The following is a 56,653-nucleotide window of genomic DNA, read 5'->3' on the forward strand; positions in this document are numbered from 1 at the left end:
TCCGTCGGCACCTTCACCGGTGACGAGCAGGACGCCTCCGCGGCCGCCGCCGACGCGCCGGCGGTGCAACCGTCCGCCGCCAACAACCAGCTGGACACCCAGCTGGAGAGCCTCACCGCCGAGGCGGACGACTTCGGCGACCGGGTCAGCCGCACCCAGGAGCGCATCGACCTCAAGGCGCAGCAGGAGGCCGAGCGGAAGCGGGCGGCGGAGGAGGCGGCGCGCAAGGAGCGGCTGCGCCCGAAGTTCGCGCTGCCGGTCGCGCAGCACGGGCTGAGCGCCTACTACGGCCAGGCCGGCATCAACTGGATGTCCGTGCACACCGGCATCGACTTCCCCGTCTCCTACGGCGCGACGGTCATGGCCGCGACGGACGGCACGGTCCGCACCGAGGTGAACAGCGCCTACGGCAACATGATGATCGTGACGGCGATGGACGGCACGGAGACCTGGTACTGCCACCTCTCCAGCTACCAGGTCGCCTCCGGTACGACCGTCAAGGCCGGCGACCCGATCGCCTACTCCGGCGACTCGGGCAACTCCACCGGCCCGCACCTGCACTTCGAGGTGCGCCCCGGCGGCGGCGCGGCGGTCGACCCGCTGGCCTGGCTGCGCAGCCACGGGCTGGACCCGACGTAGGACGCGGCTCGGCCCGCCCGGGTGAGCCGGGGCCGGGCCCCCTTGCGGAGGTCCCCGGCCCCGGACCGTACCTCTAGAGCTTCTCCACCGGCGCGTACCGCAGCAGCAACCGCTTCGGCTTGGCGTCCCCGAAGTCGATGGTCGCCTCGGCGTTGGCACCGGCGCCCTTCACCGCGACGACCGTGCCGAGGCCGAACTGGTCGTGCGTCACCCGGTCCCCCACCGCCAGCGCGGCCACCGGCTGCTCGGACGTCCGCCGCGTGGCGAACCCGGACGCGCCGGACGCCGAGGAGCGCGAGCGGGACGAGGACAGCGAGGCCGCGACGCCCGAGACCGGGCCCGCGGGGGCCGCGGAGCCACCCGTACGCTTCCAGTCCACGTGCGCGGCGGGGATCTCCTCCAGGAACCGGGACGGGGGGTTGTACTGCGGCTGGCCCCAGGCGCTGCGCATCACGGACCGGGTGAGGTACAGCCGCTCCCGCGCGCGGGTGATGCCGACGTACGCCAGGCGCCGCTCCTCCTCCAGCTCCTTGGTCTGGCCGAGGGCGCGCAGGTGCGGGAAGACGCCGTCCTCCATGCCGGTGAGGAAGACGACCGGGAACTCCAGGCCCTTGGCGGTGTGCAGGGTCATCAGCGTGATGACGCCGTCGCCGTCCTCCTCGTCGGGGATCTGGTCGGAGTCGGCGACCAGGGCGACCTGCTCCAGGAAGTCGGCCAGTGTGCCCGCTTCCTCGCCCCCGCCGCGCTGCTGCTCGAACTCCAGGGCGACGGCGGCGAGTTCCTGGAGGTTCTCGATCCGGGTCTCGTCCTGCGGGTCGGTGGAGGCCTGCAACTCGGCGAGGTAGCCGGTGCGTTCCAGCACGGCCTCCACGATCGTCGCCGGTCCGGCGCCGGACTCGACGATCGTACGGAGGTCCTCCATCAGCGTGTTGAACCGCTTCACGGCGTTCGTGGACCGCGCGGCCATGCCGTAGGCCTCGTCGACCCGCTTGAGCGCCTGCGGGAAGCTGATCTTCTCGCGCTGGGAGAGGGCGTCGATCATCGCTTCGGCGCGGTCGCCGATGCCGCGCTTGGGCACGTTGAGGATCCGGCGCAGCGGCACCGAGTCCTCCGGGTTGGCCAGCACGCGCAGGTAGGCCAGGACGTCCCGGACCTCCTTGCGCTCGTAGAAGCGGACGCCGCCGACGACCTTGTAGGGCAGGCCGACGCGGATGAAGATCTCCTCGAAGACACGGGACTGGGCGTTGGTGCGGTAGAACACGGCGACGTCACCGGCCTTGGCCTCGCCCGCGTCCGTGAGGCGGTCTATCTCGTCGGCGACGAACTGGGCCTCGTCGTGCTCGGTGTCGGCGACGTAGCCGGTGATGCGCGCGCCCGCGCCCGCGTTGGTCCACAGGTTCTTGGGGCGGCGGGACTCGTTGCGCTCGATGACCGCGTTGGCCGCGGAGAGGATCGTCTGCGTGGAGCGGTAGTTCTGCTCCAGCAGGATCGTCGTCGCGTCCGGGTAGTCCTCCTCGAACTGGAGGATGTTGCGGATGGTCGCGCCGCGGAAGGCGTAGATCGACTGGTCGGCGTCGCCCACCACGCACAGCTCGGCGGGCGGCGGCTCGCCCCCGCCGGGCGGCACGTCCTCGTCGTGCGCGCCGGTGCCGACGAGCTCGCGGACGAGGGCGTACTGGGCGTGGTTGGTGTCCTGGTACTCGTCGACCAGGACGTGCCGGAAGCGGCGGCGGTAGTGCTCGGCGACGTCCGGGAAGGCGCGGAGCAGGTTGACCGTCGTCATGATCAGGTCGTCGAAGTCGAGGGCGTTCGCCTCGCGCAGGCGTGACTGGTACAGCGCGTACGCCTGGGCGAGGGTCTTCTCGAAGCCGTCGGCGGCCTGGGCGGCGAAGTCCTCCTCGTCGATCAGCTCGTTCTTGAGGTTGCTGATCCTGGCGCTGAAGGACTTGGGCGGGAAGCGCTTGGGGTCGAGGTCCAGGTCGCGGCAGACCAGGGACATCAGGCGCTTGCTGTCGGCCGCGTCGTAGATCGAGAACGACGAGGTGAAGCCGAGCCTCTTGGACTCCCGGCGCAGGATGCGCACGCACGCGCTGTGGAAGGTCATCACCCACATCGCGTTCGCGCGCGGGCCGACGAGCTGCTCCACGCGCTCCTTCATCTCGCCCGCGGCCTTGTTGGTGAAGGTGATCGCGAGGATCTGCCCCGGGTGCACCCCGCGCTCGCCGAGGAGGTGGGCGATGCGGTGGGTGAGGACGCGGGTCTTGCCGGAGCCGGCACCGGCCACGATGAGCAGGGGGGAGCCGGAGTGGACGACGGCGGCGCGCTGGTTGTCGTTCAGCCCCTCCAGGAGCGCGGCGGCGTCCACGGCGGGGCGCGGGGCGCCGTCGCGGTAGTAGGCGTCCCGGTCCGGGGGCACGTCGTCGAACTTCCCGCCGAACAGATCGTCCGGGATCGGCTCCGGAGCGTGCTCGTCCTCGGGCGGCGGGGGCTCCTCGTGGGCCCGCGGGGCCTGGAGGTCCGCCAGGAAGCTGTCGTCAAAGAGGCTGCTCATCGCTCTCCGAGTCTAGGGTGCCCCACCGACAGCCCGCGGCCGCCCCGGAAACATCCCGGACCGGAACAGCGGACGATCGTGCGGGGAAGACCGACGATCTTGCCGCGGCGAGGCGGTGGGCCCCACCGCGGCGAGGCGGGCGATCCCGCCGCGGCGCCGAGGCCGGACGGCCACGGACGTAAGGCCGGCGACCGTACCGGCACAGACAGAAGCCGGCCTCGCGCGCGAGATGTGCCCCGGCCACGCACGTGAGGCCTGCGGTCACGCACGTGAGGCCCGGTCCGACCTTGCACGTGAGGCCCGCTCCGACCACCCACCGCACGACAGACCCGGCCACGCACCGCACGACGGACCCGGCCACGCATCACCCGGCAGACCCCGGCCGCACACCGCGACGCAGCCCACGGCCCCCACCGGCCACGCACGCGACGCAGACCCCTGCCCACACCACGAGGCGGGCACCGCCCGGCCGCCGCCGCGGCCGCCGGCCGCGCACGCTCACCGTCCGAACACGATCTCACGCGAGCCGTAACGACTGACTAAAGGTCACGAAAATGTATCGGGCATATCACCCACCAACCTTCACACGGGCCACACGAGTTGGCTACCGTTCCGGTCAGGCCGCACGACCCCCACCGGCGAACGTCGCCGGGCCGCGCGGCCTCCGCCGAGTCCGGTGCGCCCCAGGCAGCCGGAGCCGGGGACCCAACCGAATCTGGGGTGAATCGGCCCGCCTCCCTCCCCGGGAGCGGACCGTAGGGCAACCCTTCCGAACCACCCGCCCGAACCCGACAGCTAACCCGGTAGGCGGCAGATGGAAGGAGTCGCCTCCTTTGGCGTCGCACCGCAAGTCGCGCCCCGCCGGCGCGCGCGCAGCAGGTATACGGACCCCCGCACTCGCCACCGCCGCCCTCACGTCCGTGGCCCTGCTCTCCCAGACCGCCAACGCCGCCCCCTCGGCCGACGACAACCCGAGTCTCGAAGAGGTCGAGAAGAAGGTCGACGACCTCTACCGCCAGGCGGAGTCGGCCACCGAGAAGTACAACGCGGCCAAAGAACGGACCGCGAAGCAGCGCAAGCGCGTCGACACCCTCCTGGACGACGTCGCCCAGCGCGCGCAGCGGCTGAACGACGCGCGCGAGGAACTGGGGACGTACGCCGCCGCCCAGTACCGCACCGGCGGGTCCCTCCCCGAGACCGCCACCTTCCTGCTCGCCGACTCGCCGCAGGACTACCTCGACCGGACGCAGCTGATGGGCCGGCTGACCAGCCGCCAGAAGGACGCGGTCGACGAGTACTTCACCGAGCAGTCCGCGACGATGAAGAAGCGCCAGGAGGCCACCGAGAGCCTGACGACGCTCACCGAGTCGCAGAGCGACCTGCGGACGGCCAAGGCCACGGTCCAGCAGAAGCTCGCCGACGCGCGGGAACTGCTGTCGCGGCTGACCGCCGAGGAGAAGGCCCGCCTCGCGGCGATCGAGAAGGAGAAGCAGGAGGAGGCCGAGCGCAGGGCCGCCGAGCTCGCCCGGCAGCAGGCGGCGGAGCAGCGGCGCCTGGAGGCGGCGCGACAGGAGCAGGAGCAGGTGCAGGAGTCGGCGGGCGGCGGTTCCTCGACCGCGACCGGCGACCCGTCCGGTTCCGGGACGTCGGTGCCGGACTCCGCGTACGGCACCAAGGCGGAGAAGGCGCTCGCCTTCGCCCGCGCCCAGATCGGCAAGCCGTACGTCTGGGGCGCCACCGGCCCCGACTCCTACGACTGCTCCGGCCTCACCCAGGCCGCGTGGAAGGCCGCCGACGTCAGCCTGCCCCGCACCACCTACGACCAGGTGAACGCCGGCACGACCGTCTCCCTCGCCGCCGCCCTGCCGGGTGACCTGATCTTCTTCTACGACGACATCACCCACGTCGGCCTCTACATCGGCAACGGCATGATGATCCATGCCCCGAAGCCGGGCGCGTACGTCCGCGAGGAGTCGGTCTACTACGACGGCGAGTCCTCCATCCACAGCGTCGTCCGCCCGGCCTGACGCACCCGGCGCCGGGAAGCGTGCGAAGGGCACGCGCGCGTGCGGGGTTCTCCGCGGCACGCGCGCGTGCGGCAGGACGTCGGGCGAGGGGCGGGCGGTCAGGTCCAGAGCACGGCGATGAAGACGTTCGCCGTGGTCAGCAGGCCCACCAGCCCGAACGTGCCCTTGTCCACCCGCTCCTCGTCCCGCTTCACGTAGACGAGGCCGAGGATCACGATCAGCAGGGCCAGCTTCACGCCGATCTTGATGTTGTCGACGGTCTGGTCGTCGGCCTGGTTCAGGCCGACCAGGATGACGCCGGTGACCAGCATGGTCAGGGCGCCGTGCAGCATCGCCGGGACGAAGCGCGCGGTGCCCTGGCCCATCGCCTTCATCTGGGTGAGGAAGCCGCCGAGCAGCGACGCGATGCCGATGATGTGCAGGCCGACGAAGAGGTGGATGAGTACGTCCATGGGGCCGGAGCCTAATGAGGGGGTCCGCGCCCGTCCCACACCGGGCCGCCCACGGACGCACGGTGACTGCATATATGCGCCATAGCACTTGCGCCCCTCCGCCCACCCCCGGAATCGCCGCTTCGGTCATCGCGCTGCGCGAAGAAGACGGCCTCCCCCGGACGCCACGATCACGTACGGTCACCGGTTGCTCCCCTTCCGCCACTTCCGCACAGGGCACACCGGGCCGCCGCGGCCGGGCTTAGCGTCCTCCACCAGGTGACCGGCTCCTCACCGCCGCCCTGGCCAGGGGCGGCAGCCGGGCACCACCGCCGAAAGGCCCGGCGGCGCCCCGCAGCCCCTGCGCGGAGCGCCGCCGGACGCGTCAGCCGCCCCGGGCGGTCGTACGTCCACCCGGTGGCCGTACGGACACGGCGGCCGACCGAGTCGTACGAAAGGACGTGCAGTCCACGTGGCAGCGCACCGCAAGCCCCGGCACCGCTCGGCCCACGGCCCCACGGCCCGCACGGCGGCGACGATCGCCCTCGCGGGCGCGGCGACCGCCACGGGCCTCGACGGGACCGGCCACGCCGAGCCCCAGCCGACGCCGGGGCAGGTCAGGGCCGAGGTGGACGAGCTGTACCGGGAGGCGGAGGTCGCCACCGAGAAGTACAACGGCGCCGAGGAACAGGCGCGGGCGGCACAGCAGCGGCTGAACGCCCTGCGCGACGAGGCCGCCCGCAAGGAGGACCGGCTGGCCTCCGCCCGCGACGCACTCGGTGCGCACGCGGCCGCCCAGTACCGCGACGGCGGACTCGACCCCGCCCTGCGCCTCGTCCTCTCCGCCGACCCCGACCAGTACCTCGACGGCGCCGCCCTCGCCGAACGGACCGGCGACCGGCGGGCGGCCGCCGTCGCACAGGTACGCCGGCAACTGCGCGAGATCGAGCAGCTGCGCGGCGCCGCACGCTTCGAGCTGACGGCGCTCCGGTCCCGGCAGGCCGAGCTGAACCGGCACAAGAAGACCGTCACCGGCAAGCTGGACGAGGCCCGGCGGCTGCTGTCGCGGCTGACGGCCGAGGAACGGGCACGGATCGCGCAGGACGACGGCACCGGCCGCGCCCCGACGGCCGGCCGCGCCCCCCTTTGGGCGCCCGGGCCGGCCACGACGGCGGCACCCAACGCCCGGGCCGCGGCCGCCGTCGCGTACGTCCACCAGAAGCTCGGCAGCCCTTACGTGTGGGGCGCCACCGGCCCCGAAGCCTTCGACTGCTCGGGCCTGATCCAGGCCGCGTACCGCTCCGCCGGGGTCTCCCTGCCGCGCACCACCTACGCCCAGATCGACGCCGGCCGCCGCGTCTCGCGCGCCGAACTCCTCCCCGGCGACCTGGTGTTCTTCTACTCCGGCATCAGCCACGTCGGCCTCTACGTCGGCGACGGCCGGATGATCCACGCGCCCAACCCCTCGGCACCGGTCCGCCTCGCCCCGGTCGACGAGATGCCGTTCGCGGGGGCTACGCGGGTGGCGTGAGAGCTCGCTGAGGCCGGCGCGGGAGCCGCCGCCTGCGGCCGGCGTCAGGACGCTTCGCGGATCGTTCCGATCCACAGTCGGCGCCCGAGATCGTCCGACTCCTCCTCGCCCGTCGCGGCCGCCTCCGATCCGGTTGAACCCGACGTGGGCGAAGCGGCCGCGCGCTGTCGCCGGGCCGGCGCTCGAGTGCGTTCAGGACGGGCTGGAGATGGCCGGACGCCACGTTGTCGACCGCTCCGGCCGGCCGTTCGCAGCGGGCGGCCTGGTAGGCGTGCCTACCGGACGGTCACACCAGCCGCCGCGCCGTCGCCCAGCGGGTCAGTTCATGCCGGTTGGAGAGCTGGAGCTTGCGCAGGACCGCCGAGACGTGGGACTCGACCGTCTTCACGGAGATGTAGAGCTGCTTGGCTATCTCCTTGTACGCGTAGCCGCGGGCGATGAGCCGCAGCACCTCGCGCTCGCGCTGGGTGAGACGGTCGAGATCCTCGTCGACCGGCGGGGCGTCGGTGGAGGCGAAGGCGTCCAGGACGAAGCCGGCCAGACGCGGGGAGAAGACGGCGTCGCCCTCCTGCACCCGGAAGATCGAGTCGACCAGGTCGGTGCCGGTGATCGTCTTGGTGACGTACCCGCGCGCGCCGCCGCGGATCACGCCGATCACGTCCTCCGCCGCGTCCGAGACGGACAGCGCGAGGAACCGGACCGGCTGCTCTCCGCCGGTCATCAGCGGCGCGCAGCGGCGCAGCACCTCGACCCCGCCGCCGCCCGGGAGATGCACGTCGAGCAGGACCACCTCGGGCCGGGTCGCGGTGATGACCGTGACCGCCTGGTCGACGTCCGCGGCCTCGCCGACGACCTCGACGCCGGTCTGCTCGGTCTGGCCGATCTCGGCCTGCACGCCCGTGCGGAACATCCGGTGGTCGTCGACGAGCACCACGCGCACGCGCCGTGCCGCGCCGCCGCCCGGCGTCCGTGCGGGCCCTGCCGCCTCGTCCGCCCCCGCCGTCCCGTTCGCCTCGGTCGGCTCACTCATGACGTCCTCTCCGCCCTCTCCATCTCCAGCTCGACCTCCGTACCGCCGCCCGGCACCGCCCGCAGCCGGGCCGTGCCGCCGTTGCGCTCCATGCGGCCGATGATCGATTCTCTGACGCCCATGCGGTCGGCGGGTATCGAGTCGAGGTCGAAGCCGGGACCGCGGTCCCGGACGGACACGAAGACCGTCCTTCCCTCGACCTCGGCGTAGACCTGCACGGCGCCGCCGTCGCCACCGTACTTGGCGGCGTTCACCATCGCCTCGCGCGCGGCCTGCATCTGTGCGCCGACCTTCTCGTCGAGCGGGCAGTCGCCGACCACGACGACCTCGATGGGGACGCCGTGCTTGTCCTCCACCTCCGCGGCGTTGCGCCGCACCGCGTCGGCGAGGGTGGCCGGCTCGTCGGCCTCGTCCTTGCCGTTGCCCTCCGGCTTGTAGAGCCAGGCGCGCAGGTCGCGCTCCTGGGCGCGGGCGAGGCGGCGTACCTCGCCGGGGTGGTCCGCGTTGCGCTGTATCAGCGTCAGGGTGTGCAGCACCGAGTCGTGGACGTGGGCGGCGACCTCCGCGCGCTCCTGGGCGCGGATGCGCATCAGCCGCTCCTCGGACAGGTCCTGTGTCATACGGACGAGGTACGGACCGGCGAGGAGCGTGATGCCGACCAGCACCGCCAGGGCGGCCTGCAGCACCGAGCCGAGGTGGGCGGCGGAGCCCTGGAGGACGAAGACGCCGGTGACGCCGGCCGTGACCAGCAGGACGCCGGCCACCGCGCGCAGCAGGTCGAGGGTGCGCTTGCGGCGGCCGACCTCGACCCAGCGGGCCCGGCGGGCGTTGTCCGCCTGACGCCAGACCAGGGCGACACCGGCACCGACCAGGACGGCCGGCAGGAGGTAGGCCTGGGCGCCGCCGCCCGCGTTGACGTTGCCGACGAAGACCATGGCCACGACGACCATCAACAGCAGGGCCACGATCTGGCCCTTGTCCGGTTTGCGGGCCACGAGCTTCTTGCGGCCGTCGGGCGAGGTCTCGGTGGTCACCAGGGACGGCGGCTTCTGCGCCTCGACGCCGCCGACGCCGAGCGGCACGAAGAACCAGAAGGCGGCGTACAGCAGCGCGCCGAGCCCGTCGGCCATGAACAGGCCGACGAACACCAGCCGCACCCAGATCACGGGCAGGCCGAGATGCCCGGCCAGTCCCCGCGCCACGCCACCGAGCCAGCGTCCGTCACTGCTGCGGTAGAGCTTGCGCGGCGACCGCGGTTCGTCGAGTGGCGCTGCTGCGGTTGCGGCTTCCGGCATGCCACTGATGGTCACACGGGCGGCGGGCCGGAGCATCAGGGTCGGCCCCCTAGACGCCCCTGATCTTCGGCGGGCCGGTCCGTCGAACGCCTCCCCCGCCCCGGCTCAGGGGCGATATCAGGGTCCGGCCAGGGTCGTACCGACTCCCGCGGCGGCGGCTCGCCCGTCACCATGGACGCATGACTGATCACCAGCACGCCGCGGACGCCGTGCCCGACGCGGGCCCCGCGTCCGACACCGCCGCCGCGACCGCCGCAGGTGAGGAACCGCGCGCGCCCGAGGACCCGAGCGCGCCCGGCAGGCCCGGGACACCCGGCCCGACCGGAGCACCCTCCGGCGAGCCCGAAGCACCCGAGGGCTCCGGTACGCCGGAGCCCCCGCACAGGTTCCGGCGGGACCGGCGGCACAAGATGCTCGCCGGGGTGTGCGCAGGGCTGGGCCGGCAGTGCGACATGGATCCGGTGATCTTCCGGATCACCCTCGCCGTGCTCTCCGCGACCGGCGGCATCGGCCTGATCTTCTACGGCTTCGCCTGGCTCTTCGTCCCGTACGACGACGAGGACGAGAACGAGGTCCGCAAGCTGCTGACCGGCCGCGTCGACGGCCACGCCCTGGCCGCCGTGCTGTTCGCGCTGGTCGGCTGCGGCGTCTTCCTGACCCTGCTGAACAACGGCGGGGTGCTGACCTTCGCCGTCGTCCTCTCCCTCCTCCTCGCCGGCGCCGGTTACTGGTCGCAGCGCCGGGGCGCCCCCGACCCCGACCCGCTGGCGGCCCAGGCCGTCGCCGACGCACCGCCGGAGGCCCAGGCGCCGCCGGTCCCCTCCGCCTACCCGTCCTGGTGGCGCGACCCGATCGTCAAGGACGGCACGCACGTCGGCGGCACCGGCTACCTGTGGGGGCCGCAGGAATCCCGCGACCGGGACATCGCCGCCGCCGTCACCATCGGCCTCGGCACGGACACCGGCCGGCAGGCGCCCCGCACCCCGCGCACCGCCCCGCCCAAACCGCGCGGCCCGCGCTGGACGGGCGGCTGGATCTTCCTGCTGGCCCTGCTGGCGGGTGTCGTCGGCACGCGCCTGACCTGGCAGGAGCACCCGCTGGGCACCAGTCTGCAGACCGGCCTCGCCTGCGCGCTCACCGTCCTCGGCCTGGGCATCGCCGTCAGCGCCTTCCTGGGCCGTACGGGAGCGGGGTCGATCTTCCTGGCGGTCGTCACGGCGGGGCTGCTCGCCGCGTCGGCGGCCCTGCCCAAGAACATCGGCACGGAGTGGATACGCACGACCTGGCGTCCGGCCGCGGTGGCCGACGTGCGGCAGAAGTACGAGCTCGGCACCGGTGTCGGCACCCTGGACCTGACCCGGCTCGACCCGGCCGGGGGCCGGACGGTGGCCACGGACGCCGAGGTGGGCGTGGGCCGGCTGCGGGTGATCGTGCCGCCGGACGTGACGGTCAGGGCGACCATCGACGTGGGGCTGGGTGACATCCAGCTGCCGGGCGAGCGGAAGCAGGACGTGGACGTGGAGCCGGGCAAGTACCGGGAGGTGACGCTGGCACCCGCGGCGGGCGCCGAGGGCGCCGCGGGCACGGTCGACCTCGACCTCAAGGTGGGCGTCGGTCAGGTGGAGGTGAGCCGTGCTGCGTCATGAGTTCCAGCCGGGGAGGCTGGTCGCGGGGGCGGCCCTGATGGCCGTCGGCGTCCTCTACGCCGGGGACGCGGGCGGCGCCTGGGAGACGCCGTGGTTCGCGGTGCTCCCCATGACGGCGGGCGGACTGTGCCTGGCCGCCGTCGCCGGGATGCTGGGCCGGGGCATACGCCGCCGGGGGGCGCGCCGCGCGGCGGCGGCCGAGGCCCGGCCGAGGGCGCCGCACTGAGGCGGCACGGGACGGCCACCGGGACCGCCGGCCGACCACCCACCCGGCTGCCCGCCGGCCACTCACGGACCACCCACCCGGCCGCCCACCGGCCGCCACACCACCCGACACCGCCCGACCCGCCGCCCCGCGGCTGCCGTCGCCCGGCGTGTCAGTACCCGCCCCTGCGCCGCCGTCGAGCGCGGAGGACGGCGTCGAGGGAGAGGACGGGGGCGCCGGCGAGGACGAGGGGGGGGGAGCAGGCCATCAGGTGGGCGAGGGTCCAGGGCGACGCTGTACCGACACCTGTCCGACCAGGAGCTGCTGTGACTTACCGCCAAGCCCCCGCCTGGCCCCGTCCCCGCCGTCGGCCCCTGATCAGGGCATCCAGTGACCAGTAGGGCGCCCCGGCCAGCACCAGCGGCACCCAGCAAAACATGTACGGGAGATCGTTGCCGTAGTAGTACGGGTCGGAGGCCCAGCTCACGGTGAGCCAGAGGCTGAGGGAGATCAGCGCGCCGCCGAGGGCGGCGAGGCGGGCGAAGAGCCCGAGGAGGGTGCCGATGCCGACGGCCAGTTCGCCGCCGGCGATGGCGTGACCGAAGCCGACGGGGTTGTCCAGGGCCGGGTCGACCAGGGCGGGGACGGCCGCGGAGTCCCGGACGGTACGCATCAGGTCGCCGATGGAGCCGGGGCCGGCCGCCTGCATGAAGGCGCTGTCGGTCAGCTTGTCGAGACCGGCGTACACGAAGGTGACGCCGAGGAAGATCCGGAGCGGGAGGAGGGCGTGGCGGGTGGCGGCGTCCCGCCAGTCGGTGCGGCCGCCAGGGTAGGAGGTGCTGTGCGTTTCTGTCCGAACACCGTGAGTCATCGCTCCGTACCGCCTCTCGCCCGCCCTCGCCGTGGACCCCTCACCAGACCATACGTATGACGAGACGCGCCCGCTCAATCACGTTTGGGCCGGATGCGGCACGGACCGGCCCCTCACGCGGGCGCGGCACCCGCCGTGCGCTCCGCCCGGCCGGTCACTCCGTCACCTCGATCACGCAGGCGTTCGTCTCCACCCCCGCCGCCGTGACCACCCGGACCTCCACCCGCCCCGGTTCCACCTCCGCCGGAACCGGCACGGTCAGCAGGGTGTCCGTCGGGTTGCTGAAGCCGCCGGTGACCGGGACGAGGGGGACGTGGACGTGGACCGGGCCGATTCGCACCACCATGCGGGAGAGCCGGTCGGCGGTGCCGGCGCCCGGCGGGACGAAACCGGCGCCGCGGATCTCGATGTCCTCGCCGGTGCGGATGGGCGCGTCCAGGTCACCGGCCTCGCGGGCGCGCACGACGGAGAGGACGACGGGGCGGCCGCCCTCGGCGTACTTGCCGGCGAGGTAGGTGGCGGCCGAGACCAGGACCAGCACCGCCGGCCCCCACGGCAGGTCGGGCAGCTGGTCGGGCCGGCGGGCCAGCCGTACCGCCGCGAACACCAGGGCCACCGCGCTGATCACGACGTACTGGATGTCGGCGAAGGTGCCCCGTCCCGCGTCGTCCGTCAGCAGGTCGGCGGCGTGCGGCCGGTCCGCGCGCACCTTCTGCAGCCGCTGCCCGAGGACGCGCAGGCCGACCACCCGCCGCACCAGCACGGCGATCCCGCAGGCGACGGCGAGGACCGTCACCACCCCGGCGCCCCGGGCGAGTCCGAGGCCGGCGATCAGCTCGTCGCGCGCGGCGGGCGAGGAGGCGGCCGCCAGCTGCCCCGCGAGCACCAGCACGGAGTAGGCGACGAACAGCACCCACAGCGCCGCGACGGCACGGGACGTCGACAGGCGGTTGTCCTCGCCGACGACCGGGGCCAGGACGCCGCCGCGCGCCCGGTGGAAGAAGGACGCGGCCGTCAGGGCCGCCGCCACCAGCACGGCCGCGAGCAGCCCGGCCGTCCGCGCGGCCGTCCAGCCCGAGCCGATCGCCGTCAGCGACTGCACCAGCAGCAACAGCAGGACCAGCGCCCACACCGCGCACGCCGTGCGGAGCCACAGGCGGGACAGCCAGGCCTGGCCCTCGGCGCGGGCGCGTTCGGCGACCGCCGCCGCGGACTGGGTCAGTTCGTCGGAGACCCACTGCCGGGAGGCCGACACCGAGTGGGCCACGGCCGCCGGCAGGCCCTGCCCGGCGGCGAACGCGTCCCGTTGCAGCAGGAATTCGGCCACCGCCCGCCGGTGCCCGGCACGCGCCCCGTGCGGGCAGTCCCCGCAGGTGCAGCCACCGTCATGAGCGCTCCCGAACGCGCCCGTACGCGCCTGCGCGCCCCCTCTCGCCTCCTGCACCGCCACGCCCGACGCCCGCCTTCCGCACATCCCCGTGCTCCACTCGTCCGCCCGCTCGCCGGAGGGCCGACCACTCCCCGACGGACCGTGCAACTCCCCCGCGACGTCAGCGAATTGTGCCCTACGGCACCCGGTACACGTCCGGCAGGTGCGGTCAGCTCGGCCAGCGCGGGTGAACGGACGGTCGCCGTGTTGACCCGGCAGCGAGAACGGCCGTCCCGCCGAGATCATCCGGCGTGACGGGACCTGAGCCCCACGACGGCGGCACGGTGCGCATCACGCCGGGGCTGCACCGCTCCGTGCCGCTGTTCCGGCAGACGTACGGGCAGGTCGTCGTGCCGTTCGAGGCCGTGGCCGGTGCGGCGTTCGAACCGGACCGCGAACGCGGGCGGTTACGGCTGCCGCTGCGCCTGCGGCTACGACTGCGGCTACGGCTGCGACTACGGCTGCGACTGCGACTGCGGCTGTGCGAGGGCGCCGATCCAATGCTCCAGGCGACCGCCGGCCGGCTGCCCGGCGCGGCCGATCCCTACCAGCTCACCTGTGGGGCAGCACCCGCCGTGATCGGCTCATCGCCCCGATCGCCACCGCGGTCACCGCCCGGCGGCCGCACCCGGCGGCCCACCCGTCCGCCGGCCCCGCTCCCCGCACCGGCGAGCCGGCCGGCCGCGCACCCGGCCCGAGGACCGCCGTGCCGCCGACGGCCGGCCGCCACGACGTACTGCTGTGCCGTCTGCGGGAGTCGGGCGAACTTCACCGGGACGGGGTGCTCACCGACGACGAGTTCGCGAGGACGACGGCGGCGGTGCTGCGCGCTTCAGCGCCCAGGGCCTGTCGTTCGGACCACGGCGGCGGCGCGGGGCTGGGGCCGGCCGAGACGCGCGGTCTCCGTCGGCCGGCCCGATCCGAACGACCGGCTTCAGGTGAGCAGCTCCGGCTCCCGGCGCGTGATGTCCTGCCACAGCGGCTGGTAACTGATCCACGCGACCAGGTCGCCGCCCAGCTGCTCCCGCGTCGCCACCGCCTGCCTGTGGGCGATCAGCACCGGGCGGCCGGCCGCCCGGGCGGTCAGCTGGACCTGGCAGGAGCGCTCCATGGACAGGAACCACCAGGCCGCCGCGTCGACCGAGTCGCCGACGGTCAGCAGGCCGTGGTTGCGCAGGACGAGGGCCTTGCGGGAGCCGAGCGCGGCGGCGACGCGGCGGCCCTCCTCGGCGTTGACGGAGACACCGGTGTAGGCGTCGTACAGCGCGTGGTCCTCGTAGAAGGCGCAGCTCTCCTGGGTGATCGGGTCGAGCAGGTCGCCGAGGGCGGCGAGCGCGCGGCCGTGCACGGAGTGGCAGTGGGCGACGGCGACCACGTCGGGGCGGGCGGCGTGCACCTGGGCGTGCACGGTGAAGGCGGCCTGGTTGACGTGGTAGCGGCCCTCGACGACCTGCCCGTCCCGGTTGGCCAGCACCAGGTCCCCCACGGTGACCTGCCGGAACGGCATCCCGAACGGATTGACCCAGAAGCAGTCGGAGTACTCCGGGTCGCGGGCGGTGATGTGCCCGGAGACGCCGTCCTCGAAGCCGAGCCGTCCGAAGATCCGCAGCGCGCCCGCGAGCCGCTCCTTGCGGTGCCGGCGCTCGTCGTCGACCGACTCGAACCGCGGCGGCATCGCGAACCGCAGCCGGTCGGTGGGCAGGGGCTGGGGCGGGGTGGGCGCGGGCATGCATCCTCCGGCGCTGGGTTCCGGTACGGAGCGGAAGCTACCCTCGGTCAGCGCCGGACAACAGGGCCTCGGTGACCCGCGCCACTCCGGCTCGTCACATACCTGACAGAAGGTGTCGGGTTTCGGCGGCAGACTCGCCGTATGCCAGCGAGCCGTACGTCAGCGAGCCCCATGCCGGCCGGCCCCGGCCCGGCCCCGGCCCGGCCCCATGCCGGCCCCACGTCAGCGAGCCCTGAGTCCGCGAGCCCTGAGTCCGCGAGCCCTGGGCCGGCGCCCTGGGCGTCCTTCGCCGCCGCCGAACCCGTTCTCGCCCGGACCGTCGGGGAACGCTTCGCCGCCCACACCCACCACGTCCTCGCCACGCTGCGCGCGGACGGCTCGCCGCGCACCTCGGGGATCGAGGTGCGCTTCCTCGGCGGCGAGCTGTGGCTCGGCATGATGCCGGACTCGCTCAAGGCCCTCGACCTGCGCCGCGACCCGCGCTTCGCGCTCCAGGCGAACCCGGGCGAGGGCACGTCGATGGGCGGCGGCGACGTCCGGGTCGCCGGGCGGGCGGTCGAGGTGGAGGACCCGGCGGCACGGGCCGGATACCGCGAAGAGGTGGCACCGCCGGAGCCGTTCCACCTCTTCCGCGCCGAGCTGACGGAGGTCGTGCGGACCTCCGTCGAGGACGACACCTACCTCGTCCTCCAGGTCTGGAAGCCCGGCGCACCCCTGCGCACGATCAGGCGCACCTAGTGCCGCGGCACCAGGCTCACTCCCACTCGATCGTCCCCGGCGGCTTCGACGTCACGTCGAGCACCACCCGGTTGACGTCCCGCACCTCGTTGGTGATCCGGGTGGAGATCCGGGAGAGGACGTCGTACGGCAGGCGCGACCAGTCGGCCGTCATGGCGTCCTCGGACGAGACGGGGCGGAGCACGATCGGGTGGCCGTAGGTCCGGCCGTCGCCCTGGACGCCGACGGACCGGACGTCCGCCAGCAGCACCACCGGGCACTGCCAGATGTCACGGTCGAGGCCGGCCGCCGTCAGCTCCTCGCGGGCGATGGCGTCGGCCTCCCGGAGCAGGTCGAGCCGCTTCTTGGTCACCTCACCGACGATCCGGATGCCGAGGCCCGGTCCCGGGAACGGCTGGCGCTGGACGATCTCGTCCGGCAGGCCGAGCTCCTGGCCGACCATCCGGACCTCGTCCTTGAACAGCTTGCGCAGCGGCTCGATCAGCCGGAACTCGAGGTCCTCGGGCAGGCCGCCGACGTTGTGGTGGGACTTGATGTTGGCGGTGCCGGTGCCGCCGCCGGACTCGACGACGTCCGGGTAGAGGGTGCCCTGGACCAGGAACTCGACGGCCGGGCCCTCGTCCGCGACGATCTCGACCTGCGCCTGCTCGAAGACGCGGATGAACTCGCGGCCGATGATCTTCCGCTTCTCCTCCGGGTCGGAGACGCCCTCAAGGGCGTCCAGGAAACGCTGCTCGGCGTCCACGACCTTCAGCTGCACGCCGGTCGCGGCGACGAAGTCCTTCTCCACCTGCTCGGTCTCGCCCTTGCGCATCAGGCCGTGGTCGACGTAGACGCAGGTCAGCTGGGAGCCGATCGCCTTCTGGACGAGGGCGGCGGCGACGGCGGAGTCCACGCCGCCGGACAGACCGCAGATGGCCCGCTTGTCGCCGACCAGCTCGCGGATCGCCTGGACCTGCTCCTCGATGACGTTGCCCGTGGTCCAGTTCGGCTCCAGGCCCGCGCCGCGGTAGAGGAAGTGCTCCAGGACCTGCTGGCCGTGCGTGGAGTGCATGACCTCGGGGTGGTACTGGACGCCGTACAGCTTCTTCTCGTCGTTCTCGAACGCGGCGACCGGGACGACGTCCGTGGAGGCCGTGACGCTGAAGCCCTCGGGGGCGGCGGAGCAGGCGTCGCCGTGCGACATCCACACGGCCTGCTCGGCCGGGGTGCCCTCGAAGAGGGTGGAGGACGACCGGGAGACGTGCAGGTCGGTGCGGCCGTACTCACGGGCGCCGGTGTTGTCCACCGTGCCGCCGAGGCTCTGCGCCATCAGCTGGAAGCCGTAGCACATGCCGAAGACGGGGACGCCGGCCTCGAAGATCTCGCGGTCCAGACGGGGAGCGCCCTCCTCGTACACCGACGAGGGGCCGCCGGACAGGATGATCGCCGCCGGGTTCTTGGCGAGCATGTCCTGGACCGGCATGGTGCTCGGCACGATCTCGCTGTAGACCCGGGCCTCGCGGACGCGTCGGGCGATGAGCTGGGCGTACTGCGCACCGAAGTCGACGACCAGGACGGTGTCGGGGGCGGCGGGGGTCGCTGATGACACGGGATGCCTTCCGGCGGCTTGTAAGGGCTGTACGGCCGATTCTAGCGGGGCTGACGTGGGCGGCGGCCGTCTCAGGATGCGAACCGGGTTGGCCCGCCCGGACCGCCACGGCATACTGACCGCATGCTCACGCACCCGACCTTCCGCTTTACCTATGGCAACCGGCCCGCCGGCTGCCATGGTCGTGCTGCTTGAGCAACTGACGAGCGACTTCCCAGGCGCCCCGGGCCGACAAGGTCCCGGGGCGTTCGGCGTTCTGCAGGGACCTCGTCCGGTCCGGGGCACCACGTCCGACGAGGAGCCCCGACCATGACCAGCACCGCCGCCGACACGACCGGCGCCCGCACCGACGACGCCGCCGAACTGATCACCGGCGCCCGGGCGCGCGTCGACGCGCTCGACGACCGGATCATCGGTCTGATCCAGGAACGGATGGCCGTGTCGACCGTGATCCAGGAGGCCCGCATCACCTCCGGCGGCCGGCGCGTGAACCTCTCGCGGGAGATGGAGGTGCTCGGCCGCTACCGCGAGGAACTCGGCAAGCCGGGCACCGCCCTCGCCATGACGCTGCTCGAACTGTGCAGGGGGCGCATCTGAGTCCGTCCGCCCTCTCACCCGTACGGCGCGTGACCGCCGCCCGCCGGGCTTCGTTGGTCCCGGTGTCCGTGCCAGCCAGGGGCGGGCCCGAAAGAACCACGCGTGGCTCGCTGGAGCGATGAGACGTACGGATCGCCGTGCGTCGTGGGACCTCGCTCCAGGGAAGTGACCGGACGGCAGGGGACAGCAGCCCGGTCACCCAAGAGAACGGCCGGCTCCGGGGACGCCCGGGGCCGGCCGGCGGAACCGTCCCCCTCGACGACGCCCGTAGTCCCCCGGACCACCAGAGGCGAGCGGCGCGGCCCCCCGGCGCCGCTCCCCGGGCACCGGCGCTGCCCTGACGCCGGTGCTGACGAGAGGAAGGGCCCCGCGGCTCCGCCCCGCGGGGCCCTTCGCACGCCCACTCACCCACCGACCGGCTGCCCGCCGTCACTCCCCGCAAACCATGTGATCCAGGTCACATAAAAACTGTGTGAAGGCCGGACAACCATCCACAGGCGTTGATGATCAAACCTGCTGAACCAAGGGCCACAGCCGCGCCGCCTGCGCGGAGCCCTTCCGATTGAGCAGGTAGGTCTTCATGAAGCTTCGCCGTGCCCTGGCTGCCGCCGCCGTGACGGCCGCGATAGCCCCGCTGGCGCTGCTCGCCGCCCCGGCCGCGTACGCGACGGAGACGGAGTCCGCGAGCCCGACCGCGACGGACACCGCCACCGCCACCGCGACGGCGACCGTCACGCCGGACGCGAGCGACACCCAGTCGGCCGGTCCGACCGCCTCGGACACCCCGGCCGGCGACAGCAGCCAGACCGCGACCACGGCCCCGACCGCGACGGACTCCGCCACCGCGACGGCCCCCGGCACGCCGACCGGCTCCGCCACGCCCTCCGCCACCGCGTCCGTGACCCCCTCCCCGAGCGCCTCCGCGCCGGAGGAGGACTTCTGCGAGCAGGCGGACGAGGAGTCCGTCGGCCTGAGCGAGGAGCTCACCAGCGGCCTGTCGGGCCTGCCCGAGACGATCGTGGCCGGCAGCGGCTGGACCGAGTTCTCCTTCGACGTCTCCAGCAGCGGCGACGAGGAGATCAAGAACATCAAGCCGCTGATCGGCGTCGCCGCGTTCGGCTGGGACGCGGACTACTCCGGCGAGATCACCGTGCAGGTCTTCGACAAGGCCGCGGGCGGCTGGACCACGCTCGCGGACGCGGCCGGCGAGGGCGCGACCTTCACGCCGTTCAGCCTCGGCGCGGGTCAGTCCACCTCGTACCAGCTGCGGCTGAGCGTCAGCGGCGAGGTGCCCGACGCGATCGGTCTGACCGGCGGCTTCGCGCAGTACTCCGACGCCGAGGGCTGCTGGATGGCCGACGACCCGAACGGCTGGGTCTACTTCTTCGACATCCTCGCCGCGGGCGCGGACGCCGGTGAGCCGGAGGACGCCAAGCCGCAGGGCGGGATGGCCGACCTCGACGAGGTCAACGACGTGGCCGCCACCGGCAGCCTCGCCAACACCGGTTCCAGCTCCGCGCTGCCCATGATCGGCCTGGTCGGCGGGGTCGCCGTCGTCGCCGGTGCGGGCGCGGTGTTCGTCGTCCGGCGCAAGAAGGCCGGTGTGCAGGCGTAAGCACGCCTGACCCTGACGAAGAGAGAGGGAGCTGCGCTCGGAGGGGGGCGCAGCTCCCTCTCTCTTGTCCGTTCCGCCGTGCCTGGCTGCCGGGGCCTGCTTCTCGGGGGCCCTACTTCTCGGGGGGTACGGCCGGCAGGCCCAGGAACGGCAGGCGCAGCGCGCCGAACGCGTCCGCCGGCACCGCCGGGGCCTCGGGCTCGACCGGCTGGAGACGTTCGTACGCCGCGCCCTGCGGCGGGCGGGGGTCGGCCTCGCCCTTGTTCGGCCAGTACGACATCGCGCGCTCGGCCTGGGCGGTGATGGTGAGGGACGGGTTGACGCCCAGGTTGGCGGAGACGGCCGCACCGTCGACGACGGAGATGCCCGGGTGGCCCCAGAGCCGGTGGTACGGGTCTGTCACGCCGGTCTCGCGGGAGTCGCCGATCACGCAGCCGCCCAGGAAGTGCGCGGTGAGCGGGGTGCCCATCAGCTCGCCGACGTTGCTGCCGGCGAAGCCGTTGATCTCGGCGGCGATCGCCGAAGCGCTCTGCGAGGCGGCCCTGATCTGCGGGGGGTTGGGGGCGCCGTGGCCCTGCCGGGCGGTCAGCAGGCCCTTGCCGACGCCGTCCGGTTTCAGGTACGTCGTCAGCGAGTTGTCCAGCGACTGCATCACCAGGCCGATGACGGTCCGCTCCGACCAGCGGTGGTTGTTGAGGGAGCGGAGCAGGTGCAGCGGGTGGCGGGCGGCGTTGCGCAGGAAGGCCAGGGCGCGGGACGAGCCGCCCGCGTACGGGACCTGGAGGATCGCCAGGGCACCCATCGCGTTGGAGCCCCGGCCGTAGCGGACCGGCTCGATGTGGGTGCTGGCGTCCGGGTGGATGGAGGACGTGATGGCCACGCCGCGGGTGAAGTCGGCCTTCGGCTCGCCGGTGGCCTTGCGGTAGCGGCGGTCGGTGGTCTGCGCGCCGACCAGGGCCTCGGAGTTGGTGCGGGTCAGTTCGCCGAGGCGGTCGGAGAGGTAGGGCAGCCGGCCGGTGGCCTTCATGCGGTGCAGCAGGGTCTGGGTGCCGTAGGTGCCGGCCGCCAGCACGACGCGCCGGGCGCGGAAGGTGCGGCCGCCGCCCTTCCCGCGCCGGCCGGTGGGCAGGGTGGTGACGGCGTACCCGCCCTGTGAGTCGTCGGTGAGCGAGACGACGGTGGTCATCGGGTGCACGACCGCGCCCGCCTTCTCGGCGAGATGGAGGTAGTTCTCGTTGAGGGTGTTCTTGGCGCCGTGGCGGCAGCCGGTCATGCACTCACCGCACTCGGCACAGGCCCGGCGGGCCGGGCCCACGCCGCCGAAGTAGGGGTCGGCCGCCTCCTCGCCGGGGCGCGCCCGGACCGTGCCGTCGGCGTCCTCGCCGTCGCCGAAGAAGACCCCGACCGGCGCCCTGTGGAAGGTGTCCCCGACGCCCATCCGCTGCGCGGCCGCCTTCAGGTGGACGTCGGAGGGGGTCATCGTCGGGTTCAGCCGTACGCCGAGCATGCGCCGCGCCTGGTCGTAGTACGGCGCCAGCTCCCGCTGCCAGTCGGTGATGTGGCCCCACTGGGGGTCCTCGAAGAACGGTTTCGGCGGGACGTAGAGGGTGTTGGCGTAGTTGAGCGAGCCGCCGCCGACGCCCGCGCCGGCCAGGACCATCACGTTGCCCAGCAGGTGGATGCGTTGCAGGCCGTACAGGCCGAGCCTGGGGGCCCACAGGTAGTTCTTCAGGTCCCAGGAGTTCCTGGGCAGGGTGTCCCGGGTGAAGCGGCGGCCGGCCTCCAGGACGCCGACCCGGTAGCCCTTCTCCGTCAGCCGCAGGGCGGTCACGGAGCCGCCGAACCCCGACCCGACGACGATCACGTCGTAGTCGTACCCGCCCTCGTCCCGGGTCTGGACGGACTTCTCCTGCGACACGTGCTCTCCTCGTCGAGAACGGGTGATGGCCGAACGGCTCGTGTGACCGAGCGGGTGCTGGGAGCGGGGACGGTGACGGAGCGCCGGCTAGCGGAACCGCAACGCCTTCAGGAGCCGCAGACTCCTGCTCATGAGGGCCGCGTACCTCTCGTCGTCCATGCCCAGTGACGGGGCCATCGGCAGCAGGCGCTGCTGGGCCACGGTCTGGGCCTCGGTGTACTTGAGGATGCCCTCGGCGCCGTGCCGGCGGCCCAGGCCGGAGTCCTTCATGCCGCCCATGGGGGACTGCACGCTGCCGTACGCCGACGCGTAACCCTCGTTGATGTTGACGGTGCCGGTGCGCAGGCGGGCGGCGACCGCACGGCCGCGGCGGGCGTCCTTCGTCCAGACCGAGGAGTTCAGGCCGTACGGCGTGGAGTTGGCCCGCTCGACCGCCTCGTCCTCGGAGCTGAAGCGGTAGACGGAGACGACCGGGCCGAAGGTCTCCTCCGTGCAGACGGCCATGGGGGCTTCCACCCCCTCGAGTATCGTCGGCTCGTAGAAGTACGGGCCGATGTCCGGGCGGGCCACACCGCCGGCCAGCACCGTCGCGCCCTTGGCGACGGCCTCCTCGACGTGCCGCTTGGTGGTCTCCAGCTGCTGCCCGCCGACCAGGGAGCCCATGTCCGCGCCGTAGGCCAGCGCCCGGCCGAGCCGCATGCCCTTGGTGCGCGCGGCGAAGCGGGCCACGAAGGTGTCCGCGACCGACTCGTGGACGTACAGCCGCTCGATGGACACGCACAGCTGCCCGGCGGAGGAGAAGCAGGCGCGGACGGCACCGGCCGCCGCCTTCTCGACGTCGGCGTCCGCGAGGACCAGCATGGCGTTCTTGCCGCCGAGTTCGAGCGAGGCGCCGACCAGGCGGGCGGCGGCGGCCGTGGCGACCTCGCGGCCGGTGCGGGTGGAGCCGGTGAAGGAGACGTAGTCGGCGTGCTTGACGACCTCGGGGCCGACGACCGGCCCGACGCCGATGACGGCCTGCAGCACGTCCGCGGGCAGTCCGGCCTCGATCAGCAGGTCGCGCGCCCACAGCGCGGTCAGGCAGGACTCCGTGTCCGGTTTCATCACGATGGCGTTGCCCGCGACCAGGGCGGGCATCGCGTCACCGACGGAGAGTTCGAGGGGGTAGTTCCACGGCACGATCTGGCCGATGACGCCGCGCGGGTGGCGCAGTTCGGTGACCCTGGTGAGGGCCGGGACGGCGCCGGCGTGCCGCTTGGGCCTGAGAAAGGCGGCGGCCGTCCGGCCGTAGTGCCGGGCCGCGACGGCGACGGCCTGCACCTCCTCGTGGGCGTGCAGCCGGGCCTTGCCGGTCTCCAGCTGGATCAGGTCGAGCACCTCGGCCTGGCGTTCCAGCACCAGGTCGTGGAAGCGGAGCAGGACGGCCGCGCGCTGCCGCAGCGGCGTCCGCGCCCACACGGCCTGCGCGGCGCGGGCCGCCGCGAACGCGTGCTGGACGTCCTTTGGCGTGGACTCGGGCAGGTCGGCCAGCTTCTCGCCGGTGAACGGCGTGTGGTTGGCGGTCCGGCCGGATCCGGCGACGCCCCGGGTCAGCTGGGCGATCAGCTCGGGGGTGACCACGTCCGCGGCGGTGCGGGCGCCCTCGGGGGCGGCGGCGAGGGGGTTCGTGCCGGTCGTGTGCGTGGCCTGCTCCAGGGTCTGCGAGTCCGTCATGAGCCGCAGGGTATGCCGCGGCGAACGCTTTGTGTACCCGTCGGTAATGGGGATTCACCGAGTGCACACACCGCCAGTGATCACTGGCAACGAACCCGCTGATCAGGGCGTTGGCGAGCCTCGGCCGGCCTCTGCGGCCAGCCGGCCGCGAATGTCGTGGAAGACGGCGGCGCACTGGGCGACCAGGCCGCGGCTTCCCCCGCCACCGCCTCCGGGGCCATGACCTGGCCCGGCGGTCCGGGGTTCGCCGGGACGCACCACCACACCCCGGGCCAGGACCTCGCCCGCCACTACATCCCGGGCCACCGCCTCCCCCGCCACCACATCCCGGGCCACCACCCGCCCCGCCACCACATCCCGGGCCATCGCCCCCAGCCCTGCGGCCACGGCCTCCAGCTCCGCGGCCACCTCTTCCGGTGCCGGTCGGCGTGCGGGGTCCTTCGCCAGGAGCCGGACGAGCAGCGGTCCGAGCGGGCCGGCCCGCCGCGGCTCGGGCGGGTCCGCGGCGAGGATCGCGGCGCGCGTCGACTCCGGTGTCGTACGGCGGAACGGGGATCCGCCCTCGACGGCGGCGTACAGCACAGCGCCCAGGGACCACAGGTCGGACGCCGGGCCCGCGCCGGGTCCGGCCATGCGTTCCGGGGCGGCGAACTCCAGGGAGCCGGCGAACTCGGCGCCGCCGGCAGGGGAGACCGGGACGGGGGCCGCGCCGAAGCCGGTGAGCACGACCCGGCCGTGCCGGTCGAGCAGGACGCCGGCCGGTTCGACGTCCCGGTGCACGATGCCGACCGCGTGCGCGGCGCGCAGGGCACCGAGGACGGCGAGCCCGACGCGGGCGGCCTCGGCGGGCGGGACCGGACCGCGCCGCAGCCTCCCGTGCAGGGACTCGCCCCGGACCAACTCCATGACGGTCCAGGGGATCCCGTCCTCCTCCACGACGTCGTGGACGGTGACGGCGGACGGATGGCCGACGCGGGCGGCGGCCCGGGCCTCGTGACGGAGGCGGCGGGCGGCCCGGCGGTGCGCCTCGGTGCCCGGTTCGCCGGGCAACCGGGGCTGCCGGACCGCGACTTCACGCCCGGCGGACTCGTCCCGCGCCCGCCAGACGGTGCCCCGGCCGCCCGCACCGATGCGTTCGATCAGCCGGTAGCGCCCGCCGACCAGACCTCCGTCGCGCTGCTGTTCGCCGCCGTCGCTCATGCCCCACGCCTACCCCGCGGAACGCGTCTTTGTCGGCGAGCGTTCAGAGCGTGCCGATGTCCAGGTCGGCGATCGCGATCCGGGCCACCTCACGGCCGCGTGCGGTGAAGTCGCCCGCGCCGGGGAAGCTGACGGTGAGCTTGTACATGTCGCCGCCGGAGTCGCGGCAGGAGAAGATCTGCACCTCGCGCGGGAGCGGGTTCTCGCTGTCGGTCGTCCGGTACGCGATCGTGTTCCGCGCGGCGTCCTCGCCCCGGTACTCGGCCTCGTCGTCCGGCCGGGTCACCGGGTTCTCCGGCATGGCGAAGTCGTAGTTGCAGACCGTAACTCGTTGGCTCGTCGGACTCGTAGCGGGCTCCCCCGTTGCTGGCTGTGCGTCCCTGCACATCGCGGCGGGCGCCGCCCCGGCCACCGCGGGGGCCCACCGGACACGGACCCGTGACCCAGGTCGTCACCTGTCTCCTATTCGGGGGAACTGCCCGAGCCGCTGCGGGACGGCCCCGCGGACACGCTCGCGGACGCGCTCGGCGTCGGGCTCACCGGCGTACCGTCGCCCGCCCCGGCGCCCCCGTTCACGAGCAGCGCCGCCGCCGACACCCCCGCCGCCGCCATCGCGGCGACCAGCAGCGCGATCACCAGCCGGTCCCGCGGGGTGCGCTGCGCGCGGGACGGTTCCGGCGTACGGCCGGTCTCCAGGAAGTCGCGCAGCATCCGCTCGGCCTGCGCCGCGTCCAGCCGCCGCTCCGGGTCGCGTTCCAGCAGTCCGCGGACGACGGGCAGCAGCGGCCCGGCCTGCCTGGGCGGCCGGATCGGCGCGGTGACCACCGCGTGCAGCACCCCGCCCAGCGAGTCGCGGTGGAACGGCGACGCGCCGCTGACCGCCGTGCACAGCAGCACGCCGAGCGACCACAGGTCCGAGGCCGGTCCGGTGCCGGAGCCCGACATCCGCTCGGGCGCGGTGTACTCGGGCGAGCCGACGAACGTGCCCGACTCGGTGAGGGTGGTGGCGCCCTCGACCTGGGCGACCCCGAAGTCGGTGAGGACGACACGGCCGGTGCCGGACTCGATGAGGACGTTCGCCGGCTTGAGGTCGCGGTGCAGGACACCGTGCTCGTGCGCCGCGCGCAACGCGCCGAGCAGGGCCACGCCGATCCGGGCCGCCTCACGGGCGTCGACCGGGCCGTGCGCGGCGATCCGGTCGGCGAGGGAGCCGCCGTCGATCAGCTCCAGGACGATGTAGAGGCGTTCGTCGTGCTCGACGACGTCGTGCACGACACTGACGTGCGGGTGCCGCAACTGCGCCAGCGCACGCGCCTCCCGCAGCGTGCGGTCCCGCGGGGAACGGACGCGGGTGACCGGCGGGGCGTCGTCCGGGGCGAGTTCCTTGACGGCCACCTCACGGCCGAGCAACTGGTCGGTGGCCCGCCAGACGACGCTCATGCCGCCCCGCCCGAGCGCCGCGTGCAGCCGGTAACGGCCCGCGATGACCCGCGCGTCGGATCGCTCGCTCCCCATGGCGACATCATGCCCCAGCCGGAGCGGGCCCCTCCGGGCCGAACGGGTGGCATGGCCGACAAACGACCATGCCGTCCGGGTGTGGCCGGTACGCCGGTACGGCCCCCTGTCAGCTCTCCGACCGTTCAGAAGGGCTGCTCCGACCGCTCACCGCCACCCCCGCAGCAGCGTGTCGAACTGCTCCCGTGTCGTCTCCCAGTCCGCCGCGGGCCGCGGCAGGTACAGCACGTACTCGACGCCGTCCCGGTCGAGGTACAACTCCTCGGTCGCCCGGCGCGGCCCCGCGTAGTCGCCGGGGTCGCTCTCCAGCGCGGTCCACGTGTAACTCCCACAGGGAACCCCCGCGGTCCCGGTGGACGTTCCTCTCCATGGTCACGCGCTCGTACCGCGCCGGCCGCCGGAGCTGGGCCTCCAGGTCGAGCTGGTGCTCGCAGGGCTCGTCGTAGTCCGGGGAGGTGTCGACGGCGACGCGGACGAGGCGGGTTCCGCCGCCGGGCGTGCAGTCGATCCGCGTCAGGCCGCCCTGGACGCCGTACACCGAGCGCTGCCAGCGGTCGCTGGGCAGTGAGAGGCTGAAACCCGCCGGGTCGTCCCTGCGCACCCAGGTGACCGGGACGGGCTCCTCCGGGCCCGGTGGGGGTGACGCGGACGGCGAGGCGGAGGGTGTCGCGGACGGCGAGGCCGACACCGAGGCGCCGCCGTCCCGGGTGCGGCCCGCGTCCCCACAGGGTCAGCGTGAGGACCGGCCCGTGACGGGGAGCCGCGGGCGTGCCAGGAAAGCCGCACGGTGACGGTTGTCGCTTCCGGTGACGACCGGGAACCAACGGACCAGCCGCCCCTACGGGTTCAGCCGATCGCCTGGTAGCTCGCCGCCGCCTGCTCGTACAGCCGGGTCACCTCGTCCCGCTCGGCCTCCGGGCCGCGCACCTGCACCACGTGGTAGCGCCCGTCGAGGAATATCGCGAGGTTGCGCACGAACAGGTCCCGGCCCTCGTCGTCACTCCAGGTGAACTGCCCCTCGGCCATGGTCCGGCCGCCCACCTCTATGGTCTTCAGACCGGTGGAGGTGGCCCAGCTGGACTCCCGGTACGGCCGCAGCTCCGGCTCGCGCTCCCGCTGGTACGCCATCGGGTCGCTGCCGTACTCCTGCGCGCTGTCCCGTCCCGGTACGACGATCAGCTCCACGTCGCCCTGGGAGTAGACGACCTGCCCGCTGCCGTTCCTCGGGGCGCGCTGCCAGCCCTCGGCGACGGCGATCCGGAACCCTTCCGGGTCGTCGTGCAGCGTGAAGCCCTCGGCGACCGCGGGGCGCGTCCCCGTCTGCTCGTCCCGCGGCTCGTCCCGCGGCGAGTTCTGGTCCGGGCGCGGCTCGCTGCTCGGCGTCGGCTCGGGCGCCGGGCCGGCCTGCCCTGCGGCGCCGGTCCGGCCGGGCGCCGCACCGGTGTCCGGGCTCTCGCCGGCCTTCGGCATGAACAGCGCGGCGTACGCGACCGTGCCGGCCAGGGCGAGCAGTATCACCAGCAGCAGGGTCCGGCCGAGGCTGCGCGGCGAACGCGTCCTCTCCCTGCCGCGCTTGTGCCGCCCGTGCCGCGCGGGCAGCCCGGCGCGCCGTCTGCGCACCAGCTCGCCCTTGCGGCGCACGATCGGCAGCCGGCTCGCGTCGGGCGGCGGCGCGGGTACGACATGCACGCCGGCCTCCGGCTCGGGCGCGGACCGCACCAGCGAGCGCAGCCAGCCGCGCAGTTCCTCGAAGTCCGGCCGCTCGGTCGGGTCCTGACGCAGCAGCGACTCCACGACCGGCCGCAGCGCTCCGCACTCCTCGGCGAAGGCGGGCGGCTCGGCGCACACCGACTGCACCAGCTCGGCCGTCGACTCCTCCGGGTAGGGCGCGTGGCCCTGGACGGCCCGGAAGAGCAGCGCGCCGAGCGCCCACAGGTCGGTCGCGGGCCCGATGGGCGGCGCCAGCTGCCAGTTCTCGTGCACCGGTCCGGCCTGCTCCGGCGCCCACCGCTCGGTCACCGGTCCCACGACGGCCATCCGCGCCTGCCGCGCGCGCTCCGCGGCCAGTGCGGTGGCGGGGCCGCGGCGGGGCGCGGGGACCCCGGCGGCGAGGTCGTCCCAGCGGGTGCCGGGGGGAGGTGCGGTACGGCCCTGGGCCACCGCCTCCTGGGCGGGCACCGGCACGGCGGACCGCGCGAGCTCGCTGCCGGTGAAACCGCCGCGCGCGGGCGGCACCTGCGTCAGCCCGTTGGCCTGCGCCGGCTCGTGGCCCGGCCCGTGCGTCTGTCCGAGGCCGTTCGTCTGCGTGAGCCCGTTGCCCTGCCCCAGTCCGTTCGCCCGGGACTGTGCGGGCAGGCCCGGCGCGTCCCCCGGGTGGCGCGGCCCGGCGCCGTGCCAGGGCGTGGCGCGCACGCCGTACGGGTCGGCTATCTGCCCCGGCGGGCCGCCCTCGGGCCCGCGCGGATGCGGCGGCTCCGGTGCCCCGCCCTCGGCCGGCGCGCGGGCGCCGGGCAGGGCCGCGCGGCCGCCCTGCTGGGCCTCCTGGACCCTCGCCGCGGCCCGCGCTCCCGCCCGGTACGCGGCGCTCGCCCCGGCCCGCGCGGCCCGGATGTCGCCGTCGGGCTCCTGGGCCCTGCTGGCCGGCGCGGCCGAACCGCCCACGCTGCCGGCCGCGTCCACCCCGGGCACCGGCAGCCCCCCGGCCGCCCGCGCCTCGATGGCGGCCCGCCGGGCGGCCTCGGGATCACCGCCGCCGAGAGCCCCGCCGCCGGGCCCACCGACCCCGCTCGGCCCGGCCGCTCCGAACGTCCCCCGGGCCGCGCCCAGTTCGCCGGCGGTCCCGCCGCCGGCACCACCGTGGTCGTCGTACGCGGGCGCCGGCACCGGGTCGTACCCGCACAGCGCCTCCTCCGCCGCCCCCACCGCCAGGCCGGTCAGCAAGACCCGTCCGTCGTCGCAGACCAGCACGGTCCGCGCGGTGATGTTCCGGTGCACCCAGCCGTGCGCGTGCAGCACCCGCAGCGCCGTCAGCACGTCGGAGGCGACCTCGGCCGCCCGGTAGGGCGTCAGCGGCTGCTCGGCGAGGAGCGCGGCCAGCGGCCGCGCGGCCACCAGCTCGCTCACCACCCACAGCGAACCGCCCTCGGCGAACACATCGAACACCTGGTCGAGCCGCGGGTGATCGGGGATCGCGGCAGCCGCCTGGGCGGCCTCCACCGCGCGCCGTACCGCCGGGTCCGTGGGCCGCCGGACGGCCCCTCCGCGTCCGGCCGGCGGCCGCCGGGCCGCCCGGTCGCGCGCCGTGAACCCCTCGGGCAGCCCCTCCGCGTCGAGCACCTCCGCCTCGACGACCTCCGGCAACGGCACCTGCCGCACCAGGACTTCCTGCCCGCTGTAGGTGTCGAAGGCGCGGGTCTCGGTGAGTTCGTATTCGTCCGAGGGCGGAAGCGGCAGGCGGTAGCGGTCGGCGAGTACCCGCCCCGCATAGTCGTCCACGTTGCCTCCCCCGGTCGCCCGGTGGTCAATTCCGTTCGTGTGGCGTCCCGTTCCGGATGCGTTCCCGATGCGTACGGTTCGCAACCACTCACGATACGTGCCGGAGGCAACCCGCACGGGGGGATGGGGAGATCTGCCGAGATCTCCTGCGCCCGGGGCCGCCGTGCGGCCCGCTCACGCCTTCGGTTCGAAGCTCGCGGTCAGTGTCCGCCAGGTGGTCGCGCGCAGCTCGCCGTTCCACGCCGCGGCCCTCGCCGTGTACATCAACGCGTAGCCCTGATGGTCGTTGACGACGAACCCGCGGTCGACGGTCCGGTACCTCGTGCCCCCGTCGGCGTAGGTGAACTCCCAGTCGGCCGTCTTCCAGCCGCGGTACTCCACCTCCGCTATCCGGATCCGGTCGTACTGCGAGCGCCTCATGTAACGCTCCTGGTTCTGCCAGTCCTGGACGGGGTCGTCCTTGGGCGTGGAGGTCCAGGCGATCAGCAGCTTCTGCCCGTCGGGCCCGGTGAACCGGTCTCCCGCCTCGTCCGACGACGCGTACCTCCAGCCCTTGGGCAGCCCGATGGAGTAACCCTGGCCGCCCCGGTACGTCCGCTCCACCGCGGCGGTGTCCGAGGAGTCCCCCGCGTCGGAGGAGCCGTCGGAGGAGCCGTCCGGCTCCTGGCCGCCGGTGCCGGCCCCGGCCCCGCCGCTCGCGCTGGGCCTGTTGCCCGGCGTGGAACCCGCCGAGGACGACTCCGTCGCCGCACCGTCGGTACGGGCCCCGCCGTCGTCCGACGTGGTGTCGCCGCTCCTGCTCGCCGCGACGGCCGGCTGGTCGCCACCGCCGGACCGGCCGGAGCCGTCCCCGCCGGAGTTGAGCACCACGGCCAGCACGACCCCGAGCACGGCGAGCGCCACGACCACGGCGATGACCACCAGCGTCCGCCGGGACACCACCTCGGTGAGCGGTGCCCTCGGCGCCGGCCGCGGCGGCAGATCCGGCGGCGTCATGACGGGCCAGCCGGAACCGCGGCCGCCCGACGCGCCGGCGGCGTCGGACGCACCGGAGTGCGGCACGGCCGTCGTGCGTCCCGCGCCGGCCTCCGCGCCGGTCCCCTGCCCGGACGCCGCACGCGCCCCCGCGGCCGCGCCCGTCGCCGCCGCCGCGGCCTTGCGCGACGGTCCCCCGCCCGCGGCGGGCCCGCCCGGCTGCGGCGGCAGCGGTACGACCTTGGTCGCGTCCGCGGGCTCGGCCGTCTTGGGGTCCGGCGCGTTGATCACGGCCTTGAGCAGGGCCCGGGCACCGGCGTCGTCGAGGCGCTTCTCGGGGTCCTTGCTGAGCAGTCCGTAGATGACGTCCCGGAGCGGGCCGGCGTTCTTCGGCTCCTCCAGCGGCTCGGTCATCACCGCGGTGAGGGTGGCGATCGCGGAGCCCTTGTCGTACGGCGGGGTGCCCTCCACCGCCGCGTACAGCAGGCCGCCGAGCGACCACAGGTCGGCGGCCGGGCCGGGCTTGTGGCCGCGGGCGCGCTCCGGGGAGATGTAGGAGGGGGCGCCGACGAGCATGCCGGTGGAGGTGATGGACGGGTCGCCCTCGACCTGGGCGATCCCGAAGTCGGTGAGCACGACCCGGCCGTCGTCGGCGATCAGCACGTTGGACGGCTTCACGTCGCGGTGCAGGATGCCCTCGCGGTGCGCGGAGCGCAGGACGTCGAGGACGGCGAGGCCGACCTCGGCGGCGCGCCGGGGCAGTAGCACGCCGTCCTCGCGGATGACCTCGGCCAGGGACTTGCCCTCGACGAGCTCCATCACGATCCACGGCCGGTCGTCCTCGTCGACCACGTCGAAGACCGTCACCGCGCTGGTGTTGCGGATCCGTGCGATGGCCTTGGCCTCGCGCAGGGTGCGCGTGATGAGCCGGCGCTTCTCGTCCTCGTCGATGTTGGCCGGGAACCGCAGTTCCTTCACGGCGACCGTGCGGCCGAGGGTCTCGTCCTCGGCGCGCCACACCGTGCCCATGCCGCCGCGGCCGAGCACGTCTCCCAGCCGGTACCGCCCGGCGAGAAGACGCTCGCTCTTGTCCTGACGAGTGTCCTGACGGGATGTCCCCGCCCGCTCCGCCTCCGACATGCGTCCCCTCATGCAACCCGCCCTGACAGAGCCTCCATTGTCCCTCACCCGGCAAGCGGCTCACGCCCAGGGTGCCCCCGGCCCCTGCAACGGCACGATGTCCGGCGCCCCCAGCCTCGCCGCGTCCGCCGTCAGGTCGTCCGGCTGGCGCTGCGACTCCCGCTCGGCCTCCACCCGCTTGTCGTAGTGCTGGACCTCGCGCTCGATCCGGTCCTCGTCCCAGCCGAGCACCGGCGCCATCAACCCGGCCGCCTCCCGGGCACAACGGGTACCCCGGTCGAAGGTCTCCATGGAGATGCGGGTGCGCCGGGTCAGGACGTCGTCCAGGTGCCGGGCGCCCTCGTGCGAGGCGGCGTACACGATCTCGGCGCGCAGGTAGTCGTCGGCGCCGGTGAGCGGCTCGCCGAGCGAGGAGTCGCCGCCGACGAGGGCGAACAGTTCCTCCGCCATCGACCCGTACCGGTTCAGCAGGTGCTCCACCCGCACCACGTGCAGGCCGGTGCGGGCGGCGATACGCGCCCGCGCGTTCCACAGCGCGCGGTACCCCTCCGCGCCGAGCAGCGGCACGTCCTCGGTGACGCACTCGGCGACCCGCAGGTCGAGCCCGTGCACCGCCTCGTCCACCGCGTCCTTGGCCATCACCCGGTACGTCGTGTACTTGCCGCCCGCCACCACGACCAGCCCCGGCACCGGGTGGACGACGGTGTGCTCGCGGGACAGCTTGCTGGTGGCGTCCGACTCGCCGGCGAGCAGCGGCCGCAGACCGGCGTACACCCCCTCGACGTCGTCGCGCGTCAGCGGCACCGCCAGCACCGAGTTCAGGTGCTCCAGCAGGTAGTCGATGTCGGCGCTGGACGCGGCGGGGTGCGCCTTGTCCAGGCTCCAGTCGGTGTCGGTGGTGCCGATGATCCAGTGCCGGCCCCAGGGGATGACGAACAGCACGGACTTCTCGGTGCGCAGGATGAGCCCGGTGGTGGAGTGGATGCGGTCCTTGGGCACCACGAGGTGGATGCCCTTGGACGCCCGGACGTGGAACTGCCCGCGCTCGCCCACCATGGCCTGGGTGTCGTCGGTCCACACGCCGGTGGCGTTGACGATCTGCCGGGCGTGGATCTCGTACTCGCCGCCCGCCTCGACGTCCTGCACCCGGGCCCCGACGACCCGCTCGCCCTCGCGCAGGAATCCGGTCACCCGCGCGCGGTTGGCCGCCTTCGCGCCGTACGAGACCGCCGTGCGCACCAGGGTGGTGACGAAACGGGCGTCGTCCATCTGGGCGTCGTAGTACTGCAAGGCGCCGACCAGCGCGTCCTTGCGCAGCGCCGGTGCCACGCGCAGGGCGTGACGGCGGCTCAGGTGACGGTGCGCCGGCAGGCCGCGGCCGTGCCCCCGGGCCATCGACATGGCGTCGTACAGCGCGACGCCCGAACCGGCGTACAGCCGCTCCCACCCCTTGTGCCGCAACGGGTAGAGGAAGGGCACCGGCTTCACCAGGTGCGGGGCCAGCCGCTCCAGCAGCAGGCCGCGCTCCTTCAGCGCCTCGCGGACGAGGGAGAAGTCGAGCATCTCCAGATAGCGCAGGCCGCCGTGGATCAGCTTGCTGGACCGGCTCGACGTGCCCGACGCCCAGTCACGCGCCTCGACCAGGCCCGTCGACAGGCCGCGCGTCACGGCGTCCAGCGCGGTGCCCGCGCCGACCACGCCACCGCCCACCACCAGTACGTCCAGCTCCCGCTCGGCCATCGCCGCGAGCGACTCGGCGCGCTGCTCCGGTCCCAGTGCCGCTGTCCTCACCGCTGCCTCCCGCTGATCGCCTCGCCCGGGCCGCACCCGTCGAGCGGGACCCGGTCCGCCTCCCCCACGCTCAAAGTCTGACCGCGTCGTCCGGCTTCAGCCACCACACACCCCCAGCCTGTGGACAATTCACGCGGACACGAGCAAGCGCAATACCGCAAAACGGTCATATTTACTCCTAGTCTGACATTGCGCTGGCTCATTGTGTCCACAGGGCTTGCGCACCTGTCCCGTTTCGGTTACTGGGAAGGACGGCCCACGCCATGCCCGCAGATCTCGCCGTCATCGGACTCGGCCCGCTCGGCCTGCCGCTGGCCCAGGCCGCGGTCGCCGCCGGCATCCCCACCGTCGGCTACAAGACCGGCCCCGAACCCGGCTCGCTCAGCCCCGCCGAACTGCGCCGGATGCTCTCGGGGGGCTTCCGGCACGCCGTGGGCCCGAGCGAGCTCGGCCGAGTGCGCACCGCGGTCATCTGCGCCCCGGCCCCCCGAGGCGCGGACGGCGGACCGGACCTGAGCCAGGTGGAGGCGGCCGCCCGCACCCTGGCCGCCCGGCTGCGCCCGCACACCACGGTCATCCTGGAGACGCCCGTGCACCCGGGCACCACCGAGGAGTTCCTCCGCCCCCTGCTGGAGGAGGGCTCACGGCTGCGCGCGGGCCGCGACTTCCACCTCGCCTACTCGCCCAGCCGCGTCGACCCCGGCAACCGCGACTTCACCCCGGGCAGCACCCCCAAGGTGATCGGCGGCCTCACCCCCGCCTGCACCGAGTCGGCCGCCGCCTTCTACGGCCGTCTCACCGACAAGGTCGTCCGCGCGCGCGGCCCCCGCGAGGCCGAGGCCGTGCAGCTGCTGGAGACCAACTACCGGCACGTCAACATCGCCCTGGTCAACGAGATGGCCGTCCTCTGCCACGACCTGGGCATCGACCTGTGGGACGTCATCCGCTGCGCGGAGACCAAGCCGTTCGGCTTCCAGGCCTTCCGCCCCGGCCCCGGCGTCGGCGGCCACGCCGTACCGCAGGACCTGACCGGCCGCGCGGGCCGCGGCCTGCGCATGGTGGAACTGGCCCAGCAGGTCAACAACCGGATGCCCCGGTACGTCGTCCAGCGCGCCGCCACCCTGCTCAACGAGCACGGCAAGTCGGCCCGCGGCGCCCGGGTGCTCCTGCTCGGCGTGACCTACAAGCCCGACCTCGCCGACCAGCAGGCCACCCCGGCCCAGGAGGTCGCGATCCGCCTGATGGAACTCGGCGCCGCCATCAGCTACCACGACCCGCACATCCCGTCCTGGAGCATCCTCGACCGGCCGGTGCCCCGCGCCGACTCGCTCTACGAGGCGGCGGCCGCGGCCGACCTGACGATCCTGCTGCAGAACCACCGCACCTACGACCTGCAAGGGCTGTCGGTGAAGGCCCAGCTCCTGCTCGACACCCGGGGCGCCACCCCGACCGGAGCCGCGCACCGGCTCTGACCCGCCCGACACGGGAGGAAATCGGCCGGTGGCGCGCGGCGGTGGGCCTGTTACTCTTCGGCGCCCCCGTCGCACACCTGTGCGCGGACACCGCTCGGTCACCCGCCCCGCGGGTTTTTGTCATGAACCAGTCAATTCTGCCGACCGACGGCCACCCGTTCGCCCGGCAGCCGGTCCCCGTCCCGCCGGCGCCGCCCGCGCCCGCCCGCGGGAACGTGGCGCTCGGCGTGGTCACCGCCGTCGTCGTGCCCTGGTCACCGCCGGTGTCCACGGCGCCGTCGCCGGCATCACCGAGTACGAGATCGGCTACGCCGCGACCGGCGTCGGCTGCCTCGTCGGCTCGCGGCCGGCGGGGCTGGCGGGGCCGGCGGGGCCGGCGGGGCCGGCGGGGCCGGCCCGGTGCTGCCCGGGGTGAGCGCCCTGTTCTCGCTGGGCGCCGTCTGCCTCGGCCGGCCCGTCGGCGCCGGGATCCTCAGCGCCGACCTGCTCGGCGTCTCCACGATCACGATGTTCACCGAGCACCTGGACCTGCTGATGGACGCCTGGCGGGAGACCGCCGAAGCGATGACGTTCCTGTTCCTCGCCGTCGGCGCGATCGCCGCGTTCTCCGGCGCCCGCAAGGCCGCCGCCTGGCCCTGGGCCGCCGCGTGGCCGGCGGGCACGCAGAAGGGCCCGTCCACCGCCGTGGACGGGCCCTCACGCGTCGTACGGCTACCGGCGGTGCTGCGAGTCCGCCACCGTCACCTCGACCCGCTGGAACTCCTTCAGCTCGCTGTAGCCCGTGGTGGCCATGGCGCGGCGCAGGGCGCCGAAGAGGTTCATCGAGCCGTCCGGGGTGTGCGACGGGCCGGTGAGGATCTCCTCCAGGGTGCCGACCGTGCCGAGGTCGACCTTCTTGCCGCGCGGCAGCTCCTCGTTGACGGCCTCCATGCCCCAGTGGTTGCCCCGGCCGGGACCGTCGGTCGCGCGGGCCAGCGGGGAGCCCATCATCACCGCGTCGGCGCCGCAGGCGACCGCCTTGGGCAGGTCGCCGGACCAGCCGACACCGCCGTCCGCGATGACGTGCACGTAGCGGCCGCCGGACTCGTCCATGTAGTCCCGGCGGGCCGCCGCCACGTCCGCGACCGCCGTGGCCATGGGCACCTGGATGCCCAGCACGTTGCGCGTGGTGTGCGCGGCGCCGCCGCCGAAGCCGACCAGCACGCCCGCCGCACCGGTGCGCATCAGGTGCAGGGCGGCGGTGTACGTGGCGCAGCCGCCGACGATCACCGGGACGTCGAGCTCGTAGATGAACTGCTTGAGGTTGAGCGGCTCGTGCGAGGACGAGACGTGCTCCGCCGACACCGTCGTACCGCGGATGACGAAGATGTCCACGCCCGCGTCCACCACGGCCTTGGAGAACTGCGCCGTGCGCTGCGGGGAGAGCGCGGCCGCGGTGACCACGCCCGAGTCGCGCACCTCCTTGATGCGCTGCCCGATCAGCTCCTCCTTGACCGGCGCGGCGTAGATCTCCTGGAGGCGGCGGGTCGCGGTCTCGGCGTCCAGGCCGACGATCTCGTCCAGCAGCGGCTGCGGGTCCTCGTACCGCGTCCACAGACCCTCGAGGTTCAGCACGCCCAGGCCGCCCAGCTCGCCGATGCGGATAGCGGTGGCCGGCGAGACGACCGAGTCCATGGGGGCGGCCAGGAACGGCAGCTCGAAGCGGTAGGCGTCGATCTGCCAGGCGATCGAGACCTCCTTCGGGTCCCGCGTACGGCGGCTGGGGACGACGGCGATGTCGTCGAAGGCGTACGCCCGGCGGCCGCGCTTGCCGCGCCCGATCTCGATCTCAGTCACGTGTGTGGCCTTTCCCTGATGCGTTGCAGCGCCTTCCAGTATCCCCGACCGGCACGACGAGGGCGGCCCCGGATGCTCCGGGACCGCCCTCGGTCCGGCTCACGCGCGCGCGTGCGTCACCTGCCGCGGCTGTAGTTCGGTGCCTCGACCGTCATCTGGATGTCGTGCGGGTGGCTCTCCTTCAGGCCCGCCGACGTGATCCGCACGAAGCGGCCGTTGGCCTGGAGCTCGGGGACGTTCGTGCCGCCGACGTAGAACATCGACTGGCGCAGACCGCCGACCAGCTGGTGGACCACCGAGGAGAGCGGGCCGCGGTAGGGCACCTGGCCCTCGATGCCCTCGGGGATCAGCTGCTCGTCGGAGGCGACGCCCTCCTGGAAGTAGCGGTCCTTGGAGAACGACTTGCGGTCGCCGCGGGTCTGCATGGCGCCGAGCGACCCCATGCCGCGGTACGACTTGAACTGCTTGCCGTTGATGAACATCAGCTCGCCCGGCGACTCCTCGCAGCCCGCCAGCAGGGAGCCCAGCATCACCGTGTCGGCGCCCGCGACCAGGGCCTTGGCGATGTCGCCCGAGTACTGCAGACCGCCGTCGCCGATCAGCGGGACGCCGGCCGCCCGGGCGGCGAGCGAGGCCTCGTAGATCGCGGTGACCTGCGGCACGCCGACGCCGGCGACCACACGGGTGGTGCAGATGGAGCCGGGGCCGACACCGACCTTGATGCCGTCCACGCCGGAGTCGATCAAGGCCTGGGCGCCGTCGCGGGTGGCGACGTTCCCGCCGATGACGTCGACGCCGGAGGAGTTCGACTTGATCTTGGCGACCATCTCGCCGACCAGCCGGGAGTGACCGTGCGCGGTGTCCACCACGATGAAGTCGACACCGGCCTCGATCAGCGCCTGGGCGCGCTCGAAGGCGTCACCGGCGACACCGACGGCGGCGCCGACGAGCAGGCGGCCCTCGGCGTCCTTGGCGGCGTTCGGGTACTTCTCCGCCTTGACGAAGTCCTTGACGGTGATCAGGCCCTTGAGCACGCCCTCGTCGTCGACCAGCGGCAGTTTCTCGATCTTGTGCTTGCGCAGCAGGTCCATGGCGTCCACGCCGGAGATGCCGACCTTGCCGGTGACCAGCGGCATCGGCGTCATGACCTCGCGCACCCGGCGGGCGCGGTCGGTCTCGAAGGCCATGTCGCGGTTGGTGACGATGCCGAGCAGCTTCTTGTTGCCGTCGGTGACCGGGACGCCGCTGATCCGGAACCGGGCGCACAGCGCGTCGGCCTCGGCGAGCGTGGCGTCCGGGTGGATCGTGATGGGGTCGGTGACCATGCCGGACTCGGACCGCTTCACCAGGTCGACCTGGTTGGCCTGGTCCTCGATGGACAGGTTCCGGTGCAGGACGCCGACACCGCCCTGCCGGGCCATCGCGATCGCCATGCGCGACTCGGTGACCTTGTCCATGGCGGCGGACAGCAGCGGGATGTTGACCCGCACGTTCCTGGAGACGTACGAGGCGGTGTCGATCTCGTCGGGTGCCATGTCCGACGGGCCCGGCAGCAGCAGCACGTCGTCGTAGGTCAGCCCGAGGGTCGCGAATTTTCCGGGCACTCCGTCGACGTTGGCAGTCATGACACCTTCCCCAGATGGCCTTGCTCGGTGCGGATGTCCATGCTAACGGGAAGCCGGACTGTCGAATTCCACGCTCTCCACGGTGGCGGACGGCCCGTGGCTTCGTGCGTTCGTACGGAGAACGGCGTCCGCCGGTTCATCCGGCGGGCTCCGCCTACTGTTCGGCCAGCGCCCGCAGCCTGCTCAGTGCGCGGTGCTGGGCCACCCGTACCGCTCCTGGTGACATTCCCAACATCTGGCCGGTCTCCTCCGCCGTGAGGCCCACCGCGATGCGCAGCAGCAGCAGCTCGCGCTGGTTCTCGGGGAGGTTGGCCAGCAGTTTCTTGGCCCACTCGGCGTCGCTGCTGAGCAGTGCCCGCTCCTCGGGGCCGAGCGAGTCGTCCGGCCGCTCGGGCATCTCGTCGGACGGGACCGCCGTCGAGCCGGGGTGCCGCATGGCCGCCCGCTGGAGATCGGCGACCTTGTGCGCGGCGATGGCGAAGACGAAGGCCTCGAAGGGGCGCCCGGTGTCCCGGTAGCGCGGCAGCGCGAGCAGGACGGCGACGCAGACCTCCTGGGCCAGGTCCTCCACGAAGTGGCGCGCGTCCCCCGGCAGGCGGGACAGCCGGGTGCGGCAGTAGCGCAGCGCCAGCGGGTGGACATGGGCGAGCAGGTCGTGCGTGGCCTGCTCGTCCCCGTCGACCGCGCGGTGGACGAGCGCGCCGATCGCCCCGTGGGCAGGGGTCGCCTCGTCGTCACGCATCGGTCCATGGTGCCCTGCGGGCTGATGCTCCGCGGCACTGCCTCCGTTGTTGTGCACCGAAGCGTTATGAGCAGGTGCGCCGGAAGTCATCCCCTGCGCCCTCCCCTTCCGCTCGACCGACTCGTCCCCGAGGAACTCCACACCTCAAGGATGCGGCATCCGCGCCGAAACGAGCATCGGCCATGCGCCGGACCGCGCCACCGGACCCTTTTCCGGTGCGGCGCGCCCCGTCCCCGGAACGGTGCGCGCCCCGGCCGGGGCCTTCGGTACGGCCGCCGTGACCAGGGATGACAGCACTGCCCCGGAGGCCGCGCCCGCACGGACGCCCCGGCTCACCCGAGCGCCCGGCACGGCCGGCAAAGGGGGCCGGTCCGTCCCGGACCGGGCGGGGAGGTACCCCCATCGTGTCGCCTCCTCCCCCACCCGAGCGGGGACTCGTCGCCGTCCCCGCTCACCGGGGCCCGGGCGGCGCCGCACGGCGGCGTCAGCGCACCAGGCCCCAGCGGAACCCGAGCGCCACCGCGTGCGCCCGGTCCGAGGCGCCGAGCTTCTTGAACAGGCGGCGGGCGTGGGTCTTGACGGTGTCCTCGGAGAGGAACAGCTCGCGGCCGATCTCGGCGTTGGACCGGCCGTGGCTCATGCCTTCGAGCACCTGGATCTCCCGCGCGGTGAGCGTCGGCGCGGCGCCCATCTCGGCGGAGCGCAGCCGGCGCGGGGCGAGCCGCCAGGTCGGGTCGGCGAGCGCCTGCGTGACCGTGGCCCGCAGCTCCGCGCGGGAGGCGTCCTTGTGCAGGTACCCGCGGGCGCCGGCGGCGACCGCGAGGGCCACGCCGTCGAGGTCCTCGGCGACGGTGAGCATGATGATCCGCGCACCGGGGTCGGCGGACAGCAGCCGCCGCACCGTCTCGACGCCGCCCAGTCCGGGCATGCGCACGTCCATCAGGATGAGGTCCGAGCGGTCGGCACCCCAGCGGCGGAGGACTTCCTCGCCGTTGGCCGCCGTCGTCACACGCTCGACGCCGGGCACGGTCGCGACCGCGCGGCGGAGCGCCTCTCGGGCAAGCGGGGAGTCGTCGCAGACGAGGACGGAAGTCATGGCCGCCCTCCGCAGCTGATGCGCGTCACCTTGAGCCTCCAGGCTGGCTGGTACGAAATCGTCACCTGTGCGGTCGACCGTCTCGGACGCCTGCCCGAGCGCTTGTGTTCTCAACCGCCTCCGCACTCTCAACGACGGTCACTCGAAAGAGTTACGGGGCTGTGTGCCGTCTTCGGCACTCTACGTGAGGGTGCGGACACGCTGCACACACGCGCGAGAGACCCTCAACCTTTCATCACAACCTGTGACCCATTTAGACCCATTTCTTCCCATTCACTGGTGTCTGAGGCTAGATTCGCAATGAGTCATATTTTCATCTCCTTAGATCGTAGATGTACGGTCGTGGGCACCGTATCCGCTCAGAACGGCTGCAAGGGGTCACGCAATGGCAGATTTCTCCCGCCTTCCCGGACCGAACGCGGACCTGTGGGACTGGCAGCTCCTGGCCGCCTGCCGCGGGGTGGACAGCTCGCTCTTCTTCCACCCGGAGGGCGAGCGCGGGGCGGCTCGGAGCGCTCGCGAGAACTCGGCCAAGGAGGTCTGCATGAGGTGCCCGGTCCGCGCCCAGTGCGCGGCGCACGCGCTGGCGGTGCGCGAGCCGTACGGCGTGTGGGGCGGGCTGACCGAGGACGAGCGCGAGGAACTCATGGGGCGGGCGCGCCACCGGCTGGTGCCGGCGTCGGCAGCCGGCGGGAACGCCGCCGCCTCGAACACCTGAAGGAACGTTTCTTCGCCGGGCACGCGCACGCGTGCCCTTGCCCTTGACCGCGTGCCCCGCCCGTGACCGCCCGCGACCGACCGTGACCGACCGCGACCGACCGCCCCGACCCCGCCCGTGACCGCCCCCGGACCGCCGGACGTCTAGCGGGCCGCCGCCCGCGCCAGCTGCTCCAGCGTCGCCCGCACCGCGGGAACCTGCGCCAGGTCCGGCAGCGTCAGCGCGACGATCTCCCGCCGCACCGCCGGTTCCAGCGTCACCGCCCGCGCCCCCCGGGGCCGTACCGACTCGACCGCCAGCTGCGGCAGCATCGCCACCCCCAGTCCCGCGCCCACCAGGCCGATCACCGCCGGATAGTCGTCGGTGGCGAAGTCGATGCGGGGCGTGAAGCCGGCCCCCGCGCACACCTCGATCAACTGGCCCCGGCAGCGCGGGCAGCCCGCGATCCACGGTTCCCCGGCGAGTTCGCCGATGGCGACGGACCCCGAGCGGGCCAGCCGGTGCCGTTCGGGCACCAGCGCCACCAGCCGGTCGGTGAGCAGCGGCCGGACGACCAGGTCGTTCCACTCCTCGGCGCCGGCCGCGCCGCCGTAGCGGAAGGCGAGCGCGACGTCGCAGTCGCCGGCCCGCAGCCGGTCGACGGACTGGGGCGGCTCGGCCTCCTCCAGGGAGACCCGGGTGCCGGGGTGCTCGGCGCGCAGGGCGGCGAGGGCGGCCGGCACCAGGGTGGAGCTGCCGCTGGGGAAGGACACCAGCCGGACCCGCCCGGCCCGCAGCCCGGCGATCGCGGCGACCTCCTCCTCGGCGGCGGTGAGCCCGGCGAGGATGCCCGAGGCGTGCCGCACCAGCGCCTCGCCCGCCTGGGTCAGACGCATCTCGCGGCCCGTGCGCACGAGCAGGGGGGTGCCCACGGAGGCCTCCAGCGCCTTCATCTGCTGACTGACGGCGGGTTGCGTGCACCCCAGTTCGCGTCCCGCCGCGGAGAAGGAGCCGGTGGCGGCGACGGCGCGCAGGACGCGCAGATGACGGGCCTCGATCACCCACCAAGCATAAGCAATGCTTGGGTAGGACGCCGAATAATGCGTCGACACTTTGGTTCTGCTCGCCTACGGTGCGGCCATGAGGCTTCTGTCTGTGAACCTGGGCCGCGCGACGGCCGTTCCCTACACCGACCACCCCCAGGGCCTGACCGGCATCGGCAAGCGCCCGGCCGACGGTCCCGTGCGGGTGGCGGCGCCCGGCCCCCGGGGCGTCGGGGCGAGCGGGCTGGCCGGGGACGCGGTGTGCAACACCCGCTTCCACGGCGGCGACGACCAGGCCGTGTACGCGATGGCACGCGAGGACCTCGACGCGTGGGAGCGCGAGCTGGGGCGTGAGCTGACCGACGGCTGCTTCGGCGAGAACCTCACGACGGCGGGCGTCGACGTCTCCGGGGCGCTGATCGGCGAGCGCTGGCGGATCGGGCGGGAGGTGCTGCTGGAGATCACCTCGCCGCGCGTCCCCTGCCGGACCTTCCAGGAGCACCTGGGGGAACGGGGCTGGGTGCGGCGCTTCACGGAGCGGGCCGCTCCGGGAGCGTACCTGCGCGTGCTGGAGCCCGGGGAGATCCGTGCGGGCGACCCGGTGGAGATCGCGTACCGGCCGGACCACGAGGTGACCGTCGCCCTGGCCTTCCTGGCGCGGACGACGCGGCGCGCGCTGCTGCCGCGGCTGCTGGAGGCGGGTGAGGCGCTGCATGCGGAGTGGCGGGCGGCGGCCCGCGACCACACCGCGCCGCACGGCGCCTGACCTGGGGTCACAAGGGCATAACCCGCGAAAACTTCACGCACGGCCGCCGGTCGTCCCCGTCCCGGGTCACTACCCTTGGTCCATGACAACGGCTCTGATTACGGGATCGACCGCGGGAATCGGCGCCGCGTTCGCGCGGCGGCTGGCGGCTGACGGGCACAACCTCGTCCTGGTGGCCCGCGACACCAAGCGCCTCCGCGAGCAGGCGACCGAACTGCACGACCGGCACGGCATCGAGGCGGAGGTGCTGACGGCGGACCTGGCGACGGACGGTGGCATCGAGACGGTCGCCACCCGGCTCGCCGACCGCAAGAACCCCGTCGACCTCCTGATCAACAACGCCGGGTTCGGCAACAACGGCCGCTATCTGGAAGTGCCGATGGCCGACGAACTGCGGATGCTCAAGGTGCACTGCGAGGCGGTCCTGCGGCTGACGTCGGCGGCGACGCAGGCGATGCTGGAGCGCGGGCGCGGTGGCGTGGTGAACGTCGCCTCGGTCGCGGCCTTCCTGCCGCGCGGCACCTATGGCGCGTCCAAGGCCTGGGTGGTCCAGTTCACCCAGGGGGCCGCCCGCGACCTGGCGGGCACCGGCGTGCGGCTGATGGCCCTGTGCCCCGGTTTCGTCCGCACCGAGTTCCACCAGCGGGCCGGCATGGGCACGGGCAACATCCCGGGCTGGATGTGGCTCGACGCGGACAAGCTGGTCTCGGCGGCCCTCACGGACCTGGCCCGCGGCAAGGCGCTCTCCGTCCCGGATCCCCGGTACAAGGCCCTCATGGGCGTGGTGAAGATGGCGCCGCGCGGACTGCTCGGCGGGATCAGCTCCCGGGCGGGCCGCAAGTACGGGCCGGAGTACCAGGCACGCTAGGGGCCCCGCCGAGGCACCCCCGGACCTCTCGGCAGCCGTCACGGGCCCGGCGTCGCGCCCCGTGGTCCGCGGCCCGAGCGGCGGGCGGTCCCGGTGGGACAATGGAGCCGTGCACCGGGACCCAGGGGGGACGGGAGGCGGCGCCATGACCTTCGTGCAGGTCATCGACTGCAAGACGAGCCGGTTCGAGGAGCTGGACCGGCTGATGGACGCTTGGGTCGAGAAGACCAAGGGCAAACGGACCGCGACGCACAGCGTGATCGGCAAGGACCGGCTGGACGCGTCGCACTTCATCGAGATCGTGGAGTTCCCGTCGTACGAAGAGGCGATGCGCAACTCCACGCTGCCGGAGACCGACCGGATCTTCCAGGACATGGTCGCGCTGTGCGACGAGATGCCGACCTTCACGGATCTGGACGTGGTGCGGGACCAGCAGATGTTCAGCGCCACGGTGCGGCGGTTCTTCGAGCTGGTGCAGGCGCCGGGGGAACTGCCGCCGCTGGACGAGGTGATGGGGGAGCACTACCACCACCACGACCCGGCCAACGTGGACGACGTGGTCGGGATGGACCAGATCCGGCGCGAGATGCGGCTCTGGCGGGAGGGCTTCACCTTCGCGTTCACCGTCGAGGACCTGATCGCCGACGGCGACCGGGTGTGCGCGCGGTGGTTCTGGAAGGGCACGCACCGGGGCGACTTCCTGGGCGTCCCGGCCACGGGCAGGGAGGTCTTCATGACGGGGACGACCGTCTTCCGGTGCACCGGTGACGGCAGGCTCGCCGAGGGCTGGTGGGAGTACGACCGGCTGGGGCTGATGGAGCAGCTGGGCGTCTTCGAGGAACTGGAGCGCTAGTGCGGCACTGGTCCCGCGAGGGGAAAGGGGGAGGCCCGGCACCTCGTGGTGCCGGGCCTGCCTCAGCGCTGCCGGACATCAGCCGGCCGGGTGCCGGCGCGACCGGGTGTCAGTGCGCGTGGCCGTGGCCGTGGCCCGCGGCCTCCGGCTCCTCTTCCTTCTTCTCGACGACCAGGGTCTCGGTCGTCAGCAGCAGGGAGGCGATGGAGGCGGCGTTCTCCAGGGCGGAGCGGGTGACCTTGACCGGGTCGATGACGCCGGACTTGATCAGGTCGCCGTACTCGCCGGTGGCGGCGTTGTAACCGCTGCCCTTCTCCAGCTCGGCGACCTTGGAGACGATGACGTAGCCCTCCAGGCCGGCGTTCTCGGCGATCCAGCGCAGCGGCTCGACGGCGGCCTTGCGGACGACGGAGACACCGGTGGCCTCGTCGCCCTCCTTGCCGAGGTTGTCCTGAAGGACCTTCACGGCGTGGACGAGCGCGGAGCCGCCACCGGAGACGATGCCCTCCTCGACCGCGGCGCGGGTCGCGGAGATGGCGTCCTCCAGACGGTGCTTCTTCTCCTTCAGCTCCACCTCGGTGGCGGCGCCGACCTTGATCACGCACACGCCGCCGGCCAGCTTGGCGAGGCGCTCCTGGAGCTTCTCGCGGTCCCAGTCGGAGTCCGTGGCCTCGATCTCGGCCTTGATCTGCGCGACGCGGCCGTTGACGTCGGCCTTCGAGCCGGCGCCGTCGACGATCGTGGTGTCGTCCTTGGTGACGGTGACGCGGCGGGCGGAGCCGAGGACGTCCAGACCGACCTGGTCGAGCTTGAGGCCGACCTCCTCGGAGATGACCGTGGCGCCGGTGAGGACCGCCATGTCCTGGAGCATCGCCTTGCGGCGGTCGCCGAAGCCCGGGGCCTTGACGGCGGTGGCGTTGAAGGTGCCGCGGATCTTGTTCACCACGAGGGTGGAGAGGGCCTCGCCCTCGACGTCCTCGGCGATGATCAGCAGCGGCTTGGAGGCGTTCGACTGGATGATCTTCTCCAGCAGCGGCAGGAGGTCCGCGATGGCGGAGATCTTGCCCTGGTGGATGAGGATGTACGGGTCGTCGAGGACGGCCTCCATGCGCTCCTGGTCCGTCACGAAGTACGGCGACAGGTAGCCCTTGTCGAAGGCCATGCCCTCGGTGAAGTCCAGCTCCAGGCCGAAGGTGTTGGACTCCTCGACGGTGATGACACCGTCCTTGCCGACCTTGTCCATCGCCTCGGCGATGAGCTCGCCGACCTGCTGGTCCTGGGCGGACAGCGCGGCGACGGCGGCGATGTCGGACTTCTCGTCGATCGGCCGGGCCGAGGCCAGCAGGTCCTCGGAGACGGCGGCGACGGCGGCGTCGATGCCCTTCTTGAGGGCGGCCGGGGAGGCGCCGGCGGCGACGTTCTTCAGGCCCTCGCGGACCAGCGCCTGGGCCAGCACGGTCGCGGTGGTCGTACCGTCACCCGCGATGTCGTTGGTCTTGGTCGCCACCTCCTTGACCAGCTGGGCGCCGAGGTTCTCGTACGGGTCCTCGACCTCGACCTCGCGGGCGATGGTGACACCGTCGTTGGTGATGGTGGGGGCGCCGAACTTCTTGTCGATGACGACGTTGCGGCCCTTGGGGCCGATCGTCACCTTGACCGTGTCGGCAAGCTTGTTGACGCCGCGCTCGAGGGCGCGACGGGCGTCCTCGTCGAACTTCAGGATCTTCGCCATGGCAGCGGGAGCCCTCTCGGAAAAGTCTGCGGTAAAGAAACTGCGCCCCCAGCGCCCGGCTTCGTTGGCGGTCGCGGGGGCCAGGGGCGCAGCTCAAGAGCGGTGTGCTCGGGGTGAATTACTTCTCGATGATCGCGAGGACGTCGCGAGCCGAGAGGACGAGGTACTCCTCGTTGTTGTACTTCACCTCGGTGCCGCCGTACTTGCTGTAGAGAACGACGTCGCCGACGCTGACGTCGAGCGGAAGGCGGTTGCCCTCCTCGAAGCGGCCCGGGCCCACGGCCAGGACGACGCCCTCCTGGGGCTTCTCCTTGGCGGTGTCCGGAATGACCAGGCCCGAGGCCGTGGTCTGCTCGGCGTCCAGCGGCTGGACCACGATACGGTCCTCGAGCGGCTTGATGGCAACCTTGGAGCTGGCGGTCGTCACGATCCGACCTCCCCCTTCGGAGATCTCACGGGGTTAACTGTCTGAGGTGGCGACCAGGTCGATCCGTCGTCGCGGGTGCCGGACCTGCCCGTCGCGTGTTTGGCACTCTCCAGTGGGGAGTGCCAGAGCCGAGACTATGACCGCGGTTAGCACTCGGTCAAGCGGAGTGCCAATTGCCGGGCGGCGCGTCGGCGTCCGGGGCCGCTTTTCGGCGCCTTCGGGCCGGGCACGCGCCGAACGGGGCCGGGGGTGTGCCGCCCGCTCAGAGGTAGTCCTCCAGGCGCCCCACCGTCAGGCCCGCCTCCTGTACGCGCTTCAGCAGCCGGGTGGTGCGTTCGCGGAGCATCGGGCTCGGGGTCTCCGTCGAGGGGACCGAGACGATGTCGCCCGGACGGAGGCGGGCGGGGCCCTCCGCGAAGGTGAGGTCGGCGGCGTTCATCGTGGCGCGCCAGAGCACGATCGCCGCGATGCCGCAGTCCGCGGCCGCCCTGCGGGTCGTGGTGTCGTAGGCGCCGTAGGGCGGGCGGAACAGGTGCGGGCGGACGCCGAAGCGGGCGTGGATCTTCTGCTGCTGGCCGCAGATCTCGGCGCGCTGGCCGGCGTACGGCAGGCCGCGCAGGGCGGCGTGGTCCAGGGTGTGGTTCTGGACGCTCGCGCCGACCGAGCGCAGGCGCGCGAAGTGGCCGTACCCCGGTCCGACGACGCTGTCGGTGAGGAACATGCTGACCGGGAGCCGCAGTTCGCGGACCATGTCGACGAAGCGCGGGTCCTTCTCGGCACCGTCGTCGTAGGTGAGGAAGACGACCTCGTGGGGGGTCGGCACGCGGTCCAGGACCGGCGGGAGACCGCCCGCCGGGCGGGCGGGCGGGCGGGGGCGCGCGGGAGGCGCGGGAGGCGGGGAGAGCGGCGTGGAGAGGCCCCAGCGGCGGTGCGGCGCGGGCTGCGAGGCGGCCGAGCCGGGTGCCGCGCCCGCCTCGGCGGCGGACCGCTCGGGCCGGGTGCCGGGCAGGGCGCAGCCGGCGAGCAGGACCAGGAGCAGGAGCACCGCCGCCCCCGCCGTCCGGCCGCGCCGGGTCACAGGTAGTCCTCCAGGCGGCCGACCGCGTACCCCTTGGCCGTGACCTCGTCGAGGAAGACGCGGATCATGTCGGGCATCCGGCCCGCCCACTCGTCCGTGCCCCGGAAGTGGCTGAGGACGATGTCGCCGGGGTGGATGTCGCGGTCCCACTCGCGGTACTCCCAGTGGTCGACGAAGACCTCCTCGTTCCACAGCGGGACGTATCTGACGCCGCAGGCCTTGGCGGCGCGCAGGGTGTCGGCGTCGTAGTTGCCGAAGGGCGGGCGGAACAGCAGCGGGCGGGTGCCGTAGCGCTTCTCGATGACGTCCTGCATGCCGCAGATCTCCCGCTCCTGCTCGGAGTAGGAGAGGCCGGGCAGGTAGGGGTGGCTGAGGGTGTGGTTGTTCAGCCCCGCTCCCCGGGCCTGCATCTGCCGGAAGTAGCCGTAGTCCTCCTTGACCAGGTAGTCGCTGAGGAACGCGGTGTAGGGGATGCGCAGGTCGGTCATCATCCGCAGGAATGCCGGGTCCTTCTCGGCGCCGTCGTCGATGGTGAGGAAGACGACCTTCTCCTCGGTCGGAACGGTGGTGAAGACGGGCGGCAGGCCCTGCTCCTCGTGTCCGTCCACCTCGAATCCGTCGCGGGTGGTGATCACCGGCTTCGTCGCGGGCGGGGGCGGCGGGCCGAGCGGCGTCCTCTTCAGGCCCCAGCGTTCGGCGGCGGCGGCCCTGGCGGCGTGCTCGGCGCGCAGCTTGGTCGCGTAGCCGTCCAGCGCGCGGGCCGGGGGCGCCTTGAGGGGCGGGGGCGCCTCGTCGTCCCGCCCGCAGCCGGAGGCGATGGCGGCGGCGGTCAGGACGGCGACGGCGGCCCGGGCCGCCGTCCGCCCCCGCCGCCCCTTTGCCCTCTTTTTGTCATTTTGTACTACTACTCGCATGGGGCCGGATCCTCCCAGGCGCCGCCGCCGAACCCCCGCCGACACCGCCGCCGCGGGCACACCATCCACCGACTGGCCGACAATGACCCGGTGAACGACCTCGCCCCCCTCCTCACCCCCGAAGGCCGGGCCCTCCTCGACGAGGTGCGCGGCACGGACCCCGCCCAGGAACTCGCCGTCGCCACCCGGCTGCGCCGCGACCACCCGGCCGACCTGGTGTCGGCGGCGCTCGGCCAGGCACGGCTGCGGCAGCGGGCGGTGGCCAAGTTCGGGGCGGCGGACGCCGGACGCATGTTCTTCACGCCCCACGGGGTCGAGCAGTCGACCCGGGCGAGCGTGGCGGCGTACCGCGCGGGGCGCCTGCGCGAGCTGGGCGTGGCCCGCGTGGCCGACCTGTGCTGCGGGATCGGCGGGGACGCGATCGCCCTGGCCCGCGCCGGGATCCGCGTCCTGGCCGTGGACCGCGACCCGCTGACCGCGGCCGCCGCGCGGGCCAACGCCGAGGCGCTCGGCCTGGCCGGGCTGATCGAGGTGCGCGAGGCGGACGTCACGGAGGTGGACGTGGCGGGGTACGACGCGGTCTTCGTGGACCCCGCGCGGCGGGGCGGCCGGGGCCGGATCTTCGACCCGGAGGCGTACTCGCCGCCGCTCTCCTGGGCCGTCCAGGCGGCCTCGGCCGCCGCGCACGCGGCCCTCAAGGTGGCGCCCGGCATCCCGCACGAGGCCGTGCCCGGCGCCGCCGAGGCGGAGTGGGTCTCGGACGGCGGGGACGTGAAGGAGGCGGTGCTGTGGTTCGGCACCGAGCCCGGCCTGGTGCGCGCCACCCTCCTGCCCGGCCCCCGCTCCCTGCGCTCGCGCGGCCTGCCCGACCCGGCGGTGCGTCCCGTCGGGCGCTTCCTGTACGAGCCGGACGGCGCCGTCATCCGCGCCCACCTGGTCGCCGAGGTGGCCGCCGAGCTCGGCGGCGGACTGCTCGACGGGACCATCGCCTACGTCACGGCCGACGACCTGCGCCCGACGCCGTACGCCACCGCCTACGAGATCACCGACCGGCTGCCCTTCAACGTCAAGAAGCTGAAGGCCCTGCTGCGGGAGCGGGAGGTGGGGATCCTGACCGTGAAGAAGCGGGGCTCGGCGGTGGAGCCGGAGGAACTGCGCAGGAAGGTGAAGCCGCAGGGGCCGAACGCCGCGACGGTGTTCCTGACCCGGGTCGCGGGCGCGCCGACGATGCTCGTGGGGCATCCGGCGCAGCCGTAGAACCGCACGCGCCCGTCCCGGCGGCCCCCGTCACCGCAGCGACGCCCACAGCTCCGCCGCCTCCGGCTCGTCGGCCACCACCCGGTTGCGGTCCCACGGCGCCGGGACCACCGGCATGGTCAGCGTCCGCACCGCGTCCGCCGGCAGGCCCCGCAGGCTCTGCCCGAGGCCCACCAGCTCCGCCAGCGAGTCCAGGCCGGTGTCGGTCGTCAGGCTGCCGGTCACCGCGTCCGCGACCTCGTAGAGGCGGGCCGGGTCCGACAGCAGGCTGGTCGACGCGATCCGGTCCAGCAGCGCCCGCACCAGCTGGTGCTGCAGGCCTATGCGGCCCAGGTCGCTGCCGTCGCCGATGCCGTGCCGGGTGCGGGCCAGCGCCAGGGCCTGTTCGCCGCCGAGGTGGTGGGTGCCGGCCGGCAGGGTCAGATGGCTGTCCTCGTCGTCGATGTCCGCCCCGGTGGTGACGGTGACCCCGCCGAGCGCGTCCACCAGCCCGGCGAAACCGGCGAAGTCGAGCTCGACGTAGTGATCGACCCGGACGTCGGTCAGCGACTCGACGGTCTTCACCGCGCACACCGGACCGCCCACCGAGTACGCGGTGTTGAACATGACGCCGGACGCCTCGGCCGACTCGCCCCCCGACTCCAGCGGGCAGGACGGACGGGTGACCAGGGTGTCGCGCGGGATGCTGACCACGGTGGCCTCGGTGCGCCCGGTGTTCAGGTGCACCACCATCGCCGTGTCGGACCGGGCGCCGGCGCTGTCGCCGCCGCCGAGGGACTGGTTGGCGGCGCCGCTGCGCGAGTCCGAGCCCAGCACCAGGATGTTCAGCGCCGCCCCGGCCGGTGTCGCGGCGGACCCGGAGGCGGTGGGCGCCGGCCTCGCCGGGCGGTCGTCGCCGAGGGCGCCGTCGATGTCGACGCCGGTGATGTTGTCGTTCAGCCGCCAGTAGACCCAGCCCGCCCCGGCACCGCCGAGCGCCAGCACGACGGCGAGGGCGAGACCGGCGACCCGCAGCGCACCGGACCGCCGGTCCGCCCCTCCCCGGCCCCCGAGGCCCTCGGGGACCCCGCGCTCTCCGCCGCCTCCACCGCCGCTTCGGCTCTCGTCCTCGCTCCCCTGGCGCTCCGTCACGTGTCCCGTCACAGACAGGAACGTAAGTCCGAATTATTACCGGCGGGGATGCGAGCACCGCTTTCTTCGGAAAATCTCAGACTTCTCAGCCCAGTGTCACGCTGGGTGACGGATTGCCGCCGCTCCAGGAGCCGTTGAAACCGAAGGTGACCGAACTGTCGTTCGGGACGGTCCCGTTGTGGGACGCGGAGGTGCAGCGGACCGTTGCTCCGCTCCGGGCGCACTGCGCGTTCCAGGCCTGGGTGATCCGCCGGCCCGCGCCGTACGTCCACTCGGCCCGCCAGGAGGAGAGCGAGGCGCCCACGCAGGAGATGGTCACCTCGCCGGTGAAGCCGGTGTTCCGCGGGCCCGGACGGCGCGGCGGGACGGCGGGCCCGACGAGCGGCCCGACGTGCTGCACGCCCGGCGGGTGGAGCGGGGCTCCTCGGCGCGGTGGACCCGCGCGCGGGCACGGCCGACGGCTCCGGCGGGATCACGACCCCGAGGAGCCCGGACGACCCGCGCGCACCCGGGGGGATCATCACCCCGACGAACCCCGACGACCCGCGCGCACCCGGGGGGATCATCACCCCGACGAACCCCGACGACCCACCCACACCGGCGGGATCATCACCCCGAGAGGCCCCGACGACCCGCGCGCACCCCCGTCATCCCTCACCCACCGACTCGAACCGCCACCGGTGGACCGCCCGCGTGACCAGTTCGCCGTCCGGCTCCGGCAGTTCGGGCAGCTCGGCGTCGCCCGCCGCGTCCCACCAGGTGATGACGAGGACCCGGTCCTGCGGTGCGCGGAAGGTCTCGCGGCGCAGCGGGCCGGGCACGAGCCGCTGCTCGCGGGCCCAGGCGAGCAGGTCCGCCCCGCGCCCGGGCACCGCCCGCGCCTCCCACATCACTGCGACCGTCATGGGTACAGGTTCTCCTTGCTGACCTCGTGCACATGGTCGTGGCCGTGCCCCGGCACGTGCGGATCGGTCACCGGCAGCGACGAGTCCGCCGACAGGTCCCAGCCGGACGCCGGCCGGTCGCGCGCCACCAGCTCCGCGCCCAGCGCCGCGACCATCGCCCCGTTGTCGGTGCACAGCTTGGGCCGGGGCACTCGCAGCCGGATGCCGGCCGCCTCGCACCGCTCCTGGGCCAGCGCCCGCAGCCGGGAGTTGGCGGCGACACCGCCGCCGATCATCAGGTGGTCGACGCCCTCGTCCTTGCAGGCCCGTACGGCCTTCCGGGTGAGCACGTCCACGACCGCCTCCTGGAAGGACGCCGCCACGTCCCGCACCGGCACCTCCTCCCCGGCCGCCCGCCTGGCCTCGATCCAGCGGGCCACGGCCGTCTTCAGCCCCGAGAAGGAGAAGTCGTACGCCGGGTCGCGCGGGCCGGTCAGACCGCGCGGGAACGCGATCGCCTCCGGGTCGCCCTCGCGCGCGTAGCGGTCGATGACCGGGCCGCCGGGGAAGCCGAGGTTCAGCACCCGGGCGATCTTGTCGAAGGCCTCGCCGGCCGCGTCGTCGATGGTGGCGCCCATGGGCCGCACGTCGGAGGTGATGTCGGAGGAGAGCAGCAGCGAGGAGTGGCCGCCGGACACCAGCAGCGCCATCGTCGGCTCGGGCAGCGGCCCGTGCTCCAGCTGGTCGACGCAGATGTGCGAGGCGAGGTGGTTGACGCCGTACAGCGGCTTGCCGAGGGCGTACGCGTACGCCTTCGCCGCCGACACGCCGACCAGCAGCGCGCCCGCCAGCCCCGGACCGGCCGTCACCGCGATGCCGTCGAGGTCGCGCGCGCTCACCCCGGCGTCCTTCAGCGCCCGGTCGATGGTCGGGATCATCGCCTCCAGGTGCGCCCGGGAGGCGACCTCCGGCACCACGCCGCCGAAGCGGGCGTGCTCGTCGACGCTGGAGGCGACGGCGTCCGCCAGCAGGGTGGTGCCGTGCACGACGCCGACACCGGTCTCGTCGCAGGAGGTCTCGATCCCCAGGACCAGGGGTTCGTCAGCCATGTCGGATCTCGGTTCCTTGTACAGAGGTTGCTGGGTCGGTCAGGCGCATCACCAGGGCGTCCACGTTGCCGGGCTGGTAGTAGCCGCGCCGGACGCCGATGGCCTCGAAGCCGAAGCGTTCGTAGAGCTTCTGGGCGCGGACGTTGTCGACCCGGCATTCGAGCATCACCTCGGCGCACTCGAACGCGGTCGCCGCCCGCAGCAGTTCGGTCAGCAGCCGCCCGCCGAGACCGGTGCCCCAGTAGGCGCGGGCGACGGCGATCGTCTGGACGTCGGCGATGTCGCCGGCCGCGGCGAGCCCCGCGTACCCGGCGATCCGGTCGCCGTCCTGGGCGACGACGTACCGCCGGGTGGCCCCGGGGCCGCGCGCGTGGGCGAGTTCGGACCAGAACATGCCCCGCGACCAGGCGTCGTCGGGGAACAGCTCCCGCTCCAGCCCCAGTACGGGATCGATGTCCCACCAGCGCATCTCCCGCAGCACGGGCGTCACGGGCCCGGTCACCTCGGGGTGACCACCTTGTAGTTCCTGGGCACCTGGGCGTCCGGGCGGCGCAGGTACAGCGGCCGGGCGGGCGGCAGTTCCTCGCCCCGGTCCAGCCGCTCGGCGGCCAGCCGGGCGAGGGCGGCGGCGGACACGTGCTCCGGCTCGTGCGCGACCGGGAAGGCGTCCGGGTACAGCAGCGCGCCCGCGCCGACCGCGGGCAGGCCCGCGACCTGCTCGGCGATGTCGGCGGGACGGTCGACGGCCGGGTCGGTGAGGCGGGTGCGGGAGTCGGCGTAGCGCGCCCAGTAGACCTCCTTGCGCCGGGCGTCGGTCGCCACGACGAAGGGGCCCTCCATGTCGGCCGCACAGGCGAGGCCGTCCAGCGTGCACACGCCGTGCACGGGCACACCGAGGGCGAGCCCGAAGGTGTCGGCGGTCATCAGCCCGACGCGCAGCCCGGTGTACGGCCCCGGGCCGATCCCCACGACGATCCCGGTGACGGCGCCGAGTCTCAGCCCGGCCTCGGCCAGGACGCGGTCGACGGCCGGGAGCAGCAGTTCACCGTGCCGGCGGGCGTCCACCTGGCTCGTCGAGGCGATGACGTCCGTACCGTCGTGCAGGGCGACGGTCACGGCGGGGGTTGCGGTATCCAGAGCGAGCAAGAGCACGCAAACAGCCTACGGCTCCTCGTGACCGGCGGCTGACGCCGTGGCCCGCCCGGCCCGCGGCGGCCCCGACACGGCGCCCGGCGGCGCGCGCGACCACGCCGGCCGCTCCGCTGCGTACTGCTACCGTCACCTGAGGTAATCATCTGCCAGGACCGACAGGACTGACGACGCGGAGGTGGGCGCCGTGGCCAGCACCAGCGCCGGAATCGTGACCGGGCTGACGGCGGCCGCCCTCACGGCGGTCGCCTTCCTCGCCTACCAGGCGGCGGCGACCGTCCCGGCGGAGCTGGGCGCGTCGCCCGACGCCCCCGGCGCCTCCCCCGTCGTGACCGCGTCCAAGGCCCCCCGCGACAGCCGGAACCCCACCGCGCTGCCCGGCGGTTCCGGCACCGGCGAGCGGGTCGTGTACTCGCTCGACGACGACCGGGTGTGGCTGGTCGGCCCGCGGAACACGGTCCAGCGCACCTTCAGGGTCATGCCCAGCGCGGTCGACCCGGCGCCGGGCACCTACGCGGTGATGTCCCGCTCGGGCGCCACCACGGGCTCCGACGGCATCCCCGTCGAGCACGTCGTCCGCTTCACCAGCGTGGACGGCGTGGTCATCGGCTTCAGCGCGGCGACGGACAGCTCGGCCGCCCCGCCCGACCCGGCGGTGCGGACGGGGGGCATCCGGCAGACCCGCGAGGACGGGGACGCGATGTGGCAGTTCGCCACGATCGGCCAGAAGGTGGTCGTCATCCGCTGACCCGCCGCCGGCCGGACGTCCGCGCTACGCCGCCTCGCGGTGGTCCACGCGCCGGACGGGCGCCGGGGGCTCGGGGGCGCGCGGGGGCGTGGAGACGGCGTTCGCGGCGGCGCAGGACGCCAGCAGATCGCGCATGGACACCCCGGCGGGCGCGACGGGCCGTGGCTGCGGCGTGCGGTCCGTGGTCGACATGGACGCCTCCTGAGGGCCGGGGCGGAGGTGGGCGAGGGTAACTTAGGTACACCTAACTGCAGGCTGGCTACCATGTGACCACGTCCCGGACACCGGGCGCAACATCTTGCCGACGTCTTGTCGGAACCTCCGCCGAAAATCTCCGGCGGTCCGCCGCCCGGGCTTCGGCGCCGTCAGGCCGACAGCGACCCCAGGCCCACCGCCGCCCAGCGCTCCCCGACCCCGGTCAGCGTCACGTGCCGGACCTCGTCCGTGGTGTCCCCCACGGCCCGGTGGATGGTGACGTGCAGCCGGTCCTCGGTCAGCTCCTCGACCTTGCCCTCGCCCCACTCCACCACGACCACCGACTCCGGCAGCGAGACGTCGAGGTCGAGGTCCTCCATCTCGTCCAGCCCGCCGCCCAGGCGGTAGGCGTCGACGTGGACGAGCGGCGGCCCGTCCCCGAGGGACGGGTGCACGCGGGCGATGACGAACGTCGGCGAGGTGACCGCCCCGCGCACGCCGAGTCCCTCGCCGAGCCCCCGGGTCAGCGTGGTCTTTCCCGCGCCGAGCTCCCCGCTGAGCATGACGAGGTCTCCGGCGCGCAGCAGTTTGGCCAGCCGGCGGCCGAGGTCGCGCATCTGGTCGGGCGAGTGGACGGTCAGCTCGGTCTCAGCCGGGTTGTGCGGTGCCGCTGGTGCTTCCATAGCCACCCACGGTAGCCCCTGCCGGCACCGCGCCCACGCGAGTGAGCAGGTCGGCGAGCCGGTCGGTGACCACTTCCGGGTGCTCCAGCATCACCAGGTGCCCGGCGTCCGGCACCAGCACCAGTTCGGCGTCCGGCAGCAGATCGGCGATGGCCTCGCTGTGCTCGCTCGGCGTGACCAGGTCCTTGAGCCCGGCCAGCACCAGCACCGGCAGATCCGCGAAACAGGCGAGCGCCTCGGTCTTGTCGTGGTCGGTGAACGCCGGGTAGAACTCGGCGACCACGTCGATCGGGGTGCCCTCGATCATCCGCTCGGCGAACCGGGCGACGGCCGGGTCCACGTCCCGGGAGGCGAACGAGTACCGCTTGATGATCCCGGCGAACAGGTCCGCCGTGGCCCGCCGCCCCTTCTCCACCAGCTCCGCCTGCTGCCCCAGCGCCCGCAGCACGCCCGGCAGCACCCGCCGCACCGCGTTGACGCCCGCGACCGGCAGCCCGAAGTGGACCTCGCCGAGCTTGCCGGACGAGGTGCCGACCAGCGCGACGGCGACCACCCGCTCCCGGATCAGCTCCGGGTACTGCGCGGCCAGGGCCATCGTCGTCATCCCGCCCATGGAGTGCCCGACCAGCACCACCGGCCCCTCGGGCACGGCCGCGTCGATCACGGCCTTCAGGTC

At 73.6% G+C, this 56,653-nt stretch carries 47 protein-coding genes, 5 pseudogenes and 1 riboswitch (2 of these 53 running past the window's edge); of the genes and pseudogenes, 16 read left to right on the forward strand and 36 right to left on the reverse strand.

Annotated elements, in window-relative coordinates:
• A protein-coding gene (locus ACFF45_RS02100) for a M23 family metallopeptidase (RefSeq protein WP_381341071.1) crosses the window boundary here: on the forward strand, positions 1 to 639 show its final stretch. 972 nt of this gene lie to the left of the window's left edge; only the last 639 of its 1,611 coding nucleotides appear in the window; its start codon lies off the left edge, out of view; the stop codon is at positions 637 to 639.
• A gap of 73 nt (positions 640 to 712) precedes the next feature.
• Here ACFF45_RS02100 and pcrA read toward each other — a convergent pair whose 3' ends face one another.
• Positions 713 to 3,190: a DNA helicase PcrA gene (pcrA, locus tag ACFF45_RS02105; protein ID WP_381341074.1), complete on the reverse strand. Its 2,478-nt coding sequence runs from the start codon at positions 3,188 to 3,190 to the stop codon at positions 713 to 715.
• 655 nt (positions 3,191 to 3,845) lie between these two features.
• A riboswitch (cyclic di-AMP (ydaO/yuaA leader) is annotated at positions 3,846 to 4,015 on the forward strand.
• A gap of 8 nt (positions 4,016 to 4,023) precedes the next feature.
• On the opposite strand from pcrA, the gene ACFF45_RS02110 reads away from it, so the two are divergent.
• Positions 4,024 to 5,217 carry a C40 family peptidase gene (locus tag ACFF45_RS02110; RefSeq protein WP_381341076.1) on the forward strand — a complete coding sequence of 398 codons (1,194 nt, stop codon included), beginning with the start codon at positions 4,024 to 4,026 and terminating at the stop codon, positions 5,215 to 5,217.
• 98 nt (positions 5,218 to 5,315) lie between these two features.
• Here ACFF45_RS02110 and ACFF45_RS02115 read toward each other — a convergent pair whose 3' ends face one another.
• Complete coding sequence (locus tag ACFF45_RS02115) at positions 5,316 to 5,669, reverse strand: hypothetical protein (protein WP_381341079.1); 354 nt, start codon at positions 5,667 to 5,669, stop codon at positions 5,316 to 5,318.
• Positions 5,670 to 6,120: 451 nt separating this feature from the next.
• Between ACFF45_RS02115 and ACFF45_RS02120 the strand changes: the two genes are divergently transcribed.
• Positions 6,121 to 7,179: a C40 family peptidase gene (locus ACFF45_RS02120; RefSeq protein ID WP_381341081.1), complete on the forward strand. Its 1,059-nt coding sequence runs from the start codon at positions 6,121 to 6,123 to the stop codon at positions 7,177 to 7,179.
• Positions 7,180 to 7,465: 286 nt separating this feature from the next.
• Here the strand turns inward: ACFF45_RS02120 and ACFF45_RS02125 are convergent, their stop codons facing one another.
• Complete coding sequence (locus tag ACFF45_RS02125) at positions 7,466 to 8,209, reverse strand: LuxR C-terminal-related transcriptional regulator (RefSeq protein ID WP_381341084.1); 744 nt, start codon at positions 8,207 to 8,209, stop codon at positions 7,466 to 7,468.
• The gene (locus ACFF45_RS02130; RefSeq protein WP_381341087.1) at positions 8,206 to 9,504 is read right to left on the reverse strand and encodes an ATP-binding protein; all 1,299 of its coding nucleotides are present in this window, start codon (positions 9,502 to 9,504) and stop codon (positions 8,206 to 8,208) included. The genes ACFF45_RS02125 and ACFF45_RS02130 overlap by 4 nt, the downstream gene beginning before the upstream one ends.
• 179 nt (positions 9,505 to 9,683) lie before the next feature.
• Between ACFF45_RS02130 and ACFF45_RS02135 the strand changes: the two genes are divergently transcribed.
• Positions 9,684 to 11,150, forward strand: a complete 1,467-nt coding sequence (locus ACFF45_RS02135; RefSeq protein WP_381341089.1) for a PspC domain-containing protein — start codon at positions 9,684 to 9,686, stop codon at positions 11,148 to 11,150.
• The gene (locus ACFF45_RS02140; RefSeq protein ID WP_381341091.1) at positions 11,137 to 11,376 is read left to right on the forward strand and encodes a hypothetical protein; all 240 of its coding nucleotides are present in this window, start codon (positions 11,137 to 11,139) and stop codon (positions 11,374 to 11,376) included. The genes ACFF45_RS02135 and ACFF45_RS02140 overlap by 14 nt, the downstream gene beginning before the upstream one ends.
• A gap of 310 nt (positions 11,377 to 11,686) precedes the next feature.
• On the opposite strand, the gene ACFF45_RS02145 is transcribed toward ACFF45_RS02140, so the two are convergent.
• Positions 11,687 to 12,226 (reverse strand): DoxX family protein, encoded by a 540-nt coding sequence (locus ACFF45_RS02145; protein ID WP_381341094.1) that lies wholly within the window; start codon positions 12,224 to 12,226, stop codon positions 11,687 to 11,689.
• Positions 12,227 to 12,380: 154 nt separating this feature from the next.
• Complete coding sequence (locus ACFF45_RS02150) at positions 12,381 to 13,676, reverse strand: hypothetical protein (RefSeq protein WP_381341097.1); 1,296 nt, start codon at positions 13,674 to 13,676, stop codon at positions 12,381 to 12,383.
• A gap of 220 nt (positions 13,677 to 13,896) precedes the next feature.
• On the opposite strand from ACFF45_RS02150, the pseudogene ACFF45_RS02155 reads away from it, so the two are divergent.
• Positions 13,897 to 14,490, forward strand: a pseudogene (locus ACFF45_RS02155) (DUF4429 domain-containing protein); the annotation flags it as partial.
• Positions 14,491 to 14,589: 99 nt separating this feature from the next.
• On the opposite strand, the gene ACFF45_RS02160 reads toward ACFF45_RS02155, so the two are convergent.
• The gene (locus ACFF45_RS02160; protein ID WP_381341099.1) at positions 14,590 to 15,384 is read right to left on the reverse strand and encodes a class II aldolase/adducin family protein; all 795 of its coding nucleotides are present in this window, start codon (positions 15,382 to 15,384) and stop codon (positions 14,590 to 14,592) included.
• A 276-nt stretch (positions 15,385 to 15,660) separates the two neighbouring features.
• Here ACFF45_RS02160 and ACFF45_RS02165 point away from each other — a divergent pair.
• Positions 15,661 to 16,122 (forward strand): annotated as a pseudogene (locus tag ACFF45_RS02165) (pyridoxamine 5'-phosphate oxidase family protein); the annotation flags it as partial.
• Positions 16,123 to 16,138: 16 nt separating this feature from the next.
• Here the strand turns inward: ACFF45_RS02165 and guaA are convergent.
• Positions 16,139 to 17,713 (reverse strand): glutamine-hydrolyzing GMP synthase, encoded by a 1,575-nt coding sequence (gene guaA, locus ACFF45_RS02170; protein ID WP_381341102.1) that lies wholly within the window; start codon positions 17,711 to 17,713, stop codon positions 16,139 to 16,141.
• Between the two features lie 309 nt (positions 17,714 to 18,022).
• Here guaA and ACFF45_RS02175 point away from each other — a divergent pair, with 309 nt between their 5' ends.
• Positions 18,023 to 18,310, forward strand: a complete 288-nt coding sequence (locus ACFF45_RS02175) for a chorismate mutase (protein WP_381341105.1) — start codon at positions 18,023 to 18,025, stop codon at positions 18,308 to 18,310.
• A 580-nt stretch (positions 18,311 to 18,890) separates the two neighbouring features.
• Positions 18,891 to 19,925 carry an LAETG motif-containing sortase-dependent surface protein gene (locus tag ACFF45_RS02180; RefSeq protein ID WP_381341108.1) on the forward strand — a complete coding sequence of 345 codons (1,035 nt, stop codon included), beginning with the start codon at positions 18,891 to 18,893 and terminating at the stop codon, positions 19,923 to 19,925.
• Between the two features lie 112 nt (positions 19,926 to 20,037).
• Here the strand turns inward: ACFF45_RS02180 and ACFF45_RS02185 are convergent, their stop codons facing one another.
• The 10 genes and pseudogenes from ACFF45_RS02185 to ACFF45_RS02220 all read right to left on the reverse strand — a co-directional run bounded on the left by ACFF45_RS02185 (position 20,038) and on the right by ACFF45_RS02220 (position 33,672).
• Positions 20,038 to 21,843 (reverse strand): GMC oxidoreductase, encoded by a 1,806-nt coding sequence (locus ACFF45_RS02185; protein ID WP_381341110.1) that lies wholly within the window; start codon positions 21,841 to 21,843, stop codon positions 20,038 to 20,040.
• A gap of 87 nt (positions 21,844 to 21,930) precedes the next feature.
• Positions 21,931 to 23,556, reverse strand: coding sequence for a succinic semialdehyde dehydrogenase (locus tag ACFF45_RS02190; RefSeq protein ID WP_381341113.1), 1,626 nt, complete (start codon positions 23,554 to 23,556; stop codon positions 21,931 to 21,933).
• 375 nt (positions 23,557 to 23,931) lie between these two features.
• A pseudogene (locus tag ACFF45_RS02195) lies at positions 23,932 to 24,756 on the reverse strand (serine/threonine-protein kinase); the annotation flags it as partial.
• A gap of 43 nt (positions 24,757 to 24,799) precedes the next feature.
• Positions 24,800 to 25,057 carry a hypothetical protein gene (locus ACFF45_RS02200; RefSeq protein ID WP_381341115.1) on the reverse strand — a complete coding sequence of 86 codons (258 nt, stop codon included), beginning with the start codon at positions 25,055 to 25,057 and terminating at the stop codon, positions 24,800 to 24,802.
• 161 nt (positions 25,058 to 25,218) lie between these two features.
• The gene (locus ACFF45_RS02205) at positions 25,219 to 26,271 is read right to left on the reverse strand and encodes a serine/threonine-protein kinase (protein ID WP_381341118.1); all 1,053 of its coding nucleotides are present in this window, start codon (positions 26,269 to 26,271) and stop codon (positions 25,219 to 25,221) included.
• A gap of 147 nt (positions 26,272 to 26,418) precedes the next feature.
• A complete protein-coding gene (locus ACFF45_RS35710) occupies positions 26,419 to 26,580 on the reverse strand; it encodes a serine/threonine kinase C-terminal domain-containing protein (protein ID WP_512701179.1) in 162 nt (53 codons plus the stop codon).
• 22 nt (positions 26,581 to 26,602) lie between these two features.
• A pseudogene (locus ACFF45_RS35715) lies at positions 26,603 to 26,959 on the reverse strand (serine/threonine kinase C-terminal domain-containing protein); the annotation flags it as partial.
• 158 nt (positions 26,960 to 27,117) lie between these two features.
• Positions 27,118 to 29,766, reverse strand: a complete 2,649-nt coding sequence (locus tag ACFF45_RS02210; protein ID WP_381341121.1) for a serine/threonine kinase C-terminal domain-containing protein — start codon at positions 29,764 to 29,766, stop codon at positions 27,118 to 27,120.
• 174 nt (positions 29,767 to 29,940) lie between these two features.
• Positions 29,941 to 31,881, reverse strand: a complete 1,941-nt coding sequence (locus ACFF45_RS02215; protein WP_381341124.1) for a serine/threonine-protein kinase — start codon at positions 31,879 to 31,881, stop codon at positions 29,941 to 29,943.
• A gap of 60 nt (positions 31,882 to 31,941) precedes the next feature.
• Positions 31,942 to 33,672: a glycerol-3-phosphate dehydrogenase/oxidase gene (locus ACFF45_RS02220; protein WP_381341126.1), complete on the reverse strand. Its 1,731-nt coding sequence runs from the start codon at positions 33,670 to 33,672 to the stop codon at positions 31,942 to 31,944.
• 263 nt (positions 33,673 to 33,935) lie between these two features.
• On the opposite strand from ACFF45_RS02220, the gene ACFF45_RS02225 reads away from it, so the two are divergent.
• Positions 33,936 to 35,144: a nucleotide sugar dehydrogenase gene (locus tag ACFF45_RS02225; protein ID WP_381341129.1), complete on the forward strand. Its 1,209-nt coding sequence runs from the start codon at positions 33,936 to 33,938 to the stop codon at positions 35,142 to 35,144.
• A 711-nt stretch (positions 35,145 to 35,855) separates the two neighbouring features.
• On the opposite strand, the gene ACFF45_RS02230 is transcribed toward ACFF45_RS02225, so the two are convergent.
• From ACFF45_RS02230 to ACFF45_RS02245, 4 genes are all read right to left on the reverse strand, one after another.
• Positions 35,856 to 36,980: a GuaB3 family IMP dehydrogenase-related protein gene (locus tag ACFF45_RS02230; protein WP_381341132.1), complete on the reverse strand. Its 1,125-nt coding sequence runs from the start codon at positions 36,978 to 36,980 to the stop codon at positions 35,856 to 35,858.
• Between the two features lie 116 nt (positions 36,981 to 37,096).
• A complete protein-coding gene (gene guaB, locus ACFF45_RS02235) occupies positions 37,097 to 38,605 on the reverse strand; it encodes an IMP dehydrogenase (RefSeq protein ID WP_381341134.1) in 1,509 nt (502 codons plus the stop codon).
• A gap of 154 nt (positions 38,606 to 38,759) precedes the next feature.
• The gene (locus ACFF45_RS02240) at positions 38,760 to 39,347 is read right to left on the reverse strand and encodes a sigma-70 family RNA polymerase sigma factor (RefSeq protein WP_381341137.1); all 588 of its coding nucleotides are present in this window, start codon (positions 39,345 to 39,347) and stop codon (positions 38,760 to 38,762) included.
• Between the two features lie 484 nt (positions 39,348 to 39,831).
• Positions 39,832 to 40,443 (reverse strand): response regulator transcription factor, encoded by a 612-nt coding sequence (locus ACFF45_RS02245; RefSeq protein ID WP_003948568.1) that lies wholly within the window; start codon positions 40,441 to 40,443, stop codon positions 39,832 to 39,834.
• Between the two features lie 385 nt (positions 40,444 to 40,828).
• Between ACFF45_RS02245 and ACFF45_RS02250 the strand changes: the two genes are divergently transcribed.
• A complete protein-coding gene (locus ACFF45_RS02250) occupies positions 40,829 to 41,161 on the forward strand; it encodes a WhiB family transcriptional regulator (RefSeq protein ID WP_381341139.1) in 333 nt (110 codons plus the stop codon).
• Between the two features lie 143 nt (positions 41,162 to 41,304).
• Here ACFF45_RS02250 and ACFF45_RS02255 read toward each other — a convergent pair whose 3' ends face one another.
• Entirely contained in the window at positions 41,305 to 42,201 is an 897-nt protein-coding gene (locus ACFF45_RS02255; RefSeq protein WP_381341142.1) for a LysR family transcriptional regulator, read from the reverse strand.
• Between the two features lie 79 nt (positions 42,202 to 42,280).
• Between ACFF45_RS02255 and ACFF45_RS02260 the strand changes: the two genes are divergently transcribed.
• From ACFF45_RS02260 to ACFF45_RS02270, 3 genes are all read left to right on the forward strand, one after another.
• The gene (locus tag ACFF45_RS02260; RefSeq protein ID WP_381341144.1) at positions 42,281 to 42,949 is read left to right on the forward strand and encodes an MOSC domain-containing protein; all 669 of its coding nucleotides are present in this window, start codon (positions 42,281 to 42,283) and stop codon (positions 42,947 to 42,949) included.
• Between the two features lie 82 nt (positions 42,950 to 43,031).
• On the forward strand, positions 43,032 to 43,817 hold the full coding sequence (locus ACFF45_RS02265) for an SDR family NAD(P)-dependent oxidoreductase (protein WP_381341147.1): 786 nt from the start codon (positions 43,032 to 43,034) through the stop codon (positions 43,815 to 43,817).
• A 145-nt stretch (positions 43,818 to 43,962) separates the two neighbouring features.
• Positions 43,963 to 44,670 carry an ester cyclase gene (locus ACFF45_RS02270; protein WP_381341149.1) on the forward strand — a complete coding sequence of 236 codons (708 nt, stop codon included), beginning with the start codon at positions 43,963 to 43,965 and terminating at the stop codon, positions 44,668 to 44,670.
• Positions 44,671 to 44,779: 109 nt separating this feature from the next.
• Here ACFF45_RS02270 and groL read toward each other — a convergent pair whose 3' ends face one another.
• The 4 genes from groL to ACFF45_RS02290 all read right to left on the reverse strand — a co-directional run bounded on the left by groL (position 44,780) and on the right by ACFF45_RS02290 (position 48,821).
• Entirely contained in the window at positions 44,780 to 46,402 is a 1,623-nt protein-coding gene (gene groL / locus ACFF45_RS02275; RefSeq protein ID WP_381341152.1) for a chaperonin GroEL, read from the reverse strand.
• A gap of 118 nt (positions 46,403 to 46,520) precedes the next feature.
• Entirely contained in the window at positions 46,521 to 46,829 is a 309-nt protein-coding gene (gene groES, locus ACFF45_RS02280; RefSeq protein WP_073948330.1) for a co-chaperone GroES, read from the reverse strand.
• A 262-nt stretch (positions 46,830 to 47,091) separates the two neighbouring features.
• Positions 47,092 to 47,907 (reverse strand): polysaccharide deacetylase family protein, encoded by an 816-nt coding sequence (locus tag ACFF45_RS02285; RefSeq protein WP_381341155.1) that lies wholly within the window; start codon positions 47,905 to 47,907, stop codon positions 47,092 to 47,094.
• Positions 47,904 to 48,821 (reverse strand): polysaccharide deacetylase family protein, encoded by a 918-nt coding sequence (locus tag ACFF45_RS02290; RefSeq protein ID WP_381341157.1) that lies wholly within the window; start codon positions 48,819 to 48,821, stop codon positions 47,904 to 47,906. The genes ACFF45_RS02285 and ACFF45_RS02290 overlap by 4 nt, the downstream gene beginning before the upstream one ends.
• A gap of 90 nt (positions 48,822 to 48,911) precedes the next feature.
• On the opposite strand from ACFF45_RS02290, the gene ACFF45_RS02295 reads away from it, so the two are divergent.
• Positions 48,912 to 50,078, forward strand: a complete 1,167-nt coding sequence (locus ACFF45_RS02295; RefSeq protein WP_417801356.1) for a THUMP-like domain-containing protein — start codon at positions 48,912 to 48,914, stop codon at positions 50,076 to 50,078.
• Positions 50,079 to 50,108: 30 nt separating this feature from the next.
• On the opposite strand, the gene ACFF45_RS02300 is transcribed toward ACFF45_RS02295, so the two are convergent.
• The 6 genes and pseudogenes from ACFF45_RS02300 to tsaB form a co-directional block, all read right to left on the reverse strand.
• Positions 50,109 to 51,221, reverse strand: a complete 1,113-nt coding sequence (locus ACFF45_RS02300; RefSeq protein ID WP_381341164.1) for an LCP family protein — start codon at positions 51,219 to 51,221, stop codon at positions 50,109 to 50,111.
• Between the two features lie 73 nt (positions 51,222 to 51,294).
• Positions 51,295 to 51,549 (reverse strand): annotated as a pseudogene (locus tag ACFF45_RS02305) (cellulose binding domain-containing protein); the annotation flags it as partial.
• A 307-nt stretch (positions 51,550 to 51,856) separates the two neighbouring features.
• Entirely contained in the window at positions 51,857 to 52,114 is a 258-nt protein-coding gene (locus ACFF45_RS02310; protein WP_381341166.1) for a hypothetical protein, read from the reverse strand.
• Positions 52,111 to 53,202 carry a tRNA (adenosine(37)-N6)-threonylcarbamoyltransferase complex transferase subunit TsaD gene (gene tsaD / locus ACFF45_RS02315; protein WP_381341168.1) on the reverse strand — a complete coding sequence of 364 codons (1,092 nt, stop codon included), beginning with the start codon at positions 53,200 to 53,202 and terminating at the stop codon, positions 52,111 to 52,113. The genes ACFF45_RS02310 and tsaD overlap by 4 nt, the downstream gene beginning before the upstream one ends.
• Positions 53,195 to 53,704 carry a ribosomal protein S18-alanine N-acetyltransferase gene (gene rimI / locus ACFF45_RS02320; protein ID WP_381341171.1) on the reverse strand — a complete coding sequence of 170 codons (510 nt, stop codon included), beginning with the start codon at positions 53,702 to 53,704 and terminating at the stop codon, positions 53,195 to 53,197. Before rimI ends, tsaD begins: the two co-directional genes overlap by 8 nt.
• Complete coding sequence (gene tsaB / locus ACFF45_RS02325; protein ID WP_381341173.1) at positions 53,701 to 54,354, reverse strand: tRNA (adenosine(37)-N6)-threonylcarbamoyltransferase complex dimerization subunit type 1 TsaB; 654 nt, start codon at positions 54,352 to 54,354, stop codon at positions 53,701 to 53,703. Before tsaB ends, rimI begins: the two co-directional genes overlap by 4 nt.
• Before the next feature lie 184 nt (positions 54,355 to 54,538).
• Between tsaB and ACFF45_RS02330 the strand changes: the two genes are divergently transcribed.
• Positions 54,539 to 55,099 carry a hypothetical protein gene (locus tag ACFF45_RS02330; protein WP_381341176.1) on the forward strand — a complete coding sequence of 187 codons (561 nt, stop codon included), beginning with the start codon at positions 54,539 to 54,541 and terminating at the stop codon, positions 55,097 to 55,099.
• A gap of 24 nt (positions 55,100 to 55,123) precedes the next feature.
• On the opposite strand, the gene ACFF45_RS02335 is transcribed toward ACFF45_RS02330, so the two are convergent.
• From ACFF45_RS02335 to ACFF45_RS02345, 3 genes are all read right to left on the reverse strand, one after another.
• The gene (locus tag ACFF45_RS02335; protein WP_381341178.1) at positions 55,124 to 55,291 is read right to left on the reverse strand and encodes a hypothetical protein; all 168 of its coding nucleotides are present in this window, start codon (positions 55,289 to 55,291) and stop codon (positions 55,124 to 55,126) included.
• Between the two features lie 173 nt (positions 55,292 to 55,464).
• Positions 55,465 to 55,977 (reverse strand): tRNA (adenosine(37)-N6)-threonylcarbamoyltransferase complex ATPase subunit type 1 TsaE, encoded by a 513-nt coding sequence (gene tsaE, locus ACFF45_RS02340; protein ID WP_381341182.1) that lies wholly within the window; start codon positions 55,975 to 55,977, stop codon positions 55,465 to 55,467.
• Positions 55,943 to 56,653, reverse strand: the 3' portion of a protein-coding gene (locus ACFF45_RS02345; RefSeq protein WP_381341185.1) for an alpha/beta fold hydrolase. 549 nt of this gene lie beyond the right edge of the window; the window shows 711 of its 1,260 coding nt (coding positions 550-1,260); its start codon lies off the right edge, out of view; its stop codon occupies positions 55,943 to 55,945. Before ACFF45_RS02345 ends, tsaE begins: the two co-directional genes overlap by 35 nt.

It is taken from the genome of Streptomyces cinereospinus (assembly GCF_042430725.1).
Taxonomy (GTDB): domain Bacteria; phylum Actinomycetota; class Actinomycetes; order Streptomycetales; family Streptomycetaceae; genus Streptomyces; species Streptomyces cinereospinus.

Excerpts from the sequence above, each read along its gene's own strand:
- ACFF45_RS02115 (WP_381341079.1), bottom strand. The coding sequence starts at position 5,669 with ATGGACGTACTCATCCACCTCTTCGTCGGCCTGCACATCATCGGCATC.
- ACFF45_RS02225 (WP_381341129.1), top strand. The coding sequence starts at position 33,936 with ATGCCCGCAGATCTCGCCGTCATCGGACTCGGCCCGCTCGGCCTGCCG.
- guaB (WP_381341134.1), bottom strand. The coding sequence starts at position 38,605 with ATGACTGCCAACGTCGACGGAGTGCCCGGAAAATTCGCGACCCTCGGG.
- ACFF45_RS02145 (WP_381341094.1), bottom strand. The coding sequence starts at position 12,226 with ATGACTCACGGTGTTCGGACAGAAACGCACAGCACCTCCTACCCTGGC.
- ACFF45_RS02205 (WP_381341118.1), bottom strand. The coding sequence starts at position 26,271 with ATGGGGAGCGAGCGATCCGACGCGCGGGTCATCGCGGGCCGTTACCGG.
- ACFF45_RS02290 (WP_381341157.1), bottom strand. The coding sequence starts at position 48,821 with ATGCGAGTAGTAGTACAAAATGACAAAAAGAGGGCAAAGGGGCGGCGG.
- ACFF45_RS02245 (WP_003948568.1), bottom strand. The coding sequence starts at position 40,443 with ATGACTTCCGTCCTCGTCTGCGACGACTCCCCGCTTGCCCGAGAGGCG.
- pcrA (WP_381341074.1), bottom strand. The coding sequence starts at position 3,190 with ATGAGCAGCCTCTTTGACGACAGCTTCCTGGCGGACCTCCAGGCCCCG.
- ACFF45_RS02240 (WP_381341137.1), bottom strand. The coding sequence starts at position 39,347 with ATGCGTGACGACGAGGCGACCCCTGCCCACGGGGCGATCGGCGCGCTC.
- ACFF45_RS02130 (WP_381341087.1), bottom strand. The coding sequence starts at position 9,504 with ATGCCGGAAGCCGCAACCGCAGCAGCGCCACTCGACGAACCGCGGTCG.
- groL (WP_381341152.1), bottom strand. The coding sequence starts at position 46,402 with ATGGCGAAGATCCTGAAGTTCGACGAGGACGCCCGTCGCGCCCTCGAG.
- ACFF45_RS02250 (WP_381341139.1), top strand. The coding sequence starts at position 40,829 with ATGGCAGATTTCTCCCGCCTTCCCGGACCGAACGCGGACCTGTGGGAC.
- tsaD (WP_381341168.1), bottom strand. The coding sequence starts at position 53,202 with ATGGCTGACGAACCCCTGGTCCTGGGGATCGAGACCTCCTGCGACGAG.
- ACFF45_RS02190 (WP_381341113.1), bottom strand. The coding sequence starts at position 23,556 with ATGACGGACTCGCAGACCCTGGAGCAGGCCACGCACACGACCGGCACG.
- ACFF45_RS02175 (WP_381341105.1), top strand. The coding sequence starts at position 18,023 with ATGACCAGCACCGCCGCCGACACGACCGGCGCCCGCACCGACGACGCC.
- ACFF45_RS02310 (WP_381341166.1), bottom strand. The coding sequence starts at position 52,114 with ATGACGGTCGCAGTGATGTGGGAGGCGCGGGCGGTGCCCGGGCGCGGG.
- ACFF45_RS02215 (WP_381341124.1), bottom strand. The coding sequence starts at position 31,881 with ATGTCGGAGGCGGAGCGGGCGGGGACATCCCGTCAGGACACTCGTCAG.
- ACFF45_RS02270 (WP_381341149.1), top strand. The coding sequence starts at position 43,963 with ATGACCTTCGTGCAGGTCATCGACTGCAAGACGAGCCGGTTCGAGGAG.
- ACFF45_RS02125 (WP_381341084.1), bottom strand. The coding sequence starts at position 8,209 with ATGAGTGAGCCGACCGAGGCGAACGGGACGGCGGGGGCGGACGAGGCG.
- ACFF45_RS02260 (WP_381341144.1), top strand. The coding sequence starts at position 42,281 with ATGAGGCTTCTGTCTGTGAACCTGGGCCGCGCGACGGCCGTTCCCTAC.
- ACFF45_RS02335 (WP_381341178.1), bottom strand. The coding sequence starts at position 55,291 with ATGTCGACCACGGACCGCACGCCGCAGCCACGGCCCGTCGCGCCCGCC.
- ACFF45_RS02200 (WP_381341115.1), bottom strand. The coding sequence starts at position 25,057 with ATGCCGGAGAACCCGGTGACCCGGCCGGACGACGAGGCCGAGTACCGG.
- tsaE (WP_381341182.1), bottom strand. The coding sequence starts at position 55,977 with ATGGAAGCACCAGCGGCACCGCACAACCCGGCTGAGACCGAGCTGACC.
- ACFF45_RS02135 (WP_381341089.1), top strand. The coding sequence starts at position 9,684 with ATGACTGATCACCAGCACGCCGCGGACGCCGTGCCCGACGCGGGCCCC.
- ACFF45_RS02160 (WP_381341099.1), bottom strand. The coding sequence starts at position 15,384 with ATGCCCGCGCCCACCCCGCCCCAGCCCCTGCCCACCGACCGGCTGCGG.
- ACFF45_RS02180 (WP_381341108.1), top strand. The coding sequence starts at position 18,891 with ATGAAGCTTCGCCGTGCCCTGGCTGCCGCCGCCGTGACGGCCGCGATA.
- ACFF45_RS02265 (WP_381341147.1), top strand. The coding sequence starts at position 43,032 with ATGACAACGGCTCTGATTACGGGATCGACCGCGGGAATCGGCGCCGCG.